General features: G+C 68.9%; 52 protein-coding genes (2 of these 52 cut by a window edge). 32 read left to right on the top strand and 20 right to left on the bottom strand.

Features of this window, described 5'->3' with window-relative positions; genetic code table 11:
• On the bottom strand, window positions 1-1038 hold the 5' portion of the coding sequence (locus WFM69_RS08340; protein ID WP_337003545.1) for an RNB domain-containing ribonuclease. Its footprint begins 378 nt before the window's first position; only the first 1038 of its 1416 coding nucleotides appear in the window; its start codon is at window positions 1036-1038; its stop codon lies beyond the left edge, outside the window.
• 64 nt (window positions 1039-1102) lie between these two features.
• Between WFM69_RS08340 and WFM69_RS08335 the strand changes: the two genes are divergently transcribed.
• Window positions 1103-1873 carry an isocitrate lyase/PEP mutase family protein gene (locus WFM69_RS08335; protein WP_337003543.1) on the top strand — a complete coding sequence of 257 codons (771 nt, stop codon included), beginning with the start codon at window positions 1103-1105 and terminating at the stop codon, window positions 1871-1873.
• A 42-nt stretch (window positions 1874-1915) separates the two neighbouring features.
• A complete protein-coding gene (locus WFM69_RS08330; RefSeq protein ID WP_337003541.1) occupies window positions 1916-3673 on the top strand; it encodes a proline--tRNA ligase in 1758 nt (585 codons plus the stop codon).
• Window positions 3674-3691: 18 nt separating this feature from the next.
• On the opposite strand, the gene WFM69_RS08325 is transcribed toward WFM69_RS08330, so the two are convergent.
• Window positions 3692-4195, bottom strand: a complete 504-nt coding sequence (locus WFM69_RS08325) for a pyridoxamine 5'-phosphate oxidase family protein (RefSeq protein ID WP_337003539.1) — start codon at window positions 4193-4195, stop codon at window positions 3692-3694.
• Between the two features lie 147 nt (window positions 4196-4342).
• Between WFM69_RS08325 and WFM69_RS08320 the strand changes: the two genes are divergently transcribed.
• The 6 genes from WFM69_RS08320 to WFM69_RS08295 all read left to right on the top strand — a co-directional run bounded on the left by WFM69_RS08320 (window position 4343) and on the right by WFM69_RS08295 (window position 12421).
• Entirely contained in the window at window positions 4343-5383 is a 1041-nt protein-coding gene (locus tag WFM69_RS08320) for a TIGR00730 family Rossman fold protein (protein ID WP_337003537.1), read from the top strand.
• Between the two features lie 128 nt (window positions 5384-5511).
• Window positions 5512-6495 (top strand): transcription termination factor NusA, encoded by a 984-nt coding sequence (gene nusA, locus WFM69_RS08315; protein ID WP_337003536.1) that lies wholly within the window; start codon window positions 5512-5514, stop codon window positions 6493-6495.
• Window positions 6496-6557: 62 nt separating this feature from the next.
• On the top strand, window positions 6558-6812 hold the full coding sequence (locus WFM69_RS08310) for a YlxR family protein (RefSeq protein ID WP_105668474.1): 255 nt from the start codon (window positions 6558-6560) through the stop codon (window positions 6810-6812).
• 94 nt (window positions 6813-6906) lie between these two features.
• Window positions 6907-9657, top strand: coding sequence for a translation initiation factor IF-2 (gene infB / locus WFM69_RS08305; protein WP_337003533.1), 2751 nt, complete (start codon window positions 6907-6909; stop codon window positions 9655-9657).
• Between the two features lie 97 nt (window positions 9658-9754).
• Window positions 9755-10180 (top strand): 30S ribosome-binding factor RbfA, encoded by a 426-nt coding sequence (gene rbfA, locus WFM69_RS08300; RefSeq protein ID WP_337003531.1) that lies wholly within the window; start codon window positions 9755-9757, stop codon window positions 10178-10180.
• Between the two features lie 252 nt (window positions 10181-10432).
• Window positions 10433-12421: a helix-turn-helix transcriptional regulator gene (locus WFM69_RS08295; protein WP_337003529.1), complete on the top strand. Its 1989-nt coding sequence runs from the start codon at window positions 10433-10435 to the stop codon at window positions 12419-12421.
• Window positions 12422-12430: 9 nt separating this feature from the next.
• On the opposite strand, the gene WFM69_RS08290 is transcribed toward WFM69_RS08295, so the two are convergent.
• Window positions 12431-13327: an A/G-specific adenine glycosylase gene (locus WFM69_RS08290; RefSeq protein WP_442928450.1), complete on the bottom strand. Its 897-nt coding sequence runs from the start codon at window positions 13325-13327 to the stop codon at window positions 12431-12433.
• 99 nt (window positions 13328-13426) lie between these two features.
• On the opposite strand from WFM69_RS08290, the gene truB reads away from it, so the two are divergent.
• The 6 genes from truB to WFM69_RS08260 all read left to right on the top strand — a co-directional run bounded on the left by truB (window position 13427) and on the right by WFM69_RS08260 (window position 19712).
• Entirely contained in the window at window positions 13427-14320 is an 894-nt protein-coding gene (truB, locus tag WFM69_RS08285) for a tRNA pseudouridine(55) synthase TruB (RefSeq protein WP_337003527.1), read from the top strand.
• A complete protein-coding gene (locus tag WFM69_RS08280) occupies window positions 14317-14685 on the top strand; it encodes a hypothetical protein (RefSeq protein WP_337003525.1) in 369 nt (122 codons plus the stop codon). Before truB ends, WFM69_RS08280 begins: the two co-directional genes overlap by 4 nt.
• 57 nt (window positions 14686-14742) lie before the next feature.
• Window positions 14743-15180, top strand: coding sequence for a hypothetical protein (locus tag WFM69_RS08275; protein WP_337003523.1), 438 nt, complete (start codon window positions 14743-14745; stop codon window positions 15178-15180).
• The gene (locus tag WFM69_RS08270; RefSeq protein WP_337003521.1) at window positions 15177-16127 is read left to right on the top strand and encodes a bifunctional riboflavin kinase/FAD synthetase; all 951 of its coding nucleotides are present in this window, start codon (window positions 15177-15179) and stop codon (window positions 16125-16127) included. The genes WFM69_RS08275 and WFM69_RS08270 overlap by 4 nt, the downstream gene beginning before the upstream one ends.
• A 208-nt stretch (window positions 16128-16335) precedes the next feature.
• Window positions 16336-18480 carry a DEAD/DEAH box helicase gene (locus WFM69_RS08265; protein ID WP_337003519.1) on the top strand — a complete coding sequence of 715 codons (2145 nt, stop codon included), beginning with the start codon at window positions 16336-16338 and terminating at the stop codon, window positions 18478-18480.
• Window positions 18481-18683: 203 nt separating this feature from the next.
• A complete protein-coding gene (locus WFM69_RS08260; protein ID WP_337003517.1) occupies window positions 18684-19712 on the top strand; it encodes a 6-phosphofructokinase in 1029 nt (342 codons plus the stop codon).
• Between the two features lie 50 nt (window positions 19713-19762).
• Here the strand turns inward: WFM69_RS08260 and WFM69_RS08255 are convergent, their stop codons facing one another.
• Window positions 19763-21862: a S9 family peptidase gene (locus WFM69_RS08255; RefSeq protein ID WP_337003515.1), complete on the bottom strand. Its 2100-nt coding sequence runs from the start codon at window positions 21860-21862 to the stop codon at window positions 19763-19765.
• Between the two features lie 156 nt (window positions 21863-22018).
• Here WFM69_RS08255 and WFM69_RS08250 point away from each other — a divergent pair, with 156 nt between their 5' ends.
• The 4 genes from WFM69_RS08250 to WFM69_RS08235 all read left to right on the top strand — a co-directional run bounded on the left by WFM69_RS08250 (window position 22019) and on the right by WFM69_RS08235 (window position 26186).
• Window positions 22019-23380 (top strand): inorganic phosphate transporter, encoded by a 1362-nt coding sequence (locus WFM69_RS08250; RefSeq protein WP_337003514.1) that lies wholly within the window; start codon window positions 22019-22021, stop codon window positions 23378-23380.
• Window positions 23377-23712, top strand: coding sequence for a peptidase (locus WFM69_RS08245; RefSeq protein WP_337003512.1), 336 nt, complete (start codon window positions 23377-23379; stop codon window positions 23710-23712). The genes WFM69_RS08250 and WFM69_RS08245 overlap by 4 nt, the downstream gene beginning before the upstream one ends.
• A 31-nt stretch (window positions 23713-23743) precedes the next feature.
• Window positions 23744-24664: a phosphodiesterase gene (locus WFM69_RS08240; RefSeq protein ID WP_337003510.1), complete on the top strand. Its 921-nt coding sequence runs from the start codon at window positions 23744-23746 to the stop codon at window positions 24662-24664.
• Window positions 24665-24725: 61 nt separating this feature from the next.
• A complete protein-coding gene (locus tag WFM69_RS08235; RefSeq protein WP_337003508.1) occupies window positions 24726-26186 on the top strand; it encodes an aspartate ammonia-lyase in 1461 nt (486 codons plus the stop codon).
• A gap of 64 nt (window positions 26187-26250) precedes the next feature.
• Here WFM69_RS08235 and WFM69_RS08230 read toward each other — a convergent pair whose 3' ends face one another.
• Complete coding sequence (locus WFM69_RS08230; protein WP_337003506.1) at window positions 26251-27123, bottom strand: fumarylacetoacetate hydrolase family protein; 873 nt, start codon at window positions 27121-27123, stop codon at window positions 26251-26253.
• A gap of 320 nt (window positions 27124-27443) precedes the next feature.
• Here WFM69_RS08230 and WFM69_RS08225 point away from each other — a divergent pair, with 320 nt between their 5' ends.
• The 3 genes from WFM69_RS08225 to WFM69_RS08215 all read left to right on the top strand — a co-directional run bounded on the left by WFM69_RS08225 (window position 27444) and on the right by WFM69_RS08215 (window position 29860).
• Complete coding sequence (locus WFM69_RS08225; RefSeq protein WP_442928449.1) at window positions 27444-28514, top strand: PrsW family intramembrane metalloprotease; 1071 nt, start codon at window positions 27444-27446, stop codon at window positions 28512-28514.
• Window positions 28515-28757: 243 nt separating this feature from the next.
• The gene (locus WFM69_RS08220) at window positions 28758-29126 is read left to right on the top strand and encodes an FKBP-type peptidyl-prolyl cis-trans isomerase (RefSeq protein WP_136043684.1); all 369 of its coding nucleotides are present in this window, start codon (window positions 28758-28760) and stop codon (window positions 29124-29126) included.
• Window positions 29127-29305: 179 nt separating this feature from the next.
• Window positions 29306-29860 (top strand): YceI family protein, encoded by a 555-nt coding sequence (locus WFM69_RS08215; RefSeq protein ID WP_337003500.1) that lies wholly within the window; start codon window positions 29306-29308, stop codon window positions 29858-29860.
• Between the two features lie 31 nt (window positions 29861-29891).
• Here WFM69_RS08215 and WFM69_RS08210 read toward each other — a convergent pair whose 3' ends face one another.
• The gene (locus tag WFM69_RS08210; protein WP_337003498.1) at window positions 29892-31184 is read right to left on the bottom strand and encodes an MFS transporter; all 1293 of its coding nucleotides are present in this window, start codon (window positions 31182-31184) and stop codon (window positions 29892-29894) included.
• Between the two features lie 186 nt (window positions 31185-31370).
• On the opposite strand from WFM69_RS08210, the gene rpsO reads away from it, so the two are divergent.
• Window positions 31371-31640 carry a 30S ribosomal protein S15 gene (rpsO, locus tag WFM69_RS08205; protein WP_055993247.1) on the top strand — a complete coding sequence of 90 codons (270 nt, stop codon included), beginning with the start codon at window positions 31371-31373 and terminating at the stop codon, window positions 31638-31640.
• 73 nt (window positions 31641-31713) lie between these two features.
• On the opposite strand, the gene WFM69_RS08200 is transcribed toward rpsO, so the two are convergent.
• The 7 genes from WFM69_RS08200 to WFM69_RS08170 all read right to left on the bottom strand — a co-directional run bounded on the left by WFM69_RS08200 (window position 31714) and on the right by WFM69_RS08170 (window position 40001).
• Entirely contained in the window at window positions 31714-32955 is a 1242-nt protein-coding gene (locus WFM69_RS08200; protein WP_337003494.1) for an MFS transporter, read from the bottom strand.
• Window positions 32909-34117 (bottom strand): amidohydrolase family protein, encoded by a 1209-nt coding sequence (locus WFM69_RS08195; RefSeq protein ID WP_337003492.1) that lies wholly within the window; start codon window positions 34115-34117, stop codon window positions 32909-32911. The genes WFM69_RS08200 and WFM69_RS08195 overlap by 47 nt, the downstream gene beginning before the upstream one ends.
• Complete coding sequence (locus WFM69_RS08190; RefSeq protein WP_337003490.1) at window positions 34104-35135, bottom strand: ABC transporter ATP-binding protein; 1032 nt, start codon at window positions 35133-35135, stop codon at window positions 34104-34106. Before WFM69_RS08190 ends, WFM69_RS08195 begins: the two co-directional genes overlap by 14 nt.
• Complete coding sequence (locus WFM69_RS08185; RefSeq protein WP_337003488.1) at window positions 35132-36154, bottom strand: ABC transporter ATP-binding protein; 1023 nt, start codon at window positions 36152-36154, stop codon at window positions 35132-35134. The genes WFM69_RS08190 and WFM69_RS08185 overlap by 4 nt, the downstream gene beginning before the upstream one ends.
• Window positions 36154-37152, bottom strand: coding sequence for an ABC transporter permease (locus WFM69_RS08180; protein WP_337003487.1), 999 nt, complete (start codon window positions 37150-37152; stop codon window positions 36154-36156). Before WFM69_RS08180 ends, WFM69_RS08185 begins: the two co-directional genes overlap by 1 nt.
• A gap of 64 nt (window positions 37153-37216) precedes the next feature.
• Window positions 37217-38941: an ABC transporter substrate-binding protein gene (locus tag WFM69_RS08175; protein ID WP_337003485.1), complete on the bottom strand. Its 1725-nt coding sequence runs from the start codon at window positions 38939-38941 to the stop codon at window positions 37217-37219.
• Between the two features lie 46 nt (window positions 38942-38987).
• Complete coding sequence (locus WFM69_RS08170; RefSeq protein WP_337003483.1) at window positions 38988-40001, bottom strand: ABC transporter permease; 1014 nt, start codon at window positions 39999-40001, stop codon at window positions 38988-38990.
• A 194-nt stretch (window positions 40002-40195) separates the two neighbouring features.
• Here WFM69_RS08170 and WFM69_RS08165 point away from each other — a divergent pair, with 194 nt between their 5' ends.
• Together WFM69_RS08165 and WFM69_RS08160 are read left to right on the top strand one after the other, a co-directional pair.
• A complete protein-coding gene (locus tag WFM69_RS08165) occupies window positions 40196-41662 on the top strand; it encodes a chlorohydrolase family protein (RefSeq protein WP_337003481.1) in 1467 nt (488 codons plus the stop codon).
• A gap of 19 nt (window positions 41663-41681) precedes the next feature.
• Entirely contained in the window at window positions 41682-42347 is a 666-nt protein-coding gene (locus WFM69_RS08160; protein ID WP_337003479.1) for a GntR family transcriptional regulator, read from the top strand.
• A 4-nt stretch (window positions 42348-42351) separates the two neighbouring features.
• On the opposite strand, the gene WFM69_RS08155 is transcribed toward WFM69_RS08160, so the two are convergent.
• Window positions 42352-43356, bottom strand: a complete 1005-nt coding sequence (locus WFM69_RS08155; RefSeq protein WP_337003476.1) for an isopenicillin N synthase family dioxygenase — start codon at window positions 43354-43356, stop codon at window positions 42352-42354.
• 150 nt (window positions 43357-43506) lie between these two features.
• On the opposite strand from WFM69_RS08155, the gene efeU reads away from it, so the two are divergent.
• Genes efeU through efeB form a run of 3 tightly spaced genes read left to right on the top strand, consistent with a single transcriptional unit; the run spans window position 43507 to window position 47023 of the window.
• Window positions 43507-44451, top strand: a complete 945-nt coding sequence (gene efeU / locus WFM69_RS08150; RefSeq protein ID WP_337003474.1) for an iron uptake transporter permease EfeU — start codon at window positions 43507-43509, stop codon at window positions 44449-44451.
• Window positions 44448-45680, top strand: coding sequence for an iron uptake system protein EfeO (gene efeO, locus WFM69_RS08145; RefSeq protein WP_337003472.1), 1233 nt, complete (start codon window positions 44448-44450; stop codon window positions 45678-45680). The genes efeU and efeO overlap by 4 nt, the downstream gene beginning before the upstream one ends.
• Window positions 45681-45718: 38 nt before the next feature.
• A complete protein-coding gene (efeB, locus tag WFM69_RS08140) occupies window positions 45719-47023 on the top strand; it encodes an iron uptake transporter deferrochelatase/peroxidase subunit (RefSeq protein WP_337003470.1) in 1305 nt (434 codons plus the stop codon).
• Window positions 47024-47027: 4 nt separating this feature from the next.
• On the opposite strand, the gene WFM69_RS08135 is transcribed toward efeB, so the two are convergent.
• Window positions 47028-47903, bottom strand: a complete 876-nt coding sequence (locus tag WFM69_RS08135) for a serine hydrolase domain-containing protein (protein WP_337003468.1) — start codon at window positions 47901-47903, stop codon at window positions 47028-47030.
• Window positions 47904-47927: 24 nt separating this feature from the next.
• The gene (locus WFM69_RS08130) at window positions 47928-49058 is read right to left on the bottom strand and encodes an acyltransferase family protein (protein ID WP_337003466.1); all 1131 of its coding nucleotides are present in this window, start codon (window positions 49056-49058) and stop codon (window positions 47928-47930) included.
• 111 nt (window positions 49059-49169) lie between these two features.
• On the opposite strand from WFM69_RS08130, the gene WFM69_RS08125 reads away from it, so the two are divergent.
• Genes WFM69_RS08125 through WFM69_RS08115 form a run of 3 tightly spaced genes read left to right on the top strand, consistent with a single transcriptional unit; the run spans window position 49170 to window position 52446 of the window.
• Window positions 49170-50396, top strand: coding sequence for an LLM class flavin-dependent oxidoreductase (locus WFM69_RS08125; RefSeq protein ID WP_337003464.1), 1227 nt, complete (start codon window positions 49170-49172; stop codon window positions 50394-50396).
• 1 nt (window position 50397) lies between these two features.
• A complete protein-coding gene (locus WFM69_RS08120; RefSeq protein ID WP_337003462.1) occupies window positions 50398-51042 on the top strand; it encodes an FMN reductase in 645 nt (214 codons plus the stop codon).
• 51 nt (window positions 51043-51093) lie between these two features.
• Complete coding sequence (locus WFM69_RS08115; RefSeq protein ID WP_337003460.1) at window positions 51094-52446, top strand: FAD-binding oxidoreductase; 1353 nt, start codon at window positions 51094-51096, stop codon at window positions 52444-52446.
• A gap of 3 nt (window positions 52447-52449) precedes the next feature.
• Here WFM69_RS08115 and WFM69_RS08110 read toward each other — a convergent pair whose 3' ends face one another.
• Window positions 52450-53145, bottom strand: a complete 696-nt coding sequence (locus WFM69_RS08110; RefSeq protein ID WP_337003458.1) for a response regulator — start codon at window positions 53143-53145, stop codon at window positions 52450-52452.
• Entirely contained in the window at window positions 53142-54425 is a 1284-nt protein-coding gene (locus tag WFM69_RS08105; protein ID WP_337003456.1) for a sensor histidine kinase, read from the bottom strand. Before WFM69_RS08105 ends, WFM69_RS08110 begins: the two co-directional genes overlap by 4 nt.
• 144 nt (window positions 54426-54569) lie before the next feature.
• On the opposite strand from WFM69_RS08105, the gene WFM69_RS08100 reads away from it, so the two are divergent.
• Window positions 54570-56015, top strand: a complete 1446-nt coding sequence (locus WFM69_RS08100; protein ID WP_337003454.1) for a cation:dicarboxylate symporter family transporter — start codon at window positions 54570-54572, stop codon at window positions 56013-56015.
• A gap of 56 nt (window positions 56016-56071) precedes the next feature.
• On the opposite strand, the gene WFM69_RS08095 is transcribed toward WFM69_RS08100, so the two are convergent.
• Entirely contained in the window at window positions 56072-56251 is a 180-nt protein-coding gene (locus tag WFM69_RS08095; protein ID WP_337003452.1) for a DUF5302 domain-containing protein, read from the bottom strand.
• A gap of 31 nt (window positions 56252-56282) precedes the next feature.
• Window positions 56283-56867 (bottom strand): DedA family protein, encoded by a 585-nt coding sequence (locus tag WFM69_RS08090; RefSeq protein WP_337003450.1) that lies wholly within the window; start codon window positions 56865-56867, stop codon window positions 56283-56285.
• Window positions 56868-57046: 179 nt separating this feature from the next.
• Here WFM69_RS08090 and WFM69_RS08085 point away from each other — a divergent pair, with 179 nt between their 5' ends.
• On the top strand, window positions 57047-57377 hold the beginning of the coding sequence (locus WFM69_RS08085) for a GDSL-type esterase/lipase family protein (RefSeq protein ID WP_337003448.1). 1571 nt of this gene lie beyond the right edge of the window; 331 of the gene's 1902 nt are visible here — the first part of the coding sequence; it begins with the start codon at window positions 57047-57049; its stop codon lies off the right edge, out of view.

Below are 57377 nucleotides of genomic sequence, written 5' to 3'. Positions count from 1 at the left end.
GGTGGTGTGCGCGTAGGGCGCACCGATGGCCGCCTGTGTCGCGTGCTGCGGAGCGTCGCCGTCGAACACGAGGTATCCCGCACCGCGGAACAGCGATGACGCCGCCTCGAGCACGGGCAGTGTCATCGGATCGCTGCGGTCGAGTCCGCGCAGGTACTCGCCGTACGTCCCCGTCGTCCACGGGCGGCCCAGCGCCTCGGTCTGGTGTCGGAACGTCGCGAAGGCCGCGTCGTCGGGCTCCGGCATCGTGCGGAGGATCCCCACTCCGGCCTCGAGCATCAGCGATGCTGCCGCCATCCCCGTCATGAGCGAGAGCTGCGCGTTCCACTCCTCGACGGGAAGCGGACGCCGCCGCTCGATCGCGTAGGAGCCGTCCGCCGCTCGCACGACCTCCTCATCCGGAAGGTTCAGGCTCGCGCCGCCCCGCAACCGCTCCTGTTCCAGGCGCAGCGCACCGATCTCGGGCAGCAGAGCCGCCGGTCCGGCGTCGCCGCGGTCCAGCGACTCCTGCGTCGTCGCGTAGTCCAGTTGCGCGCGCGAGCGGATCAGCGCGCGCTCCAGGCGGAACTCGGAGACGACTCCGGCGGCGTCGAGCGCGAATGTCCACACCAGGGCCGGCCGGTCGACGTCTGCGAGCAACGAGGCGCGATCCTCGCTCAGAACGCGCGGGTGCAGGGGGATCGTGCCATCGGCGGCATACAGCGTCTGCCCGCGTCGTCGGGCCTCGGCATCCACCGCTCCGCCCGGTACGACGAACCCGGGGACGTCGGCGATCGCGTATCGCACGGTGTAACCGGTGCCCGCTCGCTCCAGGTGGAACGCCTGGTCGAGGTCGCGGGACCCCTCCGGGTCGAGCGTCGCGAACGGGATGTCGCGCAGGTCGAGGTCCGGCGGCGTCGCCCGGGCGCGCTCGGCTTCTGCGACGGCGGCGGCGGGGAACTCGGTCGGTGCCTCGGACGACTCGCGCAGCGCGGTGAGCGCGGCTGCCAGCTCGGTCTGTGCGGCGGAGGGGGCGACGTGGGATCGACGCTGAGGCATGGGACCACACTAGGCGGGGTTCGCATCCGGCCCCGCGACCACCGTCGGGCGTTAGCGTGGAGATATGACCACTGCAGAGAAGGCCCAGACCCTCGTCGGACTCTATGACGCGCCGGAGATCCTCCGCGTGGTGAACGTGTGGGACGTCGTGTCCGCTCGCGCCGTCGCCGCGCTCCCCGAGACCACCGCGATCGCCACCGCCGGGCACGGCATCGCCGCGTCGTTCGGCTACGACGACGGCGCGACCCCGCGCGAGGTCATGATCGACATGGTCGGTCGAATCGCCGCAGCGGTCGCCGTTCCCGTCTCGGCCGACCTGGACGACGGCTACGGCGACGCGGGGGAGACCACGCGCCTCGCCATCGCCGCGGGTGTCGTCGGCGCGAACGTCGAGGACAGGCTCAAGCCGCTCGACGAATCCGTCGCGGCGGTCGAGGCGATCGTCAAGGCCGCCGAAGCCGAGGGCGTGCCGTTCGCCCTCAATGCACGCACCGACGCATTCGTCCGTGCCGGCCACCGTCCGATCCAGGAGAGCATCGCCGATGCGATCCAGCGTGGCCGGGCCTACCTCGACGCCGGAGCCACTGCCGTCTTCGTGCCGGGCATCCTCGACATGAACGTCACGCGACAGCTCGTCGAGGGCATCGGAGAGCGCAAGGTCAGCGTGATCGGACTGCCCGGCGCTCTCGCAGCTTCCGAGTACGAGAAGCTCGGCGTCGCACGCATCTCCTACGGGCCGCTGCCGCAGCGCGTCGCGCTCACCGCACTGCAGGAGCTCGCTGCCGACCTGTACGCCGGCGGTGTCGTGCCGGCAAACCTCCCCGCGCTCAACTGACCCCGTCGAAGACGAGTGACCACGGCTCACTAGACTTGCTCCGTGGTCACTCGTCTTTCGAACTTCTTCCTCCGCACACTCCGTGAAGACCCTGCAGGCGCAGAGGTCGCCAGCCACAAGCTGCTGATCCGGGCCGGGTACATCCGCCCGCAGGCAGCGGGCATCTTCGCCTGGCTGCCACTGGGTCTGCGCGTCAAGGCGAAGATCGAGACCGTCGTCCGCGAGGAGATGTCCGCGGCCGGTGCCCAGGAGGTGCACTTCCCGGCGCTCATGCCGCGCGAGGCGTACGAGGCGACCGGGCGGTGGGAGGAGTACGGCGACCTGCTGTTCCGCCTCCAGGACCGCAAGGGCGGCGACTACCTTCTCGCCCCGACGCACGAAGAGGCCTTCACGCTGCTGGTGAAGGACCTCTACTCGTCGTACAAGGACCTGCCCCTGACGATCTACCAGATCCAGGACAAGTACCGCGATGAGGCCCGTCCGCGCGCCGGCCTGCTCCGTGGCCGCGAGTTCACGATGAAGGACGCCTACTCGTTCGACTCATCGGATGAAGGCTTGGACGTGAGCTACCAGGCGCAGCGCGACGCGTACGAGCGCATCTTCCAGCGGCTGGGGCTCGAGTACGTCATCGTGCAGGCGGATGCCGGCGCGATGGGTGGATCCCGCAGCGAGGAGTTCCTGCACCCCACGCCGGTCGGTGAGGACACCTTCGTGCGCAGCGCAGGCGGGTATGCCGCGAACGTCGAGGCCTTCACGACGGCGGTCCCCGAGGCGATCGCCTTCGATGCGGACGCGGCACCGGTCATCTTCGACTCGCCGAACACGCCCACCATCGAGACGCTGGTCGCGCACAGCAACCGCGAGCTCGAGGGGGAGTACACGGCGGCCGACACTCTGAAGAACGTCGTACTCGCGCTCACGCATCTCGACGGCACCCGCGAGCTCGTGATCGTCGGCATCCCGGGCGACCGTGAGGTCGACGAGAAGCGCGCCGAGGTGGCGTTCGCTCCCGCCGAGGTCGAGACGGCCACAGCAGACGACTTCGAGAACAACCCGCTGCTGGTCAAGGGCTACATCGGCCCCTGGTCGCCCACGGGCGCCGTGCTCGGCGAGGAATCGGCCACCGGCATCCGCTACCTGGTCGACCCGCGTGTCAGCGAGGGCACGAGCTGGATCACCGGTGCCAACGTCGATGAGAAGCACGCGCACTCGGTCGTCGCCGGTCGTGACTTCGTGGCCGACGGCATCGTCGAGATCGCGAACGTGCGTGCGGGAGACCCCGCGCCCGACGGTTCGGGTCCGGTCGAGCTCGCCCGCGGCATGGAGATCGGACACGTCTTCCAGCTGGGACGGAAGTACGCCGAGGCTCTGGGCCTCAAGGTGCTGAACGAGAACGGCAAGCTCGTCACGGTGACGATGGGTTCGTACGGCATCGGCGTGACCCGCATCCTCGCGATCATCGCCGAGCTCAACAACGACGACAAGGGCCTCATCTGGCCGGCCTCGGTCGCGCCGTTCGACGTGCAGGTCGTCGCCGCGGGCCGTGACCAGGTGGCCTTCGACGTGGCCGAGAAGATCTCTGCGCAGCTCGAGGCAGCAGGCCTCGACGTGCTCTACGACGACCGCCCCAAGGTCTCGCCCGGCGTGAAGTTCGGCGACGCAGAGCTGGTGGGCGTGCCGAAGATCGTGATCGTCGGACGCGGCGCGGCCGACGGCCAGGTCGAGCTGTGGGATCGCGCGACCGGCGACCGCGATGCGGTCTCGGTCGATGACGTGGTGGCGCGCCTCTCCGCGCGCTGACCGATCACGGGCGCATCGTCAGCAGACGATGCGGCCGTGATTCATGATGTCGTCGTCGGGAGTGCCCCGGGTGACGAGCGCCGTGAGGGCACCCGCGGCCATCGCGATCCGGCCCTTCGCGAGCTCCCAGAACTCCGTGACGGTCGGGGTCACTCGGAGCAGGGCGATGCCCGGCGTGTCGAGCCCGTCGGCGAACCAGACCTCCAGCGACGGCGAGTACAGCTCCTCCATCTTGGCTCGATCGTGCACGACGACGGCGGTGCCGGCGACGGAGACGTACCGCATGCCCTTGGCGTCGCAGTAGGAGAGTCCGACGTGCGGGTGCTGTTGCGCCTCATCCACCTTCTCGGTGTCCTGGGCAGTGAAGAACCAGATGTCACCGGCGTCGTCCATCTGGCGGGTCGACATCGGGCGACTGACGAGGTTCCCCTCGCGGTCGACGGTGGTGAGCATCGTGATGTCGATGTCAGCCACGAGCTCGGCGACGCGGGCGAGGGCTTCAGTCCCAGTGATCTCAGTCATGGCGGCATGGTCTCGCCGTCTGCGGGCGGTGTCACGGGCGTTGACAGCGGAGCCGGATCCGTGATGCGCCCATGAACTCCTCGCGGCGGATGGGTGAACCGGCGTTGCGCCGAGTCGGGCGCAGGCCGGTCGTGACACCCTGGAGACATGATCGACGAACCGCTCCCCGAAGCCCTCAGTGCCGAGATCAACAACGTCCTCGATGACGCGGGAGTGCACACCGATCGCCGTCTGGTGATGCGGATGCTGCGCACTGCGATCCTGCTGGGCGAGGACGGCGCCGACCGGCTCGATCTCAAGATCGCCTCGGCGGCGCTGGCGGAGATGCGCGATGCGTTCCGCCTGTTCGCGCCGTTCCGCGGGGTTCCGAAGGTGACGGTGTTCGGCTCTGCTCGCACGCGTCAGGACGATCCCCTCTACGTGACCGCGCGGGACGTCGCGGCGGCGCTGGCGGGCGACGGGTGGATGGTGGTCACGGGCGCCGGCCCCGGCATCATGCAGGCCGCATCCGAGGGCGCCGGTCCCGCGCTGTCGCTCGGCGTCTCGATCCGGTTGCCGTTCGAGGAGAAGCCGAACGGGTTCGTCGCGGGTCAGGACCACGTCGTGGCGATGAAGTACTTCTTCACGCGCAAGCTCATGCTGATCAAGGAATCCCTCGGATTCATCTGCCTTCCCGGAGGCTTCGGCACACTCGACGAGATGTTCGAGCTGCTCACCCTGCAGCAGACCGGGAAGGCGGAGCCGACGCCCATCGTGCTCCTCGATGAGCCGGGCGGCACCTTCTGGCAGGGGCTGCGGAGCTTCATCGACGATCACCTGGCGCCGACGGGGGTGATCTCGGAGGGCGACTTCGACCGCGTGGTGATCACGGATTCGATCGACGCCGCCCGTGCCGAGATCACGGGCTTCTGGCGCAACTACGACTCGCTGCGGTGGGTGGGCGACGCACTGGTGCTGCGCCTGAAGGCGGAGCCGACGGATGCCGAGGTCGACGCGCTCAACGAGCAGTTCGCCACGATGCTGTCGTCGGGCCGGATCCAGCGGACCGCGCCTCGGCAGCCCGAGGTCGCCGACGACGACAAGCTCGACCTGCCGCGACTGATGCTGCACCTGGACCAGCGTCAGGTGGGCAATCTGTTCCGATTGATCGGCGCGATCAACGCGCTTCCGTCCGCGTCGAAGGACTGATGCCGTCCGCGCGGGATCCCACCGACCCTGAGCGTGCACGGATCGCCGCAGGGCGTCGCGGCACGGTATCGTGGTACGGATGTCGCGCGTGCGAACAGGCGCGACGAGAGCTGAATAGGGAGGCCGTCATGGACATCGAACTGAGTCTGCTGCGAGGGATCGAGAAGGAGAAGGCGATTCCCTTCGACGAGCTCGTCGCGATCATCGAGCAGGCGATCCTGACCGCGTACTCCAAGCACGTCTCGGCGGACGGCGTCACCCCTGAGGGCGTGCGCGTCGACCTGGACCGCAAGACCGGCCACGTCGCCGTGCTGCAGGTCGTCAAGGACGACGAGGGTGCGATCATCGGCGAAGAGGACGCCACGCCGGACGACTTCGGCCGCATCGCCGCCTTCGCCGCGAAGCAGGTCATCAGCCAGCGGCTGCGCGACATCGCGGACGACGTCGTGCTCGGCGACTTCAAGGACAAGGAAGGCGACATCGTCGCAGGTGTGATCCAGCAGGGTCCGAACCCGCGCATGATCCACGTCGACCTCGGCACCGTCGAGGCGATCCTTCCTCCGGAGGAGCAGGTGCCCGGTGAAGAGTACACGCACGGTTCGCGCCTGCGCGTGTACGTCACGAGCGTCGCCAAGGGGCTCAAGGGACCGCAGATCACGGTCTCGCGCACGCACCCCGGGCTCGTCCGCAAGCTCTTCGCCCTCGAGGTGCCGGAGATCGCGGCCGGTCTGGTCGAGATCGTGGCGCTCGCCCGCGAGGCCGGTCACCGCACCAAGATCGCGGTGAAGGCGAACGACCCGTCGATCAACGCCAAGGGCGCCTGCATCGGCGAACTCGGACGTCGCGTGCGCGCGGTGACCGAGGAGCTCGCCGGCGAGAAGATCGACATCGTCGACTACGACACCGACCTCCCGACGTTCGTCGCACACGCGCTCTCGCCCGCGAAGGTGACGAGCTCGTTCGTGCTGGATGCGAACACGAAGGCCGTCCGTGCCCTGGTGCCGGATTACCAGCTGTCGCTCGCGATCGGCAAGGAGGGGCAGAACGCCCGCCTGGCCGCCAAGCTCACGGGAGCGAAGATCGACATCCAGCCGGACAGCGTCCTCGACTGACCGGACTTCGGCCTTCCGCCACGCCCGGGAGCGGGCGAGGCGGGGTGAAACGCAGGTGTAAGATGGAACCCGTACGAACGTGCGTCGGTTGTCGCACGCGTGCTCCCCGCTCCGCCCTTCTCCGGGTGGTTGCCCAGAACGACACCCTCATCCCCGATGAGCGTGCTGTCCTGCCGGGGCGCGGCGCGTGGGTGCATCCGACACCCGAATGCATGGAAGCCGCTCTGCGGCGACGAGCTTTCGGGCGCGCACTGCGTGTGACCACTCAGCTGGACACGCGGACCTTCGAACAGCACCCACCAAGAAACAAAGGCTGAACAGCTATGGAAACAAAGTGAACGGCTCGAAATGAGACCCGTCCGCGACTAGTGGTCTGCCCTGTCTGGGTGGACCGACTCAGACAGGAGAATTGTGGCTGGTAAACCACGCGTACACGAGATCGCCGCCGAACTCGGCGTCGACAGCAAGATCGCACTTGCAAAGCTCAAGGAACTCGGCGAGTTCGTGAAGAGCCCGTCTTCGACCATCGAACCGCCGGTGGCGCGCAAGCTGCGCGCGGCGATCGAGGCCGACAGCTCGCTCAAGGGTGCAGCTCCTGCTGCTCCCGCGGCGAAGCCTGCCGCTGGAGCAGCGGCGAAGCCGGGCAGCAGCTCGACTGCCAAGCCGGCTCCGACCCCGGGCCCGAAGCCCGGTCCTAAGCCTGCCCCGGTGGCCGAGGCACCTGCGCCCGCCGCGCCGACCCCTGCCCCCGTGGCAGAGGCTCCCGCGCCCGCAGCGCCGGCAGCATCCGCGCCCGCTGAGGGCAGCGCACCGACTCCCGGCGCACCGCGCCCGGGCAACAACCCCTTCTCCTCTGCGCAGGGGATGGGCTCGCGTCCGGCCGGTCCGCGCCCGGGCAACAACCCCTTCGCGTCCGCGCAGGGCATGGGCCAGCGTCCGACGCCCGGCAACATCCCGCGTCCGCAGGCTCCGCGTCCCGGTGCACCCCGTCCGGGTGCTCCTCGTCCCGGCTCGCCCCGTCCCGGCGCCCCTCGCGGCGGTCAGGGCGGTCGTCCCGGTGCTCCGTTCCAGCAGCGTCCGGGCGGCCCCGGTCGTCCCGGCGGTGCCGGTGGACCCGGCGGTGCCGGCGGTCCCGGTGCTCGTCCCGGCGGCGGTGGCGGCTTCGCCGGTCGTCCCGGTGGCGGTGGCGGTCGTGGCCGTGGCCCCGGCGGTGGTACCGCAGGTGCCTTCGGCAAGGGCGGCGGCAAGAGCAAGCAGCGCAAGTCGCGGCGGGCGAAGCGGCAAGAGTTCGAGATGCGGAGTGCTCCGGTCGTCGGTGGCGTCAACGTCACCCGCGGCAACGGAGAGGTCATCCGCATGCGCCGCGGCGCCTCCATCGCGGACTTCGCCGACAAGATCGAGACGCTGACCGGTTACACGGTCCAGCCCGGAACCCTCGTCACCATCCTCTTCAACCTCGGCGAGATGGCCACGGCCACCGAGTCGCTGGACGAGGCGACGTTCGAGGTGCTCGGCGAGGAACTCGGCTACAAGATCCAGATGGTCTCGCCCGAGGACGAGGACAAGGAGCTCCTCGAGGGCTTCGGGCTCGACCTCGAGGCCGAGCTGGAGGCGGAGAGCGAGGACGACCTCGAGATCCGTCCGCCGGTCGTCACCGTCATGGGTCACGTCGACCACGGTAAGACCCGCCTTCTCGACGCGATCCGCAAGACCAACGTCATCGAGGGCGAGGCCGGCGGCATCACCCAGCACATCGGTGCGTATCAGGTGTGGACCGAGCACGAGGGCGTCGAGCGCGCCGTCACGTTCATCGACACCCCGGGTCACGAGGCGTTCACCGCCATGCGCGCCCGCGGTGCGCAGGTCACCGACCTCGCGATCCTCGTGGTCGCGGCCGATGACGGCATCATGCCGCAGACGGTGGAGGCCCTGAACCACGCTCAGGCGGCGAACGTGCCGATCGTGGTCGCGGTCAACAAGGTCGACAAGCCGGAGGCCAACCCCTCGAAGGTGCGTCAGCAGCTCACCGAGTACGGCCTGGTCGCCGAGGAGTTCGGTGGAGACGTCATGTTCGTCGACGTGTCGGCTCGCGCCGGCACCGGCATCCAGGACCTCCTCGACGCCGTCCTCCTCACGGCCGATGCCGGTCTCGACCTGACCGCCAACCCGAACAAGGCCGCGCGCGGTGTCGCCATCGAGGCGAAGCTCGACAAGGGTCGCGGCTCGGTCGCCACCGTGCTCATCCAGTCCGGAACGCTCCGCGTCGGCGACGCGATCGTCGCGGGCACCGCCTACGGCCGTGTGCGGGCGATGGCGGACGAGAACGGCGAGCAGGTCCTCGAGGCCTACCCGTCGCGTCCGGTCCAGGTGCAGGGTCTGAACTCCGTGCCCCGCGCCGGCGACGTGTTTATCGTCACCGAGGAAGACCGCATGGCGCGCCAGATCGCTGAGAAGCGTGAGGCCGTCGAGCGCAACGCCCAGCTGGCCAAGGCTCGCAAGCGCATCTCGCTCGAGGACTTCACCCGCGCTCTCGAAGAGGGCAAGGTCGAGTCGCTCAACCTCATCATCAAGGGTGACGTCTCCGGTGCCGTCGAGGCGCTGGAGGAGTCACTCCTCAAGATCGAGGTCGACGACTCGGTGCAGCTGCGCATCATCCACCGCGGTGTCGGTGCGATCACCGAGTCCGACGTGAACCTGGCGACGATCGACAACGCGATCATCGTGGGCTTCAACGTCCGTCCCGACACGAAGGCACGCGAGCGCGCCGCTCGTGAGGGCGTGGACATCCGCTTCTACTCCGTCATCTACAACGCGATCGACGAGATCGAGAGCTCGCTCAAGGGCATGCTCAAGCCGGAGTACGAAGAGGTCCAGTCGGGCGTCGCCGAGATCCGCGAGGTGTTCCGCTCCTCGAAGTTCGGCAACATCGCCGGTGTCATCGTGCGGTCGGGAACGATCACGCGCAACGCCAAGGCCCGCGTCATCCGCGACGGCGTCGTCATCGCCGATGGTCTCGCCATCGAGTCGCTGCGTCGCTTCAAGGACGATGTCACCGAGGTCCGTACGGATTACGAGGCCGGTATCGGCCTCGGCAAGTACAACGACATCCAGATCGGTGACGAGATCGAGACGACCGAGCTCATCGAGAAGCCTCGCGGCTGATCAATTCGACACACACCTTCGGGCGTCCTTCGCTCCTGCTCCTCTCGGAGCACGGAGGCGGGGGACGCCCTGAGGGTTCCTGGACAGGGAGAGAACAATGGCAGGCGAACGACAGGCTCGTCTCGCGGACCGCATCCGCGTGATCCTCGCCGAGCGACTGGAGAAGGGGCTGCGCGACCCGCGCCTCGGCTTCGTCACCATCACCGACGTCCGCGTGAGCGGAGACCTCCAGCACGCGTCCGTGTTCTACACGGTGCTCGGCACGGAGGAGGAGCGCATCTCCAGCGGTGCAGCGCTCACCTCGGCGACCGGCATGCTGCGCTCCGAAGTCGGACGTCAGCTCAGCACGCGACTCGTGCCGACGCTCGAGTTCATCCCGGACGCGCTCCCGGAGAACGCGGATCACATCGGAGCGCTGCTCCGTGAGGCGCAGCAGCGCGATGCGGATGTCGCCAAGCTCGCGTCCTCGGCGTCGCACGCCGGCGACGCCGACCCCTACCGCACAGACGACACCGCGGAGTGATCGCCGTTTGATACGCTCGGCTTCGCGGGATCGCCTCCCGCGAAGCTGAGGGGGATCGGCATCGAGGGTACGACTGCGTCGTCGGCGCTCTTCGTCGCGCCCGCGGCGATCGAGCTGCTCATCGACGACCTGCTCCAACGGGGCCTCGGGTGCGCGCCGCATGTCGTCGCCCGCCTCGCCGCCGAGCTGAACGCCGACGCTGTCACGATCCGCGAAGTCGTCGAGCGACTGTCGATCGCGCAGCGGCAGGGGATGAGCGCACTGCCGAGCCCGCTGCCGCTGGTGCCCGCGATCGCGCGCCGATTCGATGGACTCGACCTCGACGAGCGCGACCGGCTGCTCCTGCTCGCAGTCGCGGTGTGTCTCGACGACGCGCTCGATCCGTTGATCGAGTTCGACGGGCGATCCGCGGTCGAGATCGCCGGCGGTCCCGTCGGTGAACGACTGACGCTGCACGCCGGTCGTGTGCGGTTCGTCGATGCGCGCCTCGCGATCTGGGTGCGAGCGACGACCTGCGCCGCCGGCACCGCGGGCGTGCACACGCGTCTGAGTGTCATCTTCGACCGATGCGGCGATCAGGTCGGGGCGGATTGGCATCGGGCGCGGGCATCGCTCGAGGGGAGTCCGGAGACGGCACCCGAGCTCACGCGCATCGCACGCCGACTCGTGACCGCAGGGCATGCGGATCGTGCGCTCGTGCTTGCGCGCGAAGCCGCTGAGCACGCCACGGGGCCCGAGCGGGATGAGGCGCGTCTGATCGCCGGGTCTTCGTCGTTGAGCGCGGGGTTGATGGCGGATGCGGCTGCTTGGCTCGGGAGTCTCTACCCGCGCGGCGTCGAGCGCTGTCGACTCGAGGCGCTCGGCGGGCTGTTCGTCGCGCAGGCGTTCACGAGCGGCGTCGTGCCGCACGCAGACCTGCGGACGATGCGGCCCCGCACCGGTGAGCGCGACGACTGGCGTTCCTGGGCGCGCGCCGCCGCCTTCGCCGCGTTCCTGTGTGCGGAACGCGGGGAGCGCCGGGAGATGCGGGCCTGGTTGGATGCGCTCCGGGACGCCGCGATGCCCGCCGGAGCGGAACGCGAACTCCGGGATCCGATCGTGGCGTTGAGCTGGCTGATCCTCGGAGAACGCGACATCGAGCAGGTCGCCGGCCGGGGACCGCTGACCGGGGGCATGCTCGAGGCACTGCAGGCCGGTATGGACGGCGACATCGACCGGGGGCTGCAGCTGCTCGCGGAAGACGACACTGCGGTGGCCCCGGAGACCGATCCGCTGGTGCCGGGGTATGAGCGCAGCCCCGTCGTCAGGGCGTACCGCGCGGTCGTCGAGGTGCTGCTGCTCGTCTGGCGCGGCGACATCGGCCTGGCGCGGGCACGACTTGTGCACGCGGCACTCGCGTTCCCGGTGGCTTTGCCGTTCGCCGGGCTCGGGGTGGTGCTCGCGCGGCGACTCGACCTCGCGGTGCTCGGCGAGCTCGGTCCGTTCGCGCGCGCCCTCACGACCTCGTTGCCGGTCGGGGTGCGGATCGATGTGCTCGTCGATCGTGCCATCCGCTCGTTCCTCGCCGGAGAGTTCGACGATGCCGCCTGCACGATCCGGCTCTGGGTCGATCTGGGATCGCCGCAGACCGCGATCGCGGTTCCCGGCCTCGACGAGCTTGCCCTGCTGGCGGGAGATCGCCCCGACCCGGTCGTCCAGATCGAACCGCCCGAGATGGCACGAGCGGAGCGATTGCGCACCCGGATCGCCACGGCGGACGACCGGCAGTGGCGGTCAGAGCGCGAGGAGGTGCACGAGGCCGCGCGCACCCTGCACTCTCCGTTCGCGCGCGCTCGGGTCGAGTCGATGCTGGGCACGAGGCATGCGATCCGTGACGATCATGTCGCCGCGAGGATCCATTTCCAGTACGCCGAGCGGCTGTTCGAGCTGTCCGGGGCGACGGCCTGGGCGCGAGCGATCCGGAACCGACTCGATCGGCTCGATGCGAGGGAGGGAAGCGTCGTCCCCGCGGCCGACCCGCTGTCCGTGTGTCGGCGGGCGTGGTCGTTCTCCCTGACTGCGCGGGAGCTGGAGGTGGCGATGCGGGCGGTGAACGGCGCGGGAAACCGTGACATCGCCGGCGCGCTGCACCTCTCCGTCCGCACCGTCGAGGTGCATCTCGGCCGCGTGTTCACGAAATTGGATGTGCGCAGCCGCGTCGAACTCACTGTGCTGGCGCATCACACCGCGCGGCATCTCTGATCGCGAGGTTCAGCGGGGGAGTGAGAGGGCTTCGCCGTCCGCCTCGGCGAGCCCGTCCGCGATGAGCGAGTCGATCGCCCGATCGCGCTGTCGGGCATCCGGCCATGCGGGCAGGACGGCGATGAGCGGCACGGGTTCGGGGGAGGCACCGCGCAACAGCCGCAGGACCGCGCCGCGAGCCTGGCGATCGGAGCCCTCGTACGTGGCCTGGCGGCGTCGGGTGTCACCGGTGTCCGGTCTGCCGGCGGCAAGCCACGCGCAGTCCGACGAGAGAGGACAGATCTCGCAGCGGGGCGAACGGGCCGTGCACACGGTCGCGCCGAGCTCCATCGCTGCGGCGTTGAACAGTGCGGCATCGGCGACATCGGCCGGGAGCAGCGACGCCATCAGGTCGAGATCGCGGCGTGAGGGCGGGGCCGGATGGGCGCGGCCTTCGATCGCTCTCGCCAGTACTCGGCGGGTGTTGGTGTCGACGACGGGATGACGGTCGCCGTACGCGAAGACGGCGACGGCACGTGCGGTGTAGTCGCCGATGCCGGACAGGGCGAGGAGAGAGTCGACCTCACGGGGCACCACGCCGCCGTGTCGGTCGGTGATCTCGACCGCCGCGCGGTGCAGCCAGAGAGCGCGCCGCGGATAGCCGAGGTTCGCCCACTGCGTCACGACGTCGGCCGGCGTCGCCGCGGCCATGGCTGTCGGCGTCGGCCACCGCCCGAGCCACGCCTCCAGGTGCGGGATGACCCGGGTGACCGGGGTCTGCTGCAGCATGAACTCGCTCACGAGCACACCCCAGGCGCCGAACTCCTCGTGGAACTCGGGCCGTCGCCACGGCAGATCGCGCGCGGAGGATCGGTACCATGTGGGCAGGCCCGGCATCGCGTCGGGAGAGACCTGCGCTTCGGGCATCCCTCCAGCCTACGGGAGCGGATCGTCGACGCTGCGGTTCGGCGTCCGCTGTGCGCGGGAGCGGCAGGGCGCGCCTCGCGCCGTCGGTAGGCTGGGGGAATGGTCTCGCCCGGCATCCTCCTCGTCGACAAGCCCGCAGGACTGACCAGCCACGACGTGGTCGCCCGCACGCGCCGCGCGTTCGGCACCCGCAAGGTGGGCCATGCCGGGACACTCGACCCGATGGCGACCGGCCTCCTCGTGATCGGCATCGAGGGGGCGACGAGACTGCTCACCTACATCGTGGGTGCGGACAAGACATACGCGGCGACGATCCGTCTCGGACAGACCACCAGCACCGACGATGCCGACGGCGAGTTCGTGCAGCAGGCCGATCCGGAGGCGTGGGGCGCCGTCACCGACGACGCGGTGGCGGCAGGCATCTCGACCCTCACGGGAGAGATCTCCCAGGTGCCGAGCTCGGTCTCCGCGATCAAGGTCGACGGACGGCGTGCCTACGATCGCGTGCGCGCCGGCGAAGAGGTCGTTCTTGCGGCGCGTGATGTCGTGGTCTCGCGGTTCGACCTGCTCGACAGGCGCCAGGGTGATGGATGGCTCGACCTCGACGTGCTCGTCGACTGCTCGTCGGGCACGTACATCCGCTCGCTCGCGCGCGACCTCGGTGCCGCCCTCGGCGTCGGTGGTCACCTGACGGCGCTCCGACGCACCAGGGTCGGCCCGTTCGACGTCACGGACGCCGTCGACGTCGACGCACTCGAGGGTGCTGCCACGCTGACCCCCGCCACGGCGGCCTCCCGCATCCTCGAGGTGCTCGACGTCTCGGCCGATGAGGCGCGCGACCTCCGCCACGGCAAGCGCCTGACCGATCAGGCGTCCAGGCTCAGCGGGCGCATCGCCGCGGCGATCGACCCCGACGGCGTGCTGGTGGGCATCATCGAGAAGCGCGGTGCCGACCTGAAGAGCGCCATGAACATGCCGGAGGGTGACCGATGATCCTGTGGTTCACGATCGCGCAGATCGCGGTCGCCGTGGTGGCGGGACTCTTCTGCGTCGTCGCGGGGCTCATCGGGCGCCGGCCGAGTGATTTCAGCGTCGGCGCCCTCGCCCTCGTCGAAGTGCTCCTGGTGATCCAGGTCATCCTGGCGATCATCGCCCCCTTCGCGGGCAACCCGCCCACCGGCGACCTGCTCGAGTACTGGGTGTACCTGGTCTCGGCGGTGCTGCTCCCGGTCGGCGCAGTGCTCTGGGCGCTCATGGAACGCAGCCGCTGGAGCACCGTGATCCTCGGTGTCGCCGCACTCGCCATCGCGATCATGCTGTGGCGCATGCAGGTCATCTGGACGATCCAGATCGCCTGACGCCCGAGTTCGTGGCGGAGTCCGACCTCCTCCCGCGGCTCTAGGATGGAATGCGCTATGAGCTCCACCGCCCCCTCCACTCGGATGACCGGAATCGGTCGCGTGCTCGTGATCGTCTACGCCGTCATGGCGCTGGCCGCCACGGGGCGCAGTTTCGTGCAGATCGTCCGTCGATTCGACGAGGCGCCACTCGCGTACTCGCTGTCCGCTCTCGCCGCCGTGGTCTACATCCTCGCGACGCTCGCCCTCGTCCTCGCTCGTCGTCGCGGCTGGTACACGGTCGCCTGGGTCGCGATCGTCTTCGAACTCACCGGCGTGCTCGTCGTGGGGCTGCTGAGCATTCTGATGCCGGAGTCGTTCCAGCACGAGACCGTGTGGTCGCTGTTCGGCCGCGGATACCTGTTCATCCCGCTGGTGCTCCCGGTCTTCGGGATCTGGTGGCTGCGCACGCACCGTCCCGTCGATGTCGCCCAGCCGGTCGGGGTCGACGCGTGATCGTCTTCCGCAGTCCGGAAGAGGTGCCGGCAGGCTTCGGGCCGAGCGCGGTCGCCATCGGCAAGTTCGACGGTGTGCACGCCGGACATCGAGCGGTGATCCGGCGTTTGAACGAGGCGGCGGCAGCCACCGGCAGCCGCTCGGTCGCGGTCACGTTCGACCGCAACCCGCTCGCGATCCTGCGGCCCGATCGCTGCCCGGAGAACGTCGTCACCGTCGATCGCAAGCTGGAGCTGCTCGGTGAACTCGGCATCGACGCGACGCTCGTGCTCACGTTCGACGAGGAGCTCGCCGCACGCAGCGCCGACGATTTCGTGGCCGACATCCTGGTGGGAGCGCTCGAGGTGTCCACGGTGCTCGTCGGCGAGGATTTCCGTTTCGGCAACCGCGGCGCGGGAACACCCGAGCTGCTTCGGAAGCTGGGGCCCGAGTTCGGGTTCACCGTCGAGGTGGTCGACGACGTGTATCTGCCCGGCTCGTCGCGACGCGTCTCGTCGAGCTGGATCCGGGAGCTGCTGATCGAGGGCGACGTCGCCGGCGCGGCGAAGGTGCTCGGCCGCAACCCGGACGTGCGCGGCGAGGTCGTGCACGGTCTCAAGCGTGGTCGTGAGCTCGGCTTCCCGACCGCCAACCTCTCCACCATCGTCGATGCCTTCGTGCCCGCCGATGGTGTGTACGCGGGATGGCTCGTCGACCACGACACGGGTATCCGGCATCCGTCGGCGATCTCGGTGGGGACGAACCCCACGTTCGACGACGTGCTGGTCCGCCAGGTGGAGGCGCACGTGCTGGGGGAGACCGGCCTCGATCTCTACGGACACGACGTCACGGTCGAGTTCGTCGAGCGACTGCGCGGGATGGTCGCTTTCGAGGGCATCGAGAAGCTGATGGCGCAGATGGCGGACGATGTGACCGACGCGGCGCGAGTGCTCGGTCGGTCCGACTGACCCGACGGCGCCCTGAAGGGTGCGTGATCCGCGTGTCGGCGGCGTGATGGCATAGAATGGACACGGCTCCCGCCGCCACCCGCATGTCTCGCGTGGTGAGACGGGAAGAAGATCCACTGTTCGTACGGTCCTGGCTCACGCCACACGCGGACAACGAGAACGGCCCCGGCTTCACGACGATGCCGGAGCCTTCACGCTCAGGAGGAGCATGCCGACCACGGCAACCGCCGCCACGCGGCGCAAGAAGACGTCCCGTCGTGATGACGAGGCCCCCCTCATCCCGATCCTCGCGCGCAAGGTGCGCGAGATCGAGGCGAAGTCGCAGCGGGGGAAGCTCGGTCCGACGAACCGGGTGAAGTTCCAGGTGATCGCCTTCCTGGTGCGCGAGGAGCGCGCCAGGGTGAAGGCCGATGCCGAGCTCGGCGACCCCGCTCGCGCCGAGCTGCTGAAGCGGCTCGACGGTGTGGCCACCATCCTCGCCAAGACGGCCGCACGCGACACCTCGCTGATCCAGCTCCTCGAAGCCGACCAGGCGACGTCGCCGGTGGCGAAGCGCATGCGCAGGGACTGGCTGCTGGAGTCGGGCGCGGAGCTCGCGCCGGAAGAGCTCATCATCGCCGACGCCGCCCCCGTGCAGATCTCTGTGGTCCCGGCCGCGATCGCGGAACGCCAGGTCACGCCCCCCTCCGTCGAGGCGCGGCAGCTGGCCAATCCGTTCCTCGCCCCCGACCTGACGCCGCGCTCCACCGTGACGCCGCGCCGTCGTCTTGACGGCTGGGAGCTCATGGGGCCGCTGTACAAGGCGTTCGAGACCGGTGCGGGCGGTTCCGCGGCGTCGATGGAGCTGCCTCCTGCGCCTGAGTTCGACCATCTGTCGCCCAAGGGCCTCGAGGTCATGGTGCACCAGTCGCGCTTCCTCGAGGCGGTGCGCGCGGGCCACCGCAGCTTCCTGCTCGCGGACGAGCCCGGGCTCGGCAAGACCGCGCAGTCGGTGCTCGCCGCCTCCGTGGCGGGCGCCTACCCGCTGCTGGTCGTGGTGCCGAACGTGGTGAAGATGAACTGGGCGCGCGAAGTCGAACGCTGGACGCCGCAGCGTCGCGCGACGGTCATCCAGGGCGACGGCGACGACATCGACGCCTTCGCCGACGTGTTCATCGTGAACTACGAGATCCTCGACCGCCACATGTCGTGGCTTGCGTCCATCGGCCTGCGCGGCATGGTGGTCGACGAGGCGCACTTCATCAAGAACCTGTCGTCGCAGCGGTCGCAGAACGTGCTGTCGCTCGCGGCGCAGGTGCGTGAGCGCACGCCCGGTCACGATCCGCTGATGCTCGCCCTGACCGGTACGCCGCTGATCAACGACGTCGAGGACTTCGACGCGATCTGGCGGTTCCTCGGCTGGACCACCGGCGAGAAGCCCGGCCCCGAGCTCATGGAGAAGCTTGACGCGACCGGATTCACTCCGGCGGACAAGGCGTTCTACCCCGAGGCCCGTGACGCCGTGATCTCGATGGGCATCGTCCGTCGCAAGAAGAAGGACGTCGCGGCCGATCTCCCGGACAAGCTGATCGCCGACCTGCCGGTGCAGCTCGACGACGAGTTCGGGCGCAGCATCCGCCAGGCGGAGCGCGAGCTGGGGGAGCGGCTGGCCGCTCGCTACCGGCGCATCATCGACGCGCGCGGCGATCGGGGACTGGCCCCCGGAGAGATCGACGACGACATCGTGCGCCTGGTCGCCCAGAACGAGCTCGAGGAGTCGAAGGCTGCCGGCACCGGCGGCGACAACGTCTTCACGATGGTCCGACGGATCGGTCAGGCCAAGGCTCAGCTCGCCGCGGACTATGCCGCGCAGCTGCAGCGCTCGGTCGGCAAGGTCGTCTTCTTCGCGAAGCACATCGACGTGATGGATCAGGCGGAGGCGCACTTCGCCGCCGCCGGCATCCGTGCGGTGTCGATCCGCGGAGACCAGACGTCTACTGCACGTCAGCAGGCGATCGACGACTTCAACGGCGACCCCGCCGTGGGCATCGCGGTCTGCTCGCTCACCGCCGCGGGCGTCGGCCTCAACCTGCAGGCGGCATCGAACGTGGTGCTCGCCGAGCTGTCCTGGACGGCCGCCGAGCAGACGCAGGCGATCGACCGCGTGCACCGCATCGGTCAGGACGAGCCGGTCACCGCATGGCGCATCATCGCCGCGCACACGATCGACGCGAAGATCGCCGAGCTGATCGACCAGAAGCAGGGGCTCGCGGCGCGCGCGCTCGATGGCGAAGCGACCGACGAGACGGCGGCCGAGCCGGTGCAGCTGGCTGCGCTCATGCACCTGCTCCGTCAGGCGCTGGGCGCCGCGTAGGGCTGAAGAACGCCGGTTCTTAACGTCGAAATCGAGGCGTTCTCGGCTCCGATCGGGAAGATCGTCGATATCGGCGGGAACCCGTGTCAAGATCGACGGTTTTCGGTGCCTTCGAATGGCGCCCGGGGACACCGGGGCGCTAGTGTCGATCGCAGGCAACGTCGCCTCTTCCCCCATCACCCGAACGTCTGAAGGCACCCAGCATGAAGATCGGCATCCTGACGAGCGGCGGCGACTGCCCCGGCCTCAACGCGGTCATCCGCGGCATCGTGCTCAAGGGCACCACCACGTACGACCTGGAGTTCGTCGGCATCCGCGACGGATGGCGCGGTCTCGTCGACGGCGACTTCATGCCGCTCACCCGCCACGAGGTGAAGGGCCTGTCCAAGGTCGGCGGCACGATCCTCGGCACGAGCCGCACCAACCCGTACGAGGGTGAGCGCGGAGGCGCCGACAACATCGCCAAGACCCTCTACGGGCACAAGATCGACGGCGTGATCGCGATCGGCGGCGAGGGGACCCTCGCCGCGGCCGACCGCCTGGCGAAGGACGGCATCAAGGTCATCGGCGTCCCGAAGACGATCGACAACGACCTGCAGGCCACCGACTACTCGTTCGGCTTCGACACCGCGGTGAACATCGCCACGGACGCCATGGACCGCCTGCGCACCACCGGCGACTCGCACCAGCGCTGCATGGTCGCCGAGGTCATGGGGCGGCACGTCGGCTGGATCGCCCTGCACGCGGGCATGGCAGCGGGCGCACACGTCATCTGCATCCCCGAGGTGCCGATGTCGATCGACGACATCACCGAGCTGGTCACCAGCGCACACGACCGCGGCCGCGCGCCGCTGGTCGTCGTCTCCGAGGGCTTCAAGCTGCTCGGAATGGAGGAGGCCTACAGCGACAAGGGTCTCGACGCGTTCAACCGGCCGCGACTGGGGGGAATCGGTGACCTGATCGCCCCGGAGATCGAGCGCATCACCGGCATCGAGACGCGGGCGACGATCCTCGGACACATCCAGCGTGGCGGTTCCCCGTCGGCGTTCGACCGGGTGCTCGCGACGCGTCTCGGGCTGCACGCCGCAGACGCGATCGTCGATGGCGCCTGGGGGCAGATGGTCGCGATGCAGGGCACGGACATCGTCCGGGTGCCGTTCGCGGATGCCCTGGGTGAGCTGAACACCGTCCCGCGCTACCGCTACGACGAGGCCGCCGCCCTCTTCGGCTGAGTCTGCGATGTGCCCGACCCGCGCGCGGAGAGCGGGGCCGGGCCGGAAGCTCACGCCTCGGCGAGACCGAGGGTGTCGAGCAGCCAGGCGAGCTCGAACGCCCGCTCCTTCCAGGAGTTGTAGCGTCCGCTCACGCCGCCGTGCCCGGCGACCATCTCGCACTTGAGCAGCACGTCGCTCGCACCGGCCTCGCGCAGCCGGGCGACCCACTTCGCCGGTTCCACATAGAGCACGCGGGTGTCGTTGAGCGAGGTCACCGCGAGGATGCGCGGGTACTCGACGCCGTCGCGCACGTTCTCGTACGGGGTGTACGACTTCATGTACGCGTAGACGTCGGCGTCATGGAGCGGGTCGCCCCACTCGTCCCACTCCACCACGGTCAGCGGGAGCGATGGGTCGAGGATCGACGTCAGTGCGTCGACGAACGGCACACCGGCGAGGATGCCGGCGAAGAGCTCGGGCGCGAGGTTGGCGACGGCGCCCATCAGCAGACCGCCGGCGCTGCCGCCCTCGGCCACCATCCGTTCCGGCGTCGTGACGCCGGTCGCGACGAGATGCTCACCGCACGCGACGAAGTCCGTGAACGTGTTGCGCTTGTGGAGCAGCTTGCCGTCCTCGTACCACTGCCGTCCCATCTCACCGCCGCCGCGGACGTGCGCGACCGCGAAGATCACGCCGCGGTCGAGCTCGGAGAGGCGCGCGACCGAGAAGCCGGGGTCGATGGAGTGTTCGTACGAACCGTACCCGTACAGGTGCACGGGGCGCGCCTCGGCCCCGGGCTCTCCGAACGAGCGCTTCCAGACGAGCGAGATCGGCACGCGGACGCCGTCGGAGGCGGTGGCCCACTCTCGTCGCTGTCCGTACTCGGCCGGGTCGTATCCGCCCAGCACCCTGACCTGCTTGCGCAGCACCAGCTCGCGGGTCGCCAGGTCGAGGTCGTACACGGTCCCCGGCGTGACGAACGACGTGTAGCCCAGGCGCAGGAACGGGGAGTGCCACTCCGGGTTCCCGCTCACACCTGCCGAGTAGAGCGGCTCGTCGAAGGCGAGCTCGTCCACGGCGTCGGTGGCGTAGTCGAGCAGCCCCACGCGTTCGAGGCCTTCGCTGCGGTACTCCACGGTCGCGAAGTCGCGGAAGGCATCGACGCCGAGTAGTCGTCGACCCTGCTCGTGCGGCACGACCACGCGTCGCGCGCCCTGCGGGTCGGCTGCCGCGACCGAGACGAGCTCGAAGTCGAGCGCCCCGTCGTTGTGAAGCACCAGCAGCCGGTCCTCGCCGTCGATCACGGCGTGTTCGACCGAGTACTCGACTCCGGCGCGGCGCGGCCAGACCAGCTGCGGCGCGGCGGTGAGATCGCCGGTCAGGTCGACAAGGTACTCCTCGCTCGTGATGCTCGATCCGACGCCGATGACCAGGTAACGGCGGCTGCGGGTGATCCCGGCCCCCAGCCAGAACTTCTCGTCCGGCTCGTGGAACAGCTTCACGTCGTCCGACAGGGGAGTGCCGAGCCGGTGCAGCCACAGAGTGTCGGGACGCCAGGCGTCGTCACGGGTCGTGTACAGCACCCCGGTGCCATCGGGGGTGAAGAAGGCGCCTCCCGTGTTCGGGATCTCGTCGTCGAGTGTCACACCGGTGGTGAGGTCGCGCACGTGCACCGTGTAGAGCTCGTCGCCCTCGAAATCGGTCGACCAGAGCAGCTTCGTCGCATCGTCTGACGTGTCGAAGGCACCGAGCGAGAAGAACTCGTGACCCTCGGACTCGACGTTCCCGTCGAGCAGGACCACTTCGCCGGGCACCGCGACGCCGGGTTCGAGGCGCGGGGGAGTCCAATCGTCGACCTCGGCGGCCGCGCGGCAATGGATGCCGTACTGCGCCCCTTCCTCGGTACGGCTGTAGTACCACCAGTCGCCGCGGCGGGTCGGCACCGAGAGGTCGGTCTCCTGCACGCGGCTCTTGATCTCGTGGAACAGCTGCTCGCGCAGGCCCGCGAGGTGGGCGGTCGCAGCGTCGGTGTGCGCGTTCTCCGCCTCGAGGTGGGAGATCACCTCCGCGGACTCCTTGGCGCGAAGCCACTCGTAGGGATCGTCGAAGGTATCACCGTGGTGGGTGCGCAGGGTCGAACGGCGGTCGGCAACGGGAGCGTCAGTCACCGTCTCACGCTATCCCAGGTCGAGTTGACCGGCACGGGGCAGGGTGGGAGGATTTACCGGGGCCGGTTAACGGAAGTCAAACCCACGGTGAACTCTTCGTTCATCACGTCGATCTCGTCGACACCTCCTTCTTCCTCAAACGACCGAAAGCGAACGGTGGAAACCGCAGCCCTCATCGTCGTGCTTGTCATCGCGCTGGCACTCTTCTTCGACTTCACCAACGGCTTTCACGACACGGCGAATGCCATGGCGACGCCGATCGCCACGGGCGCTCTGAAGCCCAAGACCGCTGTGCTGCTCGCCGCAGTGCTGAACCTCGTCGGTGCCTTCCTGTCCACCGAGGTCTCCAAGACCATCTCCGGCGGCATCATCCGCGAGGACGCGATCATCCAAGCCGGAGCGGATCTGTTCCTCTCCCTGATCTTCGCCGGGCTCATCGGCGCGATCACCTGGAACATGCTGACCTGGCTCCTCGGACTGCCGTCGAGCTCCTCCCATGCGCTGTTCGGCGGCCTGATCGGTGCAACTCTGGTCGGCGCCGGCATCGGCGGGATCGACTTCGGCATGGTGCTCTCCAAGATCGTGCTTCCCGCGCTGATCGCCCCGGTCACCGCCGGCCTGATCGCATTCGCGGCGACGAAGATCGCATACTCGGTCACCCGCCGCTACGACGGCAAGCCCGACGGCCGCGACGGATTCCGCTGGGGACAGATCTTCACCTCGTCGCTGGTCGCGCTCGCGCACGGCACCAATGACGCGCAGAAGACCATGGGTGTCATCACGCTTGCCATGATCACGATCGGATGGCAGTCGGGGGCGCACCACGAGCCCGAGCTCTGGGTGATCATCGCCTGTGCGTTCACAATCGCTCTCGGTACCTACCTCGGCGGCTGGCGCATCATCCGCACGCTGGGCAAGGGCCTCACCGACGTCAAGCCCGCGCAGGGTTTCGCGGCGGAGAGCTCGACAGCGGCCACGATCCTCGCCTCCAGCGCCCTCGGCTTCGCGCTCTCCACGACGCAGGTCGCCTCGGGGTCGGTCATCGGCTCCGGTCTCGGTCGCCGCGGCTCCGCGGTCCGTTGGCGGACCGCCGGCCGTATCGGCGTCGGCTGGCTGCTGACCCTTCCCGCCGCGGGTGCGGTGGGTGCGCTGGCCGCGCTGCTGGTGGTCTGGCTCGGACACTGGGGTGTCGCGATCGACGCGGTTCTCGCGCTCGCGATCATCCTCGGCCTGTTCATGCGCTCGCGCCGCAACGCGGTGACCTCGGCGAATGCGATGAGCGACGTGGCGGAGTCCGGGCGGGCGATCGAGCTTCCCGACATGCCGCCGCCCACGCGTCGCCAGCAGCGGATCGAGCAGGCCAAGGCCGAGGCCAAGGCGCGCGCCGAGGCACGGGAGCAGGCGAAGGCGCAGGCGAAGAAGGACGCCGCGGACAAGGCCAAGAAGAAGGCGGAGGCCAAGGCCGGCTCCGGCGCGTCGAAGAAGGCGTCCGCGGACAAGAACGGGGAGTCGAAATGAACGTCGTGATCGACTGGCTCGCGTTCCTGCAGGTGTTCGCCGCCGCTCTCATCGGCGCGGCGGCCATCGTCACCTTCTACTCCCTGGGGTTGCGGCTGCTGGTGCGCAGCGGTCGGGCACCCGTGGTGAGCCCCGCGGAGTTCACCGACGCCATCACGGTGATCTCCGAGAAGGAGCTCAAGCGTGCCGAGAAGCAGGCCGCCAAGGCCGCGCGGAAGAGCCCGTTGACCGAGGGGCAGAAGTCCCTCGCGCTCGTCGGCGCGTATGGATGCTTCGTCCTCTGCGGCGCCGCGGTCGTCGGCGGCATCCTGATGCTCGTGATCGGTCACTGACGAGGTCGTCGCCTCCCCATAGGCTGTAGCCATGGCCGCAGGAACCGTCCGTCCGTACGTCTTCGGTCGGCATGAGCCGGCATCGCACGTCATCATCCACGTCAGCGATCCGCACTTCCTCGCCGCGGGAGCGCACCTCGGCGGACGATACGACGTCGCAGCGAATTTCGCACGGACCCTGGACGCGATCCGCGCGGTGCACCCGCACCCGGCGGCGATCGTGATCACCGGGGATCTCACCGATCTGGGGGAGCCCGACGCCTATCGACGCCTGCGTGCGGCGGTCGAGCCCATCGCCGCCGAGCTGGGTGCGCCGGTGGTGTGGGTCGCCGGCAACCACGACGAGCGGCCGGCGTTGCGTGCCGGCCTGCTGGACCTCGAACCCACTGAAGAGCCTCTCACGGGCGTGTGGGACCTCGACGGCCTGCGCCTCATCGCGCTCGACACCAGCGTGCCCGGCTGGCATCACGGAGACCTCGACGAGGGCCAGCTCTCGTGGTTGGCCGATGTGCTCGCAGAGCCCGCACCGTACGGCACGCTGCTCGCGATGCACCACCCGCCGATTCCGAGCCACCTTCCGCTCTTCGACATCCTGGAGCTTCGGCACCAGGACGAGCTGGCCGAGATCGTGCGCGGCAGCGATGTGCGCGGCATTCTCGCGGGGCATCTGCACTACTCGTCGCAGGGAACGTTCGCGGGTGTGCCGGTGAGCGTGGCATCGGCGACCTGCTACACGATGAACGTGGCGCTGCCCTCGGCCGAGGTGAACGGGATGGACGCCGCGCAGGCGTTCCAGCTCGTCCACGTGTACCCGGAGACGATCACGCACACCGTCGTCCCGGTGACCGATGCCCCCACCGGCGACTACTTCTCGGAGGCCTGGCTGGAGCGCATGGCGGCTCTCACTCCGGAAGCGCGACTCGAGGCGTTCTCCCGCAAACGCGATCGCTGAGCGGCGTAGACTGGACGCATCCCCCACTCTTTTCACTCGCCACGACCCACGAGGATGTGACATGGCTTCTGCCGCGCCTACCCCGACCCGCACCGAGACCGATTCGCTCGGGAGCATGGAGATTCCCGTCGACGCGTACTGGGGGATCCATACCGCCCGCGCCGACGCGAACTTCCCGATCACGAAGCGGCCGATCTCGGTCTACCCCGACCTCGTGGTCGGGCTCGCGATGGTCAAGCAGGCGAGTGCCAGGGCGAACCGCGAGATCGGGGTGCTCGATCCCGAACGCGCCGACCTGATCGATCGCGCCGCACAGCGTGTGATCGATGGCGAGTTCCACGAACAGTTCACCGTGGGCGTCATCCAGGGCGGTGCCGGCACCTCGACCAACATGAACGCGAACGAGGTCATCACCAACATCGCGCTCGAGATGGCCGGACGTGAGAAGGGCGACTACGCCTTCCTCTCGCCGATCGACCACACCAACCGCAGCCAGTCCACGAACGACGTCTACCCGACCGCCGTCAAGATCGGCCTCTCGCTGACGCTGCGCTCGCTGCTGGAGGAGCTCGACCTGCTGCGCCTGTCGTTCCTCGGAAAGTCGCGCGAGTTCCACGACGTGCTCAAGGTCGGCCGCACGCAGCTGCAGGACGCCGTGCCGATGACGCTCGGCCAGGAGTTCAACGGTTTCGCGACCACGCTGGGCTACGACCACACGCGCCTCACCGAGAACGCTTCGCTCATGTTCGAGATCAACATGGGCGCCACGGCCATCGGCACCGGCATCACGACGCACCCCGGCTACGCGCCCGCCGTGCTCAAGCACCTGCGCCAGATCACCGAGCTCGACCTGCGCACGGCCGGCGACCTCGTCGAGGCCACCAGCGACACCGGCTCGTTCATGTCGTTCTCCTCGACGCTCAAGCGCAACGCGATGAAGCTGTCGAAGATCTGCAACGACCTCCGTCTCCTCTCATCGGGTCCGCAGGCGGGTCTCGGCGAGATCAACCTGCCGGCCATGCAGGCGGGGTCGAGCATCATGCCCGGCAAGGTCAACCCGGTGATCCCGGAGGTCGTGAACCAGGTCGCGTTCGCGGTCGCCGGTGCCGACATGACCGTGACGATGGCCGCCGAGGCGGGACAGCTGCAGCTGAATGCTTTCGAGCCGGTCATCGCGCACTCGATCTTCCAGTCGATCACGTGGATGCGTCAGGCGATGTGGACCCTGCGCGTCAACTGCGTCGACGGCATCACCGCGAACCGCGACCGTCTGGGGGCCATGGTCGGCGCCTCGGTCGGTGTCATCACGGCGCTCACGCCCTTCATCGGCTACGCGGCCGCGGCGGCGCTCGCGAAGACCGCGCTGCTGACGAACCGTAGCGTCGCCGACCTGGTCGTCGAGGCCGGGCTGATGTCGCGCGACGAGGTCGTGAAGCAGCTGTCGCCGGCCCGCCTGTCCGGACTCGAGACCATCACGGCGGCGATCCCGGTGATCGCGCCGGAGGACCTCATCGAGATCTGATCGTCTGCGAAAGCAGAAGGGGACGGATGCCGCGGCATCCGTCCCCTTCTTCGTGCGCGGGTGGTCAGTCGATCACACGGCAGTGCGTCGTGAGCTCGCCGAGGCCGTCGATGCCGACGGTGACGGTCGAGCGATCGCGGAGGAAGATCTGCGGGTCGCGCGAGTAGCCGGCTCCACCGGGGCTGCCCGTCGAGATGAGGGTTCCGGGGAGCAGCGTGAGCGACTGCGACAGGTGCGCGATGAGCTTGGCGACCGATCGCACCATCTGGTCGGTGCTGGCATCCTGCACGGTGTGCCCGTCGACGACGGCCCAGATGTGCAGGTCCTGCGGATCGGGCACCTCGTCGGCGGTCACCGCGAACGGCCCGGTCGGCGTGAAGCCGTCGAAGGACTTGCAGCGCGACCACTGCGCCTCGGAGAACTGGATGTTCCTGGCGGTGATGTCGTTGACGACGGTGTAGCCCCACACGTGGGAGAGGGCATCCGCCTCGTCGACGTCTTTCGCCGGCGTGCCGATGAGCACACCGAGCTCGGCTTCGTAGTCGACGGCCTCGCTCAGGCTCCGGGGCCAGGACGTGGTCTGCTCGTGCCCGGTGAGCGAGTTCGGCCACAGGGTGAACACGGTCGGGGCGGTGTCCGTCTTGAGGCCGAGCTCGCTGGAGTGCGCCGCGTAGTTGAGGCCGACCGCGAGCACGGCCGGGGGAGCGAGCACGGCGGAATCGAACGTCCAGTCGCCCAGCGGGTGCCGGGGAGTGTCGGTGCTGTCCGCCACGGCGGCGCGCACGCGGTCGAGGAGGTCGTCCCCTCCTTCGATCAGCTGCTGCAGCGTGGCAGGCGCGTCGGTCAGGAGGTCAGAGACGAGGATGGCGTCCGAGTCCTGCACCACGGCGAGAACCGCATGAGGGGAGTCAGGACGGCGCAGATGAGCGAACCGCATGCTTCTACGCTACCGGGTGCGGGGCGGCGGGCGGATGGAGGACTCAGCCATACCGGGGACCGGTCTCTTGTGCCGCATAAGCTTTGGCTATGAGTTCCGGAGGACCGCCCCCGTCGCAGCCGCCGTCGTACACGCCGCCGTCTGCGCCGCGCGACGCCGATCCGCGTCCGTCCGCGCCCACCTCGGGCGGGTATCCCGCCGGGGGCATGGCGGCTTTCGCCCCGGCGTCGGGCTACGCCTCCTCGCTGGCGCAGCCGACGCCGTACACGCCGCCGGCCCCGGTCGCTCCGTCTCCCGCCGAGTCGCTGCCGGCTCTGCCGGTGCCGACGCGGAAGGGTCGGACGGTATCGCTGTGGCTGTTCGGAGTGCTCGGTTTCGTGCTGATCGCACTGGTCGGCTACTTCGTGTGGGCCCTGGGTTCCGTCGCCTCGGTGGTGGGACTGGTCCTCGCGCTCATCCCGTTGACGATCGTCTTCCTCGGGGTGCGCATGATCGACCGCTGGGAGCCGGAGCCCAAGCGCCTGGTCGCCTTCGCCATCCTCTGGGGAGCTGTCGCCGCGGTGGGCCTGACGCTCCTCGTCGACACGGGCCTGACGATGTTGTTCGACATCCGCTCCGAGGAGTTCACCGCCGTCGTGCAGGCGCCGATCGTGGAGGAGGTAGGGAAAGGCCTCGGGGTCTTCCTCATCTTCCTGTTGGCGCGACGAGCCTTCGACGGACCCGTGGACGGCATCGTCTACGGCGCACTGGTCGGTGCGGGCTTCGCGTTCAGCGAGAACATCCAGTATTTCGGGCTGAGCCTGATCGAGGGCGGCGGCGAGCAGCTGACCGTGACGTTCGTGGTCCGCGGCCTGCTGTCGCCGTTCGCGCATGCGATGTTCACCGCGATGACCGGTTTCGCGATCGGTCTCGTCGCGCGACGGCACGGGTCGGCGTCCGCGGCGCTCGGCGCAGGTGCGCTGGGGCTGATCGGAGCCATCCTGCTGCACGCGCTGTGGAACGGCTCCGCGACCTTCGCGGACTTCTTCGGCCTCTACTTCACGCTCCAGGTCCCGCTGTTCATCGGGTTCATCCTGGTCATCGTCGCCCTGCGGCGCGAGGAGGCCCGTCTCACCAGAGCGCGGCTGGCGGAGTACGCCGCGGCCGGCTGGTTCACCCCGGAGGAGGTCACGATGCTGGCCACACCGGCGGGACGCAAGGTCGGACTCGCCTGGGCCGCGGGCTTGCGGGGCGATCGGCGTCCGCTGATGCGGACCTTCATCAAGGATGCGACCGAGCTCGCGGCGGTGCGTCAGCGCGCGATCACCGGCCGCGACCCGCTCGCGAAGGACGATGAGCGGGCGTTGCTGATCCGCACGCGAGCGACCAGGGCCGCCTTGCTGGCCTACTGAATCGCGCTGCGGGTCGGTTGAAAAGCGCCGGGGGCAAGACTCAGCGCCCGGTGCTGCGGCGATGCCTGCGAGTCTCCCGGGCGCTGAGTTGATCTGTAAACAGGGTGCACCCGACCCCTCCGGGTGTCAAGAGCGTTCTTCCAGGTGACCGCACCCGGTGCGTGCGAAGGCCTGTCGAAGTGTTCGCTGTGAGCAGGTGCGATCGCGTTGACCGCGTCTGTCGAGGGAGGGTTGGATGGAGTCATGACTGATCGCACAAAGCCTGAGTTCGATGCCCCCAGCGCCCCCGCTCCCGCGGAGCTCGTCATCCGCGACATCATCGAGGGTGACGGTGCCGAGGCGAAGCCCGGCGACACCGTGACCGTCCACTACGCCGGCGTCGAGTTCGAGTCCGGCGAGGAGTTCGATTCCTCCTGGGGTCGTGGCGAGACCATCCAGTTCCCGCTGCGCGGCCTGATCCAGGGCTGGCAGGACGGCATCCCCGGCATGAAGGTCGGCGGCCGCCGCGAGCTGATCATCCCGCCGCACCTCGCATACGGCCCGGTCGGCGGAGGTCACTTCCTCTCCGGCAAGACGCTGATCTTCATCATCGATCTCGTCGCTGTCGGCTGATCGCGACACATCCACGAGGCGCCCCGCTCTTTCCGGAGAGGGGCGCCTCTCGCTGTCTGCGGAAAGAATCTGCATTCAGGGGAATATATGCGAGTGAATGTAAGTTGTCACAGAGGTCGCGGCACCCGCGGCCCCTGTCCCGAGTCGCATCCGCGGCTGACGCCTCCAGAGGAGAAGCAATGACCAGCATCGACATCCCCGGCTACCGCCCCGGCACCTGGGTCCTGGACCCTTCGCACAGCGAGGTCACGTTCAGCGTGCGCCACATGATGATCTCGAAGGTGCGCGGCAGCTTCGGCGTCAAGAACGCGACGCTCGTCGCTCCCGAGAACCCGCTCGAGACCACCGTCCAGGCGAGCGTCGACGTGACGTCGATCGACACCAACGACGCGGGCCGTGACGCGCACCTGCGCTCCGCCGACTTCTTCGACACCGAGAACTTCCCGACCATGGAGTTCGTCTCCACCGGAGCACGCGTCCAGGGAGACGACCTGTTCGTCGATGGCGACCTCACGATCCGCGGTATCACCAAGCCCGTCAGCTTCGAGCTCGACTTCGGCGGCTTCGGCACCGACCCGTACGGCAACTACAAGGCCGGCGCGTCCGCCAAGACCGTGATCAACCGCGAGGATTTCGGCCTCACCTGGAACGCGGCGCTCGAGACGGGCGGCGTGCTCGTGGGCAAGGACATCACGATCAACCTCGACCTGCAGGGTGCCCTGCAGCAGGACTGATCACGCTGCAGGCTTTCTGACCCCGGGCCCCTCAGGGCTCGGGGTTCTCTGCGTCGTAGTCGCGGAAGCGGCGGTTCCTCCCGGCGAGCAGCGCGACCAGGGCGATCACCAGGAAGCCGCCGAGCAGGGGAGGGAACCACAGGCTGGTCAGAGTCGCGAGCGTCCCGGCGTACAGCGCACCCACTCGGGGACCACCCGCCACGACGACGATGAACAGGCCCTGCAGGCGACCCCGCATCGCGTCCGGAACCGCGGCCTGCATCATCGTGTTGCGGTAGATCGAACTCACGTTGTCCGATGCTCCCGACAGCGCCAGGGCCACGCAGGCCGCGATGATGAGTCCGACATGCGGCATCGTCTCGCTGGCGGGCGCCGAGAACGCGCCGATCAGCAGCACGATGCCGAACAGCAGGATCGCGCCGCCGTAGGCCTGCACGGCCCTGGCGATGCCGCGCCCATGCCAGCGGTACTGCACCACGCGTCCGGAGAACAGACTCGATGCGAAGGTTCCGACGGCGACGGCGGCCGTGAGGATGCCCGTGGTGAGCGCTCCGCCGCCCAGCAGTACGGTGCCGAGCGCGGGGAAGAGCACGAGGGGCTGTCCGAACGTCATCGCGATGATGTCGATGATGTACTGCATGCGGATGTTGCCGGCCCTGCGGAGGAACCTCCACCCGTCGACCAGCGATTCGAGCCCTGGCCGGACGGTCTCGCCTTCCGGCCGCAGTGCCGGCAGCGTCCACAGTCCCAGGAACATCGACAGCATCAGCACGACATCGATCGTGTAGGTCCAGCCGTAACCGGTCAGGGCGACGAGGAGCCCGGCGAGGGCGGGGCCGGCCATCACCGTGAGGCCGAACGCGACGCCGTTGAGCGCGGACGCCGCCGCCAGCTTCTCGCGGGGGATGAGGCGGGGGACGATCGCGGTACGCGTGGCCATGCCGACCGAGTTCGCGGCCGAATTGATCATGCTCAGCGCGTACAGCCACCAGATCGTCTCCATGCCGGTCCAGGTGAGGGCTGCGAGGAGGGCGGTGGACGCGAAGGTGATGGTGGCGGCGATGAGTGCGACCCGTCGCCGGTCGAACGCGTCGGCGAGCATGCCGCCGTAGAGCCCGGCGAGGATCATCGGCACGAGACCCGCGACGGCGATCATCGAGACGGCGAAGGTGCTCTGGGTCAGCGCGAACACATGCAGCATCACGGTGACGATCGTCAACTGTCCGCCGATGCCGGCGAGGGTCGAGCCGATCCACATCCGCGCGAAGGCCGGGCTGGTCCGAAGCGGTGAGAGATCGATCAGATGCCCGCGACGGGCGCTCACTCCTCGGACCTGATCTGCACCATTCGAGACTAGTTGACCCCGCCGACGGTCCGGGCGCCGCTGTGTCACCTGAAGCAGTCGACGGCTGGTAGACTCGTCAGGTTGCCGTTTGATCGGCCGCGGATAAAGAGAGCCCACGCATGAGGCGTCGGGCGCCGCGCAACAAGCAGAGAGGGGATCGAATCTATGGCACTGGAAGCAGACGTCAAGAAGGCGATCATCGAAGAGTACGCGACGCACCCCGGTGACACCGGATCCCCCGAGGTGCAGGTCGCAATGCTGACGCAGCGCATCAAGGACCTCACCGAGCACCTGAAGGAGCACAAGCACGACCACCACTCGCGTCGTGGTCTGTTCCTGCTCGTCGGTCAGCGCCGTCGTCTGCTCGGCTACCTCCAGGACATCGACATCGAGCGCTACCGCTCGCTGATCGAGCGTCTCGGACTTCGCCGCTGAGGCAGAGCGAACCAGCGTTCAATCGCGCAAAACATTCTTGAGAAGGCCGCCCCACGGTGTGGGGCGGCCTTCGTCATGTCCGGGTGCCTGCGGGCGTTTCGGACACGGCGCGCAGGTCCACCGGTCGCCGACGGATCACGAGTCCCACGACGATCGTGAGCGCCGCGGCGCACACGATCATGAGCAGAAGGCTCGCCGTCCAACCGCCGGTGACGTCGTGCAGGACTCCGACGAGCAGGCTCCCCGCGCCCGCGAAGGCGTAGCCGACGCCCTGAGCCACGGCCGACAGCATCCCGGCGGAGGCCTCGTTCGCGGCGAGCGTGACGATCAGTGCGAGGGACAGCCCGAAGGTCGCCCCCTGGACGCCGCCGAGCACGACGGTGATGGCGATGTAGGACCCGTCTCCGGAGGCGAGCCAGACGAACGCCAGGAGCATCACGACGCCGAGACCCGGACCGAGCCAGAGCAGCACGCGGCGACGACGGGCCAGCACCGGTGCGAGGAGCGTCGGCACCAGACCCGCCGCACTCGCCAGCGCGAGCAACCAGCCGGCCGTCTGCGGTTCGACGCCGCGGTCACCGAGCAGACGGGGGAGCCAGGCGGTCACGGCGAAGAACAGCATCGCCTGCAGCCCGAACATGGCCGTGATCAGCGTGACCGTCGGGAGGCTCTCCCGCGACAGCGTCATCCGTGACGTCGACGGCACCGGAGCCTCCGAGCGCAGGGCCACGCCGAGCATCGCCCCTGCGGCGATCATCGCCGGCAGCGCCCACGCCCCGAGCGCCACCGCGGGACCGCCGACGGTGCTCAACGGCACGGTCAGTCCCGCGCCGAGCGCCGCACCCGCGCTGAACGACATGCTGCTCAGACCGATCCACACCCCGCCCGCCTGCAACGACTTGAGATACTGCGGCAGCAGTGTGCCGGCGGCCATGATCGCGACGCCGGTGAGGAACGTGCCGGCGAGCATTCCGCCGGGAACGACGACCCGCAGCGCGAGTGCCGCCGCCAGTGCCACCATCGTCCAGATCAACGCCCTGGTCACGCCGACGCGGCGCGCGAGGAGCGGTCCGATCGGGGCGCTGAGCCCGAACGCGATCACGGGCAGCGTCGCCAGCAGGCTCAGCTGCACGGCGGACAGGCCGAACCATGCGCCCGTCGGCTCCAACAGCGCGGCGACCGAGGTGATCGCCGGGCGCAGGTTGAGACCGATCAGCAGGGCTGCGCCGAGCCCGACCGCCTTGTCGCGGACCTCGCTGCCTCGACGCTCAGAGCGCGACGACACGGAGGCCGTCGGCGACCACACGGCCGTCATGCAGGACGAGCCGGTCGGACCCGCGGTCCATCACCGCGCTCGTGGGCGTCTCTCCGTCGACCAGGAGCAGGTCGGCACGGTCGCCGACGGCGAGGCCGGGCCGATCGCCGACACCGGTCAGCCGCGGAGTGTCGTGCGACATGATGCTCGCTCCGCCCATCGTCGCGACGGCGAGGGCCATCTCGATGTGGTCGTCGCGGCGGAAGCCGTTCGTGAAGGCGAGCTGCCAGGTGCGGTCGAGCATGTCCGCGTTGCCGTAGGGGCTCCAATAGTCGCGCTGGCCGTCCTGACCGAGCCCGATGCGCACACCGGCCTCGACGAGCTGCACGAGCGAGAGGTGGTTGCTGGTCGAGGGCGCGACGGTCGCCATCGAGATGTCGAGCTCCGCGAACTCCTCGATCAGGCGTCGGCTGGTGGCCTCGTCGACGGAGCCGAGCTCGTAGGCGTGCGACATCGTCACCTTGCCCTGCATGCCGAGTGTGCGGGTCCGCTCCATCACGAGCTCCGTGCTGAACACGCCGAGCGCGCCCGGTTCGTGCAGGTGGATGTCCACCTCGACCTGGTACTTCTCGGCGAGCCCGAACACGATGTCGAGGTGCCGGGCGGGATCGCGGTCGAGCTGCGACGGGTCGATGCCGCCGATCACGTCGGCACCCTGCTTGAGCGACTCCTCCAGGTACTCGACCGTGCCCGCCTCCCGCAGGATCCCCGCCTGGGGGAAGGTCATCACCTGCACATCGGCGTGCGCGGCGAACTTCTCCTTCGCCGCCATCACGGCGTCGAACTTCTCCAGCTTGCAGTCCACGTCCACCTGGGCGTAGGAGCGTACCCGGGTGGTGCCGCGGGCGATCATCCGCTCGAGCGTGCCGGCCACCCGCGTGGGGAGGTCGATCTCCGCGTTCCGCCAGTTCTCGCGGTCGTTCATCATCATGCCCCAGACGCCGGGAGCGCCGGTGTGCTCGCGGAACGGCAGGCCGATGCGGGTGGAGTCCAGGTGCACGTGCACGTCGCTGAACGACGGCAGCAGGAGCCGTCCGCGCCCGTCGATGTCGTCGCCGAGCGTCGGTGTGCCCTCGTGGGGCTGGATCCGGGCGATGCGCCCGTCCTCGATCAGGACATCGGAGGCGGGTGCGCCCCAGGGACGGACGTCACGAATCAGCATGGACTTTCCTTTCTTCGGGGGAGCCGAGCCGCGACGCGAGGTCTGCGGCTTCGACGAGATGATGGCACGCGGCAGCGCCGGTGGGAACCTCCTCGCCGCACCGTCGCCGACCGTCTTCGTCCAGGAGGGGGAGGACGGGGCAGCGGGTGCGGAACACGCATCCGCTGGGTGGATTCGACGGGTGCGGCAGATCGCCGACCAGGCGGATCCGCCGGCTGCGGTCGGCGGTCGGGTCGGGGCTCGGCACCGATGACAGCAGCGACTGCGTGTACGGATGCCGGGGTGCGCCGAACACCGCGTCCCTCGTGCCGTGCTCCATGATCCGGCCGAGGTACATCACGGCGACCTCGTCGGCGAAGTGCCTGACCACGGACAGATCGTGCGCGATGAACACGTAGGAGATGCCGGTGTCGGCCTGGATGTCCTGGAGGAGGTTGATCACCTGCGCCTGCACCGAGACGTCGAGGGCGGAGACGGGTTCGTCGCAGATCACGATGTCGGGTTCCAGCGCCAAGGCCCGGGCGATCCCGACGCGCTGCTTCTGCCCGCCGGAGAACTCGTGCGGGAAGCGGTTGTAGTGCTCCGGCCGCAGCCCGACGCGGTCCATGAGCGCCGCGACCCGGTTCTTCATGCCCTCCTTGGGAACGATGCCCTGGGCCTGCAGGGGCGCCGCGATCGCCGCGCCGACGCTCTGGCGGGGGTTGAGTGACGACGAGGGGTTCTGGAACACCATCTGCACACGGCGACGGAACTGCTGCAGGTCACCGCCGCGCAACTGGGACACGTCGGCGCCGTCCAGCAGGATGCGCCCGGACGTCGGAGCGAGCAGCCGCATCAGCAGCCGCCCGGTGGTCGACTTGCCGCACCCGGATTCGCCCACCAGGCCCAGCGTCGATCCGCGCTCGAGGGTGAAGGACACACCGTCGACAGCCTTGACCTGCGACGATCCGCGCAGGAAGCCTTTGCTCACCTGGAAGTGCTTGGCGAGGTTCTCGACGCTCAGGAGCGGCTCGCTCATCGGACGACCTCCTGCAGGGACGGGGCGGACGTCGGGACGTCGACGTCGGCGAGGTGGCAGCGGGCTCGGTGACCGGAGTCCACCAGCGTGAGAGCGGGGCGCTCGGTGCGGCATCGATCGTCGGGCACCAGGTCGGCGACCGGGCAGCGGTCGGCGAACAGGCATCCCCGCGGGAGATCGAGCAGCGAGGGCGGGAATCCGGGGATGGGTGTGAGGCGTCCGGCCTCATCGACCATCGAGGGCATGGAGGCGAGCAGGCCCCTGGCGTACGGATGCGCGGTGCGGAAGAACAGGTCGTGCACGTCGGCCTCTTCCACGCACTGTCCTCCGTACATGACCACGACGCGCTGGCAGACCTCGGCGACGACGCCCAGGTCGTGCGTCACGAAGATGACCGCGGAGCCGGTCTCCGCCTGGAGCGACGAGATCAGATCGAGGATCTGCGCTTGCACGGTCACGTCGAGGGCCGTGGTCGGCTCGTCGGCGATCAGCAGCTCCGGCTCGCAGATCAGGGCCATCGCGATCATCGCCCGCTGCCGCATGCCGCCGGAGAACTCGTGCGGGTAGGAGTCGTAGCGCGCGACCGGGTCGGGGATGCCGACGCGGTTGAGCATCTCGATCGCCTGCGCTCTCGCCGCCTTCGCGCTGACCTTGTTGTGCACGCGGTAGGCCTCGGCGATCTGCCTGCCCACGGTGTAGAAGGGATGCATCGCCGAGAGGGGATCCTGGAAGATCATCCCGATCTTGCGCCCCCGGTAGGGGCGCATCTCGTTCTCGCCGAGCGGCACCAGGTCGGTGCCGTCGAACAGCACCTGACCGGTGACCTTGGCGCTCGTGCCCTTCAGGAGGCCCATCAGGGTCTGACTGGTCACGGTCTTCCCGGACCCGGATTCGCCGACGATGCCGACGGTCTCTCCGCGGCGCACGACCAGGTCCATGCCGTTCACGGCATGCACCAGCCCGTCGTCGGTGGGGAAGGTCACCCGCAGGTCGCGGATGTCGAGAATCGGCGTGGTCATCAGTTGACCCTCACTCTCGGGTCGACGCTCGCGTAGACGAGGTCGACGATGACGTTCGCAGTGATGATGAAGAAGGCGGCGAGCATCGTGATCGCCATCGTGACCGGGAGGTCTCCCGACGTGGCGGCGCGCACCGCGGTGAAGCCGAGGCCGGGCACGGAGAAGATCTGCTCGGTCAGGACCGCGCCGCCGAGGAGGGCGCCGATGTCGAGGCCCAGCATCGTGATGATCGGAGTGATGCCGGCGCGCACGCCGTGCGTCGTGATGCGGCTCGGGCTGAGCCCCTTCGACCGCGCGGTGCGCATGTAGTCCTCGCCGAACGTCTCGATCATGTTGTTGCGGGTGATGCGGATGTACTGGGCGCTGAACAGGATCGCCAGGGCGACCCAGGGGAGCAGGTAGTTGGTGAACCAGGCGCCGGGACCGGCCGGGCCGAACGGCGAGGAGATCTGATTGCTCGTGAACGGCAGCCAGTGCAGTGCGCTCACGAACACGAGGAGGAGCAGCAGTCCGGTGACCGGGACGGGGAGCGAAACCCCGACCGATGCCGCGCCGACGATGAGCTTGTCGGTCGCGCGGCCCTTGCGGAGGGCGGCCAGCAGGCCGAAGCCGACGCCGACGACGGTCCACAGCACCACAGCGCCGACGGCGATCGAGACCGTGTACGGCAGGGCGCGGACGATCACGTCGGTGACGTTCTCGTTGGTCTGGAACGACTTGCCCAGGCACGGCCAGGCGCACACCTGCTCGGCACCGGGAGCGCCGATCATCCGCTCGCCGAAGAACCCGCTGAGGTAGGTGAAGTACTGCACCAGGAACGGCTTGTCCATTCCGAGGGCGACGCGCGCCTGAGCGATGCGGTCGGGAGTGCACTCCTGGCCGCACGCGGCGGCCGCAGGGTCGGCGGGCCCGATCTGGAACAGGGCGAACGTCACGAAGCTCACGACGAGCAGGAGGATGACCAGGGCGGTCAGGCGGCGGACGATGAATCCGAACATTGCTGTCCCGTACGGGGCCGACCGATCGGCCGGCCCCGTCCTTTCCGGAGTGTCGTGTCGGTCGTTACTGCTCGACGCCGACGGTGGACAGGTCGATGCTTCCGAAGAAGTACCCCACCTGGGCGTTGCGGATCTTCGACCCCACGACGCTGTTGGTGAAGGTGCGGATCAGCGGCACCAGTGGGTACGACTCCATGGCCTCGTTGTAGAGCTCTGCCCACTGGGTGTTCAGCTCCTCCGACGTGCCGTTGGTGTTGCGGAGCTCGTACATCTCACCCGAGAGTGTCGCGTCGTAGAAGCGCGAGATGTTGCTGAACCCGAAGGTCGTGCCGTCGAGGCTCGGACCGAGGTTGGGGTCGACCGTGGTGCGGGTGGAGCCGGATGCCGCCCCACCGCACCAGCCGGCGCGCGCGATGTCGGGCATCTCGTCGCTGGCGAGCACGGTGTAGTAGTTCGCCGCGGGGATCGGGACGAGCTGCAGATCGATGCCGAGTTCCTTGAAGTTCTGCTGCAGCACGGTGCCGAGGTTCTTGTACCGGTCGATCGCGTTCGAGTAGCCGTACGTGAGCGTGGACGGGACGTCCTTGCCCTCGAGGAGCTTCTTGGCGGCATCGAGCTGCGGCGCGCCGTCGATGTCGAGGTCGGTGGTCTCGGCGACGTACCCCACCTGCGCGTCGTTCAGGTACGAGTTGGTGAGCTTGCCGAAGCGTGCGCCGCCGTACTGCACCTGGATCGCCGCGCGGTCCATCGCGAGGGCGAGTGCATGCCGCACGTCGGGGTCGGTGATGGTCTCGGTGTTGAAGTTGAGCACGTCGGTGCAGCCGAGCAGGCCGGATGCGGTGCGGTCCGCGACGGCCGCGTCGGCCAGTCGTGCGGTGTCGGACGCCTGGAGCGCACCGTTGGAGTCGAGCGTGATCGCGGTCGGGTCGGCGTCGGAGATCAGCTGCTGGCTGATGGTCGCCTGCGCGGTCGACAGCGAGAACGTGAACGTGTCCGGCAGCGCGGTGCGGTTCTCGTCGGTCGACGGGTCCCACTCGGGATTGCGCACCAGCTTCAGCTCCCGCCCGCGATCGTAGCTCTCGATCATGTACGGGCCGGACGACATCGGGTGGTTGGTGTAGTCGAGCATCGTGTCCTTCGCCTGCGGGACAGGGGCGGTGTTCGAGCGCGACACGAGGGCGGCGAAGTCGGGGTTGGGCTGCTTCAGGTGGAAGATGATCGTCTTGTCATCCGGCGTCTCCACGGCGGTCAGATCGCCACCGCCCGAATACGGACCCTTGTAGTCGTCGGCGGCGAGGGCGGAGTTCAGCTCCTGCGGCGCCTGCGTGAAGACGTCACGGGCGAAGGTGCGCGCGATCCCGTACTTGACGTCAGCGGCCGTGATGGCAGAGCCGTCCTCGTACTTCAGGCCGTCCTTGAGCGTGAACGTCCAGGTGAGTCCGTCCTCGGACGCGGTGCCGGTGTCGGTCGCGAGGTCGGCGACGATCGTCGGCGGCACACCGGCGGTCTCCTTCGCCATGGTGAGGGTGCGGTAGTAGAGCTGGCCGACGTTGGCGGTCTGCACGTAGTTGCTGTTGCCGGGGTCGAGCGTCATGAAGTCGCTCGACATCAGCACGTTGACGTTGCCGCCGGGCTCGTCGAATCCGGGCTGCACGATGTGCGCCGCGTACGGGTCCTTCGCGTCGGTCGGGGCCGACTGCCCGTTCTGGGTGCCAGGACTGGTGCAGCCGGTGACGACCAGGGCGATTGCCACGGTCGCAGCGGCGAGCAGGGGACTGCGGTGTCTCATGACTCGTTCTCTTTCGATGAGGGATGGGTGTTCGGGATCGGGGTGGTCAGTTCCGGGACGCCTTGGGGTCGAGCGCATCGCGGACGGCGTCGCCGAGCAGGTTGAAGGCGAGCACGGTGACGATGAGCGCGGTGCCGGGGACGATCAGGAACCACGGATCGCTCAGGTACCAGTTGCCGGCCTGGGCGGCGTTGAGCATCTGGCCCCACGACGGCGTGGGGTCCTTCACGCCGACGCCGAGGAAGGACAGCGCGGCTTCCGCGGAGATGTTGGCGGGGATCATCATGGTCGCGTAGACGAGCACGACCCCGAGAACGTTCGGGATGACCTGGCGGAAGATGATGGTGCGGTGCGATGCGCCGTACGACTTCGCCGCCTCGATGTACTCCTGCTCGCGGATGCTGAGCACCTGCCCGCGCACGACGCGGGCGAGGTACGCCCAGCCGAAGAAGCCCAGGATCAGCACCAGGGATGCGATCGGGACGAAGCTGCCTTGGCCGAGCGGTGTGTCACGGAGCCGGGACTGCAGGATCGGTGTGAGCGACAGCACCAGAAGCAGGTGCGGGAAGGCGAGGAACAGGTCGATGATGCGGCTGATGACCATGTCGACCTTGCCGCCGAAGTAGCCGGCGGCGGCGCCGAGCACCGTGCCGAGGACGACCGAGACCACGGTCGACAGCAGCGCGATGAGCAGCGACACCTGGGCGCCGTAGGCGATGCGGGCGAAGATGTCGCGTCCGAGTCCCGGTTCGACGCCGAGCCAGTGCTCGGTGGAGGGGTACATGTATCCGGGGAGCGGGAGGCCGGGCGTCATGAAGTTGTCGAGGACGTCCGGTCCGGTGTGGGTCGTGAAGGGGTCCTGTCCCTCGATCGCGACGAGCACGGGCGCGAGCACGGCGAACAGCACGATCGCGACCACGACCCCGAAGGATGCCAGGGCGACGGGGCTCCGACGGATGCGCAGCCAGGCGGTGCCGAGGAGGGAGCGGCCGGTCGCGATCTTCGGCGGTGCTGTAGGCAGCGCCTCCGTCTTCGGGCTGAGCGTCGGGGTGTCCGTCACGATCTTCCTTGATGGTTCGGGGAGCGGGTGCTCAGAATTGTATACCAAAGGATGCGGCTCTGGGATACCAAAAATGAAAGGATCATCGAGAATCAGCGAAACTGTGGCCAATCAAGCCGCATGTGGCTTGAGCGCCGAAGGGTGGTGGGATAGCTTTTGGATACCAAACCGCATCACGGATCATCGAGGCTCTCATGCGCACACTTCTCACCGCCGACCACGTGCTGGCATTCGACGGCACCACCCACGAGGAGCTCCGATACGGCGCGATCGTGGTCGAGGACGACAGGATCGTCTATGTTGGCGCTGCCGATGGCGCACCATCCGACGTCGACGAGCGCATCGAGCTCGGCGAGAGCCTGCTCATGCCGGGCCTCATCGACCTGGACGCGCTCACCGACATCGACCACCTGATCCTCGACGCATGGGGATCGCGCGAGCAGGCGGGGCGCCTGCAGTGGTCGGACGACTACTTCGGACGCCGGAGCCACGTGTTCCACGCGGACGAGCGGGCTCGAGTCCGCGAGATCGCCCTGGTGCAGCTCGCCCTGCACGGGATCACCACGTACATGCCGATCGCCTCGGAGGTGCACTCGGTGTGGGCCGAATCCGCAGAGGATCTGCATCGGATGGCCGCGTTCTCGCGGCGTCTCGGCCTGCGCGGATTCCTGGGCCCGTCCTATCGCTCGGGCGTGAACGTCGTCACGGCGTCGGGCGCACGCGTCGTGCGCTTCGCGCCGGAGGAGGGGGAGTCGGGATTCGCCGATGCCGTCCGCTTCCACGATGAGCTGGCCGCACTCGCGGATCCGCTGCTCACCCCGGTGTTCCTGCCGTGCCGCATCGAGACGCTCACTCCCGAGCTGCTCGAGGCCACGGCCGCTGCGGCGTCGGAGCGCGGCGCGATCGTGCGTCTGCACGCGCTGCAGGGCGAGGTCGAGCGTGAGCTCATCCTCGCGGAGCACGGCATCACCCCGCTCGATCTCATCGAACAGCGGGGGCTCCTGAACGACCGGCTCATCGTCCCGCACGGCGTCTTCCTCGACGTGAATCCGCGCGTGCACGGCGAGGATCGCGGCGACCTCGCGCGCCTGGTCGCGGCCGGGGTCTCTCTCGTGCACTGCCCGTTGACCAACGCCCGGTACGGCTCGGAGCTCGAGACGTTCGGGCGCTATCGCGATGCCGGGGTGAACATCGCCCTCGGCACGGACTCGTTCCCTCCCGACCTCATCCGCGGCATCGACACGGGTGTGTCGGTGGCGAAGGTGCAGAACGGCAGCCTCGCGGCGGGTGATCTCGCCGGTTATGTGGATGCGGTCACGCTCGGTGGCGCTCGGGCGCTGCACCGCCCCGATCTCGGTCGCATCGCCGTAGGCGCCCAGGCCGATCTGACGGCGTTCCGCTTGGACGACGTGCGGATGGGCGCGGTCGACGACCCGCTGCGCACGCTCGTGCTCAACGGCACGGCACGCGATGCCTGTCTGACGATGGTCGCCGGCCGCGTCGTGATGCGCGATGGTGAGATCGACGGGATCGACCTCGACGCGGTGCGCGCGGACACGCAGATCCTCTTCGCCAAGATGCGGAACGCCTACACTGGGCGCGACCACCGGAACGGGACGACGGATGACCTCTTCCCGCCCGTGTACCCCCTTCATGCCTGATTTCCCGAGAGGTTCCGCGATGAGCGCCGACAGCACGACGACCGACGGCTCCGCCCTGGCCGAGCGCGTCTACCGGGGCGTGCTGCATCGCATCATCGTCGGCGAGCTCACACCGGGCGCGTGGTTGAAGGAGCGGGATCTGTCCGAGCGCTTCGAGGTGTCCCGGGTGCCGGTTCGCCAGGCGTTGCAGCGTCTGGAGACCGAGGGTTTCGTGGTGACCACGCGCAACAAGGGTGCCAGTGTCACGCCCGTGACCAGGGCGGACGTCGAGGAGCTGTACGACGCGCGGCTCTGCATCGAGCCGTATGCGACGCGGCACGCCGCGCATCGCGTGCACGCGGGGGAGGCGAGCGCCGATCGGCTGCGTGAGCTGCTCGAGCGCGCGCTGGCGCCGGGGGAGACGGTGGAGCTGGGGGAATCGAACCTCGGCTTCCACCTCGAGATCGTGCGGCTCTCCGGAAACCGCATCCTGGAGCGCAGCCTGGCGCCGATGCTCGGTCGGATGCAGTGGATCTTCGGCATCACGCACGCCACCCGCGAGCAGGAGCATGCCGTCGAGCATCAGCAGCTGCTCGACGCGATCGTCGCGGGCCGCGGCGAGGTCGCGGCTGCTCAGGCGTATGCGCACATCGAGCAGGGCCGCGAACTCATCATCGCGGCCCTCGCCGAGGCCCTCGACTGGTAGACGGTCAGCTCGTCGCGCCCACCAGATCCGCGTGGTGGATCGCGGCGACGTCGGGGTGCGCGCGCAGACGAGACTTGAGCGCGTTCTCGCCGTAGAGAGCGTGGATCGGGTTGCTCGGATCCTCGGTCACGCCGTCGGCCTCCGCAGCGAGGTCCGCGGGGAGTTCGATCAGCGGCAGGCGCTTGTCGAGGGCGGGGTTGAAGAAGAAGGGGATCGAGATCCGCTCGTCCGGTGCCTTCGGCGAGACCACGCGGTGGTTCGTCGCCTTGAGGTATCCACCGGTCGCGTACTCGAGCAGTTCGCCGATGTTGACGACGAATGCACCGGAGACCGGGGGAGCGTCCACCCACGTGCCGTCCCGCTCGACCTGCAGGCCGCCCTTGCCGGGCTCGACCCACAGCAGCGTCAGCACGCCGGAGTCCTTGTGCGCGCCGACACCCTGCTGGGGCTCGGGCTCGTGGGTACCGGGGTAGCGCACGATCTTGATGAGCGTCGACGGCTCCCCGAAGTGGTCGTCGAAGTAAGTCTCGTCGGCACCGAGCGTCTGCGCCCACGCACGCAGCAGCTTGCGGGCGACCTCGGACAACGTTTCGTGCCATTCCGCGACGACATCCTGCAGCTCGGGCTGCGCGGCCGGCCACAGGTTCGGGCCGATCAGGCGGTTGAACGCGGGGCCGTCGCTGACCGCCTCGCGCTCGGGTCCGATGTCGATCTGCTCGCGCCAGTCGACCTTCCCCTGGGTACGCTCGCCGCCGATGCGGGTGTATCCGCGGAAGTGCGGGCTGTTCACGTTCTCGATGGCGAGCTTGTCCGCCTCGGGGAGGGCGAAGAAGTCGAGGGCCGCACGGTGCAGGCGGGCCTCGAGCTCGGGGGAGATCCCCGTGCCCGTGAGGTAGAAGAAGCCGACGTCGTGGGTCGCCGCCCGGAGCTCGTCGCGGAAGCGTTCCGCGGCCTCGGGGCCTTCGTCGAGCTGGGACAGATCCAGGATGGGGAGCGAGAGTTCAGCCATGGACCGAGGGTATGCCGGTGTTCTGGGGGCGGGCTGCAGTGTTGCACTCCATTACCTCCGGCCCGAGCGTTCGGTGCGCGCTGATCTCGGTGCTAGAGTCTCGTGGGTAAGGGCTGCCTTACCTCAGTCATCGCCAGAGAGTGTTGTTCCGTGCTCGCCACTTTTCTCATCGGCCTCCGCGAGGGTCTCGAAGCCGCGCTCGTCGTCGGCATCCTCGTCGCCTACCTCCGCCGGCTCGGGCGGCAGGATGCTCTTCCCAAGATGTGGGCGGGTGTGGGCCTTGCGATCGCGCTGGCGGTCGGCATCGGCGCCGTACTCACCTTCGGAGCCTACGAGCTCACCTTCCAGGCGCAGGAGCTGATCGGCGGAGGGTTGTCCCTCCTCGCCGTCGCGATGGTCACGTGGATGATCTTCTGGATGCAGCGCGCGGGCCGCACCATGAAGGCGACGCTCGAGGGCGGTATCGACCGCGCTCTCACCGTGGGCGGGCTGTGGGCGCTCATCGCCATCGGCTTCGTGTCGGTCGCCCGCGAGGGCATCGAGACCACGCTGCTGCTGTGGTCCATGGTGCAGGCCTTCGGTGATGCGCCGTCCGCCCTCCTCGGCGCATTGCTCGGTCTCGCTGCGGCCGTCGTCATCGGCTGGCTCATCTCCCGCGGTGCGGTCAAGCTGGATCTGCGCCGATTCTTCGCCTGGACCGGGGGGTTCCTCGTCATCGTCGCCGCAGGCGTCCTCGCCTACGCGCTCATGGACCTGCAAGAGGCTGCGGCGCTGCCGGGCCCGTTCACCGCTGCCGCGCCGATCGATCCGGTCACGGGAGATGTCGCGATCGGCTGGGCGGCTTTCCCGTTCGGCTGGGCATTCGACGTGTCCGCGTCGATCGCACCCGGCGGACCGCTCGCCGCGATCCTGCAGGCGACGATCGGCTTCATGCCGAAGATGACCTGGCTGCAGGTCGTCGCCTGGACGCTGTACATCGTCGTCGTGGGTTGGGTGTACATCCGCGGTCTCCGCTCGCGGCGTCCGTCCAGGCCGCAGACCCAGACCGACCCCCGCCCCGACTCTTCCTCCCTCTCACAACAAGGAGCAGCATGACCACCTCTTACCGGATCCTGGGGGCGCTGGCCGCCACGGGCGCGGCCGTCCTCGTCCTCAGCGGCTGCGTCGCCAAGAGCGACGCGACGGCCGCAGGAGCCTTCGACGTCGCGTCGAGCGACAGCGACTGCGCCGTCTCCGCCGCGACGGCGAAGAGCGGGACCCTGACCTTCAACGTCAAGAACGACACCCAGCAGGTCACCGAGTTCTACCTGCTGGCGGAGGACGGACTGCGCATCGTCGGCGAGGTCGAGAACATCGCCCCTGCTGCCTCGCGCACTCTCACGGTCGTCGCGCAGCCGGGTGACTACTTCACGCTGTGCAAGCCGGGCATGCTCGGCGAGGGCGTCGGCAAGGCGGCGTTCACCGTCACGGGTGACCGCGTCGCCGTGGATGGCCCCGACGCCGAGCAGAAGCAGAAGGCGGTCGATCTGTACGCCGCGTTCGTGAAGGACCAGGTCGGGCAGCTCGTCCCCGCCGTCGAGGACTTCGTGGCCGCGTACGAGTCGGGAGACGACGAGACCGCGCGCACACTGTTCCCGCAGACCCGCGCGTTCTACGAGCGCATCGAGCCGGTCGCGGAAGCGCTGGGCGACCTCGACCCGCGCATCGACTACCGCGAGGTCGACGCCGTGGCCGAGGGACTGGACTGGACCGGCTTCCACCGCATCGAGAAGGACCTCTGGGTTCCGGCGCAGGATGCGCTGAACGCCGACGGTGAGACCTCGGCCTGGCAGGACTGGGCGCCGTCCACGCCGGCGGAGCGCGCCGACTACGGCGACCTGCTCATCGCCGATGTGCAGGAGCTGTACGACTACGTGCACTCCAAGGACTTCACCACCGCGCTCGACGACCAGGGCATCGGCGGCATCTCCAACGGTGCGATCGCGCTGCTCGACGAGGTCGCGACCGGCAAGATCTCCGGCGAGGAGGACTGGTGGTCGGGCACCGACCTCTACGACTTCGCCGCGAACGTCGAGGGCTCGAAGATGGCGTTCTCGCTGGTGCAGGACTTCGCGGACGCCCAGGGCGACGACGGCAAGGCGCTCGTCGCCGAGATCGAGTCCGGGTATTCGGCGCTCGAGGCCTCGCTCGCCGCGCACGGCTCGCTGGTCGACGGCTTCGTCGGGTACTCGGCGCTGACCGAAGACGACAAGCGCGAGTTCACCGATCTGATCAACGCGTTGGCGGAGCCGCTGTCGCAGCTCACCAGCACGGTCCTCGACTGATCAGACTCGCGCTGAGCTGACCGGGTACCATCGCGGACGTGAACGAACCAGACGCAGAGACCTCACCCGACGAACCATCGACGGGTGAGGTCTCCGCTCCCTCCGGCCTGAGCAGGCGCGGCCTGCTCGGGTTGGCCATCGGCGGAGGCGTCGCCGGTCTTGCCGTCGGTGCGGGCGCAGGGCTCGCCGGAGGCGTCGCGCTCGGTCGTGCCCGTGCCGCCGAGGACGCGCATTCCGCGTACGACTTCTTCGGTGCGCACCAGGCGGGCATCACGACGCCGGTGCAGGATCACCTCCACTTCGCGAGCTTCGACATGATGCCGCGCACGGATCGTGACGACCTGATCTCGCTGCTGCAGGACTGGTCGTACGCGGCTTCGCGCATGGCGCAGGGCCTCGAGGTCAGTGCGACCGGCGCGGTCGGCGGCCCCGCGGAGGCCCCGCCGGACGACACCGGAGAAGCGCTGGGCCTTCCTGCGGCGGGCCTGACGATCACCTTCGGTTTCGGCCCCGGCCTGTTCGAGAACGCGGACGGCGACCGCTACGGCATCGCCGCGCTCCGTCCCGCCGGGCTGGAGCGGCTTCCCGCATTCCTCGGCGACGATCTGGACCCGCAGACCTCCCACGGCGACCTCTGCATCCAGGCGTGCGCGGATGACCCGCAGGTCGCCGTGCACGCGATCCGCAACCTCAGCCGCATCGCCTTCGGGCGGGCGCGCCTGCGGTGGTCGCAGCTCGGCTTCGGGAAGACGTCGCGCACCACGGCGACACAGGCGACGCCGCGGAACCTGTTCGGCTTCAAGGACGGCACGGCGAACATCCTCGCCGATGACACCGAGGCTCTCACCGAGCACGTCTGGGTCTCCGAGAAGGATGAGCCCGCCTGGCTCGCCGGTGGCTCCTATCTCGTGGCACGGAAGATCGCGATGCTGATCGAGACGTGGGACCGGGTGCGCCTCGCCGAGCAGGACACGATCATCGGACGCGACAAGGGCGACGGCGCTCCTCTCTCAGGTGGAGACGAGTTCACGGCGCCGGACTTCCACGGTTCTGCGATCGACAAGAACAGTCACGTGAGCCTCGCCCATCCCGAGCAGAACGACGGTGTGCGCATCCTGCGGCGCGGCTACAACTACGTCGATGGCAACAACGCGCTGGGTCGATTGGATGCGGGGCTGTTCTTCCTGTCATGCCAGCGCGACCCCGCGCAGTTCATCACCCTGCAGCGGCGACTCTCGACCGACCTGATGAACGAGTACATCAGACACGTCGGCTCCGGCATCTGGGCCGTGCCCGCAGGTGCGAAGCCCGGCTCCTACGTGGGCGCCGGGCTCTTCGCCTGACGCGTCAGGAGGCGGAGGTCGCGGTGAGCGTCTCCACCGTGAACGCCGCGATCGCGTCGGCGCCGAAGTGGTCGTCGGCGGTGATCGTGACCACGGCGTCGTCCAGGAAGATCAGCAGCTGTCCGTAGGCTCCGTGCAGGCGCCAGGCCGGTCCGGGGCCGCCCCATCCGGCAAGGGCGTAGCGGTCGTAGGTCGGGCTCTCCCCGGCGACCACCCATCCGCCGTGCATGGCATCGACCCACTCCGGGCCGACCAGGGAGCGCCCCGACCACACGCCGCGGTCGCGGAGGAGCAGGCCGAGCCGGCTCAGCTCCTCCGTGCGCAGCCACAGGCCTCCACCGGCGACGATGCGTCCGTTCGGGCTGTGCTCCCACTCCACGTCGGAGATGCCGAGCGGCGCGAACAGGCGGGGGACGAGATACTCGCCCACGTCGCCGACCCGTGCGGCCAGCGCGGCCATCGCGGTGTAGGTGCTGGCATCCGAGTACTGGAACACCCGGCCCTGCGCGGGGCGACGGAGGAACTCCCGCGCCAGATCGGGCCAGTCGGTCATCAGGGTGTCCGACCACGGGAAGTCGATGCCGCTGGTCATCGTGAGCAGGTGGCGCAGCGTGACCTCGTCGGCGCCGTCGCCGAGGGCGTGGTCCGGGAGGTACGCCGCGACGGGCTCGTCGAGCGACACCGTCCCGTCCTCGGCGGCCATCGCGGCAGCGAGGACGCAGACGCCCTTAGCGACGGAGTGCACATCGACCCGGTCATCGGGCGCCCAGCGGTGCTCGGCGACGTCGTTCCCGGTGCGGACGTGGAGGCCGAGGGCGGTGAAGCCCGACCTCCCGATCTCGTCGACGATGCGGTTGCGGACGGTCTGCGCTCGATTCACGCTCTCGAGGCTATCCGCATGCTTCTAGCGAGGACGCCGCGACCCCGTCGGATCGTTCCGGCGCCCCTCCTTGGATGCGAGCTCAGGATCGGCGAACAGCCAGCCGGGACGCGGTTCGACGAGGGGGCGGAAGAGCCACCGCACCGGTTTCGTGGCCAGCGCCAGGGCGATCGCCACCGAGAGGACGGTGACGAGCGGCAGCCAGATCCACGTCGGTTCCAGGTCGCGCAGGATGCCGCTCTCGCGGAACGGGTACAGCACGAACGAGTGCAGCAGGAACACGTACATCGTGTATTGACCGAATGTCGTCCACCACTGGGCGCGGCGGGGGATGAGGGCGAAGAAGGCGGCGCTCAGCACCACCGCGAGCAGCATCAGGACGATGCGGATGCCGCCCGCCCACCACTGCTCGCCGCCGAGGTCGGCATAGGAGTCCTCGTAGAACAGCCAGTGCCGGAGATCCGCCGCCTGCCAGACGGGGAGCCAGTTCCACGCCGCCCAGCCGGTGCCGGCGAGGATCGCGACCGCGCCGGCGCGCACCCACCATGGGCGGAAATCCAGGAGCCTGAACCGGTCGACGATGTCGCGTTCGCGCAGCCACCAACCCAGGGTGAAGAACGGCAGCAGCCCGAGAGTGCGGGAGAGAGAGAACGTGCTGTCGACGTTGGGCAGATACCCCACGCCGACCGAGATCACGATCGTCCACAGCAGCGGCCAGCGCAGCAGCGCCAGGTAGGGGAGCACGAGGCGGAAGATGCCCAGAGCGAGCAGGAACCACAGCGTCCAGCTCGGCTTGGTGATGTTCGGGTCGGCCTGACCCTCCACGAGCCACTTGGTGAGGGTCCACAGCGTCTCGAAGATCACGTAGGGGAGGATGATGTCGGTGATCACCCTGGCCATCTGCGTCTTGGTCGGGGACCCGGACTTCGAGAAGTAGCCCGAGATGATCGCGAACGCCGGCATGTGGAACGCGTACAGGGCGAGGTAGAACGCGAAGGCGATGTCGGAGTCGTAGATGAGGCGCTGGATCGCGTGGCCGAGCACCACCAGCACGATGCAGACGTATCGCGCGTTGTCCCAGAACGGCACGCGCCTCCGCTTGCGGGGAACCGATCCGGTGGGGGTCCCTGAGATGTCGGCGCCGGCACTGCTCATCCTCCGAGGCTACAGGCCGGGAATAAAGTTGCCCTGGGCGCGTTGACACAGATACATTCAAATGAATAGAAACGGATGCGAGTCATCCGGTTCGGAGAACACGGAGCAATCATGAGCGAGCAGTCAGGCGCGCAGGCGATGCAGTTCGGCATCATGTCGGTCAGCGACATCACCCGCGATCCCACCACGGGCATCACCCCCAGCGAGCAGGAGCGCATCAAGGCGACCATGGCGATCGCCGTGCACGCCGAAGAGGTCGGGCTCGACGTCTTCGCTATCGGCGAGCACCACAACCCGCCCTTCTGGTCCTCCAGCCCCACGACGTTCCTCGCCGCCCTCGCCGCGCAGACCGAACGACTGATCGTCTCGACCTCCACGACGCTCATCACCACGAACGACCCTGTCCGCATCGCCGAGGAGTACGCGATGCTGCAGCACGTGTCCGACGGTCGCATGGACCTCATGCTCGGTCGCGGCAACACGGGTCCCGTCTACCCGTGGTTCGGCCAGGACATCCGCCAGGGCCTTCCGCTCGCGATCGAGAACTACGCGCTGCTGCACAAGCTGTGGCGCGAAGACGTCGTGGACTGGGAGGGCAAGTTCCGTACCCCGCTGCAGGGCTTCACCTCGACGCCGCGTCCTCTCGACGGCATCGCGCCGTTCGTGTGGCACGGGTCCATCCGTACGCCCGAGATCGCCGAGCAGGCCGCCTACTACGGAGACGGCTTCTTCGCCAACAACATCTTCTGGCCCAAGGAGCACTACCAGCGCCTCATCGAGCTCTACCGGCAGCGCTTCGAGCACTACGGCCACGGCACGAGGGAGCAGGCCATCGTCGGTCTCGGCGGTCAGGTGTTCATGGCGGCGAAGTCGCAGGATGCCGTTGACCAGTTCCGTCCGTACTTCGACAACGCGCCCGTCTACGGCCACGGTCCGAGCATGGAGGACTTCTCCGAGATGACCCCGCTCACGGTGGGGTCGCCGCAGCAGGTGATCGATCGCTACGCGGCGATGCGCGAGCACTACGGCGACTACCAGCGGCAGCTCTTCCTCATCGACCACGCGGGCCTTCCGCTGAAGACGGTCCTGGAGCAGCTGGACATCCTCGGCTCCGAGGTGGTGCCGGTGCTGCGCAAGGAGCTCGCCACGAATCGTCCGGCCTCTGTGCCGGATGCGCCCACCCACGCCGCACGTGTGAAGGCGGAGTTCGGCGACGGGCCCACGCGGCAGGCACGCCCCGGCGCGAACCGTGGCGACAACCTGACCGGCGACTCGCCGTATCAGGACACTCCCGCCCCGGCGGGTGCGGCATTCGGCCTCGGTCGGAAGGAGGCGTGAGATGACCACGCGTCGCATCGCCGTCGTCTCGGCCGGCCTGTCGAACCCGTCCTCGACGCGGATGCTGGCCGACCGGCTCGCCGCAGAGACCGTGAGGGCGCTCGCCGCCCACGACATCGAGGCGAGCGTCGACGTGATCGAGCTGCGCGACTACGCGCACGACATCACGAACAACATGCTGACCGGCTTCGCGCCGCCGGCGCTGGAGACCGCGATCAACACGGTCGTCTCGGCCGATGCCCTCATCGCGGTGACGCCGATCTTCTCGACGAGCTACTCGGGGTTGTTCAAATCGTTCATCGACGTGCTCGACCCCGATGCGCTCACCGGCAAGCCGGTGCTCATCGGAGCGAATGCGGGTACTGCGCGCCACTCCCTGGCGATCGACTACGCGATCCGCCCGCTGTTCGCCTATCTGCATGCGGAGGCGGTGTCGACCGGCGTGTTCGCGGCGTCGAGCGACTGGGGTGGGTCCGGCGACGACGTCGCTCCGCTGGCCAAGCGCGTCGAGAAGGGCGCGAAGGAGCTCGCAGACGCGATCGCACGTCGCGACGCCGCGGTGGTGGTCGACCCGTTCGACCCCGCCACCTACCTGGGCGAGGGACGCTCGTTCGGTCACATGCTGGGTGGCCTCGCCGGCGAGTGAGTGCGGCATGACGCCATCGACAATGTCCGAGGGGCATCGTACGGTGACGTCATGCCCACACACGCTGCGCTCATCGCGCTCCAGAATCGGCTGACCGGCACCCTTCTCCTGCCCGACGACGTCGGGTACGACGCGGCACGCATGCCGTGGAACCTCGCGATCGAGCAGCACCCGGTCGCGGTGGCTGTTCCCGCCGACGTCGACGACCTTCGTGCCCTCCTCGTGGCCGCGCGCGAGTCGGGTGTCCGCCTCGCCGTCCAGCCGAGCGGGCACGGCGCATCCGACGCCCTGTCGCGGGCCGTGCTGGTGCGGATGACTGCGTTCGACGAGCTCGATGTCGACCTCGAACAGGGCGTCGCGCGGGTCGGTTCCGGGGTGCGTTGGGGTGCCGTCGTCGAGGCACTCGAAGGCTCCGGTTGGGCGGCCCCCGCGGGTACGAGCCCGGTCGTCAGCGTCGCCGGTTACACGCTCGGCGGCGGCCACTCCTGGTTCAGCCGCACGGCGGGACTCGGCTCCGACAACCTGCGTGCCGCGTGGGTGCTGCGCACCGACGGCACGCACGAGCGGGTCGACGACGAGACGGATCCCGAGCTGATGTGGGCTCTGCGCGGCGCGGGTGGCATCGTCGGCGTCGTCACCGCGCTCGAACTCGACCTGGTTCCCGCTCCGGACATCTGGGGAGCGAACCTCACCTTCGATGTCGCCGATGCGCCCGCCGTCGTCCGAGCGGTGCGCGATCTCGCCGTCGATGCGCCCTCGACCCTGAACATCTTCCTCAACTCGATGCGCATGCCGGATGCGCCCGAGCTTCCCGAGGCGATCCGCGGGCGCAGCTTCCTCACCGTGCAGGCGCTCTCCACCGACGGGTCGCACGACGCCCTGATCGATCGGGTCCGTCGTGCCGGGACCGTGCAGCGCGAGATCGTCGGCCCGACATCGCCCGCGGCGCTCGCTGCCGCGTCGAACGAACCGACCGATCCGACGCCCGGGCGCGGAGCCTCCATGGCGCTCACCGCCCTCGACGACGCCACGATCGATGCGCTGCTCGCATTCCGCGAGGAGCCCGCGCACTGGCCGCTCATGGGCATCGACATCCGTCTGCTCGGCGGTGCTCTCGATGCACCGCGACGCGCCGGTCTCGCCTCTGTGGAGTCGGCGGGCTGGTTGCTGCACGCTCTCGTGCCGGTGATCCCCGGGGTTCCGAGCGAGCCCGGGGACGCCAGCATGCAGGCGTTCCGCGAGTTGCTCGCACACGCCGAGGCACCGCAGACCGTGACGACGTTCCTCGAGCCGGGACAGACGCTCGACCGCTGCGGTTCCGTCGAGGACATCGCTCGGCTCCGTGAGCTGCGTGCCCGGTTCGATCCGGACGCGATCCTCTACGACGGTCGGCTTCCGCGCTGACGCTCAGAGGTCGCGCTCGGAGCGGTGCTTCCAGTCGTACTCGGTCTCCGGACGGCCGCGGGTGCCGTACCGGGCGGCGCGGGTGAGCACCCCCTCGGTGACGAGGTGCTCGAGATAACGCCGCACCGCCACGCGGGACATCCCGAGCCGCTCGGCCGTCTCGCTCGCCGACAGCGGTCCGCCTGCACGCAACGCAGCGCTCACCCGGTCGAGAGAGGCGGCGGAGAGGCCCTTGGGGAGTGCGATCGCGCCGGTGGTCCGGCCCAGGAGCGCATCGATCTCCGCCTGAGTCGCTTCCCCGGCTGTGTTCCGCGCCTGCTCGCGATGCGTCCGATACTGCTCCATGCGTTCGCGGAACACCGCGAAGGGGAACGGCTTGACGAGGTACTGGTAGACGCCGAGCGCTGCCATCTGGCGCACGGTGTCGGCATCGCGCACGCCCGTGATGGCGATCACATCCAGCGTCGCCGACCGGGTGCGCAGGGCGCGCAGCACGTCGATTCCCGACCCGTCCGGCATGGTGATGTCGAGGAGCACGAGGTCGAAGGCATCGACGCCGGGGCGCTCCAGCACAGCGCTGACTGCGGCGCGCGCGCCGGTGCATTCGCCGGCGACGGTGAATCCGTCGAGGCGGGCGAGGTAGTCGCGGTGCAGTTCGAGGGTGAGGGCATCGTCGTCGACGATCAGCGTGCGGATCACGGCTGTGACCTCCGGGATCCCGCCGCGGGGAGGACGACCCGGAACGTGGTGGGTTCGCCGGTCACCGTGACCGTACCTCCGGCGCCGGTGACCACGGAGTGCACGAGCGCGAGACCCACGCCGCGTCCCTCCGCACCGGCGGGTTTCGTGGAGTAACCCTGGTCGAAGATCCGCTCGCGCAGTTCGGGTGCGATGCCCGGACCGCTGTCGGAGATGTCCAGCACGATGCTGTCCTGGTCGCCGGGGCGCAGCGACACCTGCACCCAGCGGTCGTCCGACTCGGCGGCGGCGTCCATCGCGTTGTCGATGAGGTTGCCGAGCACGGACACGGCGTCGACGGGGGAGAGCGGCGTCCGCGGGGTCTCCGGTTCGATGTGCACGCGCCAGTCGATGCCGCGTTCCTTCGCCTGCGAGGCCTTGCCGAGCAGCAGTGCTCCGACGGCTGGATCGCCGTGTCGGCGTGCCGTGACCTGGTCGACGAGCGACTGGCTCTGGCGCGAGGTCTCGGTAAGGATCTCGATCGCCTCGTCGCGACGATCGAGCTCCAGCAGTGCGACGGCCGCATGCATCCGGTTGCCGTGCTCGTGGGTCTGCGCACGCAGCGCGTCGCCCAGGGTGCGGATCGACTCGTACGACGAGACGGCGTCCCTCAGCTGTCCCGGCGGCAGATCGCCGGTGATGCGACGGGTCACCCGTCGGGCGATCACGGCGCCGGCTGCTCCCAGCGCGACCAGACCGATGGTGATGCCCAGGGTGAGGGGGAGCCTGCGGATCAGGGTGTCGGTGATGGACTCGGTGGTGACGCCGGCCGAGACCCAGCCGATCAGTCTGCCGTCGGACGCGGTCACGGGGACGATGGTCCGCACGGAGGGACCGAGCGTTCCGGTGAACTCCTCGGTGAGCGTGCGCGGGGTCGCAGGGATCGTCCCGAGGTAGTGCTCGCCGATCTGCGTCAGGTCGGGATGCGTGATCCTGATGCCGTCCGTGGTCATGATCGTGATGAAGTCGAGCCCGGCATCGTCGATCACCTGCATGGCGTAGGGCTCGAGCACGTCCGTCGCCTGCTGGTCGTCGGTCGAGCTCAGACCGGCGACGACGAGCGGGGAGGCGGCGAACGAGGCTGCGGTCGCGGCGGTCACCCGTTCGGCCTCCGCACGGATCGAGCGCTGTGCCTCCACCACGAGGAAGACCGCGACCAGGACGCCGACGACCAGCGCGGTGACGAGCAGGACGAGGAACACGCGCGATGCGGTGCTGCGTCCACGGGAGGTGCGCGCCATCGCGTTCCTCCGATCGTCGACGTCGATGTGTCCGTGACCAATACGACCACAACTCGTCCCGATGGGTGAAGTCGGCGACCGTGGATTCCGATCGGCGGCACCGTAGCCGCCCGAGACGCAGACGTCGATGATCGAGGAGGACACATGGCGCTCACAACGGGATTCTCACTGCCGAAGTTCCACTGGCGGCGAGGCAAGCAATCGTGGGACCGGCACACGTGGCTGTACGTGTCCGTGCTGATCGCGGTCGTGCTGGGCGCGGTCGTCGGCCTCGTCTGGCCGGAGGTCGGGCAAGGGTTCGAGGTGCTCGGCAAGGGATTCGTGGCCCTGATCAAGATGATGATCGCGCCGATCATCTTCTGCACGATCGTGGTGGGGGTGGGGTCCATCGCCAAGGCGGCGACGGTCGGCAAGATCGGCGGCCTGGCGCTGCTGTACTTCATGGTCATGTCGACGTTCGCGCTGGCGATCGGACTGGTCGTGGGCAACATCATCCACCCGGGGTCCGGGCTCGACATGGCGGCATCGACCTATGAGGTGGTCGATGCGGAGGCGAAGACCACCCAGGACTTCGTGCTCGGCATCATCCCCACGACGTTCTTCTCCGCCTTCACGGGCGAGAGCGTGCTGCAGGTGCTCTTCATCGCCCTGCTGGTCGGCTTCGCCCTGCAGGGCCTCGGCGAGCGCGGCGCTCCCATCATGGAGGCGGTCAAGCAGCTGCAGAAGCTGGTGTTCCGCATCCTCGGGATGATCCTGTGGCTGGCGCCGATCGGCGCGTTCGGGGCGATCGCCGCCGTGGTGGGCAAGACGGGTGTCGCGGCGATCTGGAGCCTCGGAACCCTGATGGTCGCGTTCTACATCACGTGCATCCTGTTCATCGTCGCGGTGTTGGGAACCCTGCTGTGGGCGGTCACACGGGTGAACATCTTCGCGCTCATGAAGTACCTGGCCAGGGAGTACCTGCTCATCGTCGGCACGTCGTCGTCGGAGTCCGCGCTGCCGCGGCTGATCGCGAAGATGGAGTATGTCGGGGTCTCGAAGCCGGTCGTCGGGATCACCGTGCCCACCGGGTACTCGTTCAACCTCGACGGCACGGCGATCTACCTGACCATGGCGTCGTTGTTCATCGCGACCGGGATGGGTCAGCCGATGACGATCGGTGAGCAGATCGGTCTGCTGGTGTTCATGATCATCGCGAGCAAGGGCGCTGCCGGCGTCACCGGAGCGGGACTCGCCACGCTCGCCGGCGGTCTCCAGGCGTACCGGCCCGACCTCGTCGACGGCGTCGGCGTGATCGTGGGGATCGATCGCTTCATGTCGGAGGGACGAGCCCTCACGAACTTCACCGGGAATGCGGTGGCGACGCTGCTGATCGGCACGTGGACGAAGCAGATCGACAAGGAGCGCGTGCGGCGGGTGCTGAGCGGGGAGCTGCCGTTCGACGAGTCGCTCCTCGACGGCGTGGACGCGCACGGGCACGCGGATGCCGACGCCCCGCAGGCGGTCGACGTGCAGGAGCTGCGGGAAGCCGCAGTGACCGAGATGGCGGCGAAGGAGGAGCGGGCGCGTCTGCGCGCAGACCGCGTCTGACGAGCGGAGAAGTGGGGTGCGGGAGTCCGGTGAACCGGGCTCCCGCACCCGCGCGGTCAACCGCTCTTGCGTCGGAACTCGCGCCGCGTCTGCGGGGCGTTCGCACTGTGCACGGCGGAATCGCCGTCGAGGTGTGCCTCGCCCTGCCGGTGGTGCGCGTTCTTCTTCTCGAGCGCTTCCTTGAACTTGCGCTTCATCTCCTCGGAGGAGGAGGTGGCGCCTTCTTCGGTGCTCATGCCCCGAGCCTAGAGCACCGCGCCCGGCGGATCACCCTTTCGCGCGTCGGGTGATGCGGTCGATCAGCGCACCGAGACCGATCGCGAAGACGATCGACACGGGCACCGCGACGAGGGGGCCGCCGGGGACGATGGCGGCGATGGCGGCACCCACCGCGGCCTGATACAGCGCCCATCCTGTCGCGGCGATCGCGACGAGGGCGAGGTAGCGCGGGGGATGGATGCGTGACGCTCCCGCGACCAGGTTGATCGCCAGGCGGGCGAACGGCACGAACCGGGCGGTGAAGAGCACGGTCGCCGTGCCGCCGTCCAGGCGGCGTCTCGCCCAGCCGAGTGCCTGCTGCACACGCGGCGCGCGCATCCACCGCCAGCGTTCGGTGCCGACCACACGACCGATCAGGTAACAGCAGGCGTCGCCGACCGCGGCGGCGAGGGCGGCGCAGACGACCACGGCCCACAGCGGTGGCGCTCCCGTGCTGACGGCGAGGGCGCCGAGTGCAGTCACGGCGATCTCGCCGGGCAGGACCACGAAGAAGGCGTCGCCGATCACCAGCGCACTCATGAGCACCAGGCTCCAGGGGCCGGTGAGCGATTCGGTCAGCAGATCCGTCGGCACGTCGCTCACTGTGCCGTCCGGCGGTGAACGGGAACCAAAGACCGGATAGCCGGTGACCTGCCGTCCAGCATCCGGTGAACATCTGGTGCCGGGAGGCGTTTGCGGGGATCGGGCGTCCGCAGCGGCGTCATCCTGAGGCTGTGAGAGTAGCGATCGTCACGGAATCCTTCCTTCCGCACATGAACGGCGTCACCGGGTCGGTGCTGCAGATCCTGCGGCATCTGGAACGCACGGGACACGACGCCCACGTCATCGCGCCCGCCGCGGCAGGTATCCCCGAGGAGGTCGGTGGCGCGCGCGTCGAAGCCATTCCGAGCCTCGCGCTCCCCGGCTACCGGAACGTGCGGGTGGGGACGTCGAGCGCTCGCCGCGTCGCCGCCGCGCTGCAGCGGTTCCAGCCCGACGTCGTGCACCTGGCCTCGCCGTTCGCCCTCGGGTGGCGGGGAGTCCTGGCGGCCGATCGGCTCGATGTCGCATCCGTCGCCGCGTACCAGACCGACGTCGCGGCGT

Source organism: Microbacterium sp. LB12, assembly GCF_037150835.1.
GTDB lineage: Bacteria > Actinomycetota > Actinomycetes > Actinomycetales > Microbacteriaceae > Microbacterium.
This window is presented reverse-complemented; position numbering and strand designations above follow the sequence as displayed.

Coding starts and splice junctions, on each gene's coding strand:
- WFM69_RS08115 (WP_337003460.1), top strand. CDS start 51,094: ATGCCCACACACGCTGCGCTCATCGCGCTCCAGAATCGGCTGACCGGC.
- WFM69_RS08100 (WP_337003454.1), top strand. CDS start 54,570: ATGGCGCTCACAACGGGATTCTCACTGCCGAAGTTCCACTGGCGGCGA.
- truB (WP_337003527.1), top strand. CDS start 13,427: ATGGTCTCGCCCGGCATCCTCCTCGTCGACAAGCCCGCAGGACTGACC.
- rbfA (WP_337003531.1), top strand. CDS start 9,755: ATGGCAGGCGAACGACAGGCTCGTCTCGCGGACCGCATCCGCGTGATC.
- WFM69_RS08095 (WP_337003452.1), bottom strand. CDS start 56,251: ATGAGCACCGAAGAAGGCGCCACCTCCTCCTCCGAGGAGATGAAGCGC.
- WFM69_RS08130 (WP_337003466.1), bottom strand. CDS start 49,058: ATGAGCAGTGCCGGCGCCGACATCTCAGGGACCCCCACCGGATCGGTT.
- WFM69_RS08105 (WP_337003456.1), bottom strand. CDS start 54,425: ATGGCGCGCACCTCCCGTGGACGCAGCACCGCATCGCGCGTGTTCCTC.
- WFM69_RS08295 (WP_337003529.1), top strand. CDS start 10,433: ATGAGCGCACTGCCGAGCCCGCTGCCGCTGGTGCCCGCGATCGCGCGC.
- WFM69_RS08335 (WP_337003543.1), top strand. CDS start 1,103: ATGACCACTGCAGAGAAGGCCCAGACCCTCGTCGGACTCTATGACGCG.
- WFM69_RS08200 (WP_337003494.1), bottom strand. CDS start 32,955: ATGACGGCCGTGTGGTCGCCGACGGCCTCCGTGTCGTCGCGCTCTGAG.
- WFM69_RS08325 (WP_337003539.1), bottom strand. CDS start 4,195: ATGACTGAGATCACTGGGACTGAAGCCCTCGCCCGCGTCGCCGAGCTC.
- WFM69_RS08175 (WP_337003485.1), bottom strand. CDS start 38,941: ATGAGACACCGCAGTCCCCTGCTCGCCGCTGCGACCGTGGCAATCGCC.
- WFM69_RS08185 (WP_337003488.1), bottom strand. CDS start 36,154: ATGACCACGCCGATTCTCGACATCCGCGACCTGCGGGTGACCTTCCCC.
- WFM69_RS08245 (WP_337003512.1), top strand. CDS start 23,377: ATGAACGTCGTGATCGACTGGCTCGCGTTCCTGCAGGTGTTCGCCGCC.
- WFM69_RS08310 (WP_105668474.1), top strand. CDS start 6,558: ATGGAACCCGTACGAACGTGCGTCGGTTGTCGCACGCGTGCTCCCCGC.
- WFM69_RS08235 (WP_337003508.1), top strand. CDS start 24,726: ATGGCTTCTGCCGCGCCTACCCCGACCCGCACCGAGACCGATTCGCTC.
- WFM69_RS08180 (WP_337003487.1), bottom strand. CDS start 37,152: ATGTTCGGATTCATCGTCCGCCGCCTGACCGCCCTGGTCATCCTCCTG.
- WFM69_RS08155 (WP_337003476.1), bottom strand. CDS start 43,356: ATGGCTGAACTCTCGCTCCCCATCCTGGATCTGTCCCAGCTCGACGAA.
- WFM69_RS08120 (WP_337003462.1), top strand. CDS start 50,398: ATGACCACGCGTCGCATCGCCGTCGTCTCGGCCGGCCTGTCGAACCCG.
- WFM69_RS08265 (WP_337003519.1), top strand. CDS start 16,336: ATGCCGACCACGGCAACCGCCGCCACGCGGCGCAAGAAGACGTCCCGT.
- WFM69_RS08160 (WP_337003479.1), top strand. CDS start 41,682: ATGAGCGCCGACAGCACGACGACCGACGGCTCCGCCCTGGCCGAGCGC.
- WFM69_RS08260 (WP_337003517.1), top strand. CDS start 18,684: ATGAAGATCGGCATCCTGACGAGCGGCGGCGACTGCCCCGGCCTCAAC.
- WFM69_RS08165 (WP_337003481.1), top strand. CDS start 40,196: ATGCGCACACTTCTCACCGCCGACCACGTGCTGGCATTCGACGGCACC.
- WFM69_RS08215 (WP_337003500.1), top strand. CDS start 29,306: ATGACCAGCATCGACATCCCCGGCTACCGCCCCGGCACCTGGGTCCTG.
- WFM69_RS08220 (WP_136043684.1), top strand. CDS start 28,758: ATGACTGATCGCACAAAGCCTGAGTTCGATGCCCCCAGCGCCCCCGCT.
- WFM69_RS08230 (WP_337003506.1), bottom strand. CDS start 27,123: ATGCGGTTCGCTCATCTGCGCCGTCCTGACTCCCCTCATGCGGTTCTC.
- efeO (WP_337003472.1), top strand. CDS start 44,448: ATGACCACCTCTTACCGGATCCTGGGGGCGCTGGCCGCCACGGGCGCG.
- rpsO (WP_055993247.1), top strand. CDS start 31,371: ATGGCACTGGAAGCAGACGTCAAGAAGGCGATCATCGAAGAGTACGCG.
- WFM69_RS08280 (WP_337003525.1), top strand. CDS start 14,317: ATGATCCTGTGGTTCACGATCGCGCAGATCGCGGTCGCCGTGGTGGCG.
- WFM69_RS08240 (WP_337003510.1), top strand. CDS start 23,744: ATGGCCGCAGGAACCGTCCGTCCGTACGTCTTCGGTCGGCATGAGCCG.
- WFM69_RS08275 (WP_337003523.1), top strand. CDS start 14,743: ATGAGCTCCACCGCCCCCTCCACTCGGATGACCGGAATCGGTCGCGTG.
- WFM69_RS08190 (WP_337003490.1), bottom strand. CDS start 35,135: ATGAGCGAGCCGCTCCTGAGCGTCGAGAACCTCGCCAAGCACTTCCAG.
- WFM69_RS08290 (WP_442928450.1), bottom strand. CDS start 13,327: ATGCCCGAAGCGCAGGTCTCTCCCGACGCGATGCCGGGCCTGCCCACA.
- nusA (WP_337003536.1), top strand. CDS start 5,512: ATGGACATCGAACTGAGTCTGCTGCGAGGGATCGAGAAGGAGAAGGCG.
- WFM69_RS08320 (WP_337003537.1), top strand. CDS start 4,343: ATGATCGACGAACCGCTCCCCGAAGCCCTCAGTGCCGAGATCAACAAC.
- WFM69_RS08195 (WP_337003492.1), bottom strand. CDS start 34,117: ATGCTGATTCGTGACGTCCGTCCCTGGGGCGCACCCGCCTCCGATGTC.
- WFM69_RS08125 (WP_337003464.1), top strand. CDS start 49,170: ATGAGCGAGCAGTCAGGCGCGCAGGCGATGCAGTTCGGCATCATGTCG.